We start from the raw sequence: 55554 nt of genomic DNA on the forward strand, positions 1-55554 counted from the left end.
CTATTAAACTTTAAAGCCCACCAAGCCCATACTTTTTTACCTTTAAAGTCATTATCAAACCTGTGATGAAAATCATGCCAATGTAAGTACATTCCTTTACTACTAAAACCAAATTTCTTGGGATTAACTTTACGCATGAATTCAACTGGCATAGTTCCATAACTTTTAAACTCCTCATATGTAGGAGGAATTTGAATACCGTCTATTGTTCTTCTCCTAAACTTTGGAATTTGAAGTACATCAGAGGTTTTATTTTCATTTGAACCCATAGTAAACCAACTTTAACATAAACTTTGTATACCCATACTATATACTAATAATTGAAAGACTTTAATGTTATATAAAAACTTATTTAGAATATGTGTGTTTATAGAAAAGGGAGATTGTAGAAAGCACTAAAAGTGCATGGAGAACATTAGACTTATAACGCCTTGCTAAACGGCAGCCGAAACGCAGTGTAGGCTGTCCGGTGGAGGGCGCGTTTTTTTTGCGCCCGGAACGAATTTAAGCAACTTGTTATACGTTTTATACCGGATAGATTGACACTTTATATGCCCCACCCATTTTAGGAGACTTGCCGGTCACCTCTAACTCTTTAGAATTAGAGTTGTAGCTATATACCTGATAGTCAGTGGTAAAGTCCAAATGATAATTTTCTACAGTTAGTGAGCCACCTTCTGATAGGTTAATCTCTCCATCGTTGTAGCCATTGCGTATAATTTTCACTTCTGTCGTTGCTTTATCTGATGTCGCAGGGTTTTGATAATCAATTATTGCAGTAAAGGTGCAATTACCAAATTCATCACGATCAATATTGTTAGCTTCGATAAAATCGTGAATTGCTAAATGAGAGTCCATATTTTTCCCTTACGTATAACGCCCGCAACACCGGGCAATTTGGAGCGAAGTGGAGAATTGCTCCGCGTGATTGCGCTTGTTAGCAGTACATTGCTAGTTGTTAACTTTATAAATTCTTTCAATTTCTTCAAGATCAAATTTTTTAATAGAAGAAACTAACTCGTCAAAAGTAATCCCACTTTCAATTTCCATAGTAAAGTGACCTTTCTTCGGTTGATCATGGTAAATAAAACACTCAAAATCAAAGTCACAATCTTCGGTTAAGTAGTCATCCATTACATCGAATAACTCGTAATCATCAGTTGTAAAAGAAGGGAGATTTTCTTCGCTCATAAATATTGAAATATGAACTCCATGATTAATTATATTCACCTGATCTCCTTGTACTGCTAACGCTCGAAATGACGGCGCGCTTTTAGCGTCCGCTGGTTTTGTTTGTTAGGTATTTTTTATGCAAAAAAATACCAGCTATAAAACCTAATATGAAATAAATTGGTATATGAATAAAAATTAGCTTATCGAGCAATATAGTTTCGGTATCTGGCCCGGAACTAAGCTTATAAAATGTCATGTACATATCATTTGCATAAGGGGTAATGAAAACAGTTAATGTAATAACAAATATACAACCCATAATAAGTGCTGTGACATATTTCATTACATGATTCTCCAAAACCATATTTGCTTGGAGTCTTCATAGTCTGACCATTCATCAGATATAGAGTGGAGCCCAAACTCACCAAACCGTAAATATATTCTCGCCCATGATGAAATACTAGTTGTGCGCCGTCCATTCCATAAATCGATATGATCTCCACTTCTATTTCTAAAGCTCTCTTTACGATCATTACTCGTTCTTTGCCAATAATCTTTGAAAAAAATTACTCCCTTTTTTCCAAACAATTTATCCGAAAATTCATCAGGTTCTACTTTTATAACCTTCTGTACATCTGCAATAGGAAACTTATTAAGACCATTAGCCAACTCTTCAGCTCGTATCACATGACCTTGAGATGTATCATGTCCATGCCAGCAGTGTGTCGCTCCTGGTATATTTGAGGTTTTAATACCACACTTTGCCAATGCCACTCCAACTCTAATAGCGCACTGGTTAGCAAAGTTCTTTTCTTCGTTTGTTGTACAAGGGTTATCTCATTGGTAATAGTTGGATGGCATTCCCATAGCTTGTCGAATGTTAGCACAGCATATTCTCCATAATTTCTGTGTTTATGTTGCCTAACTATAGAAGGTGTCCACTAATTGTGGGTAACTCTGACATATAACGCCCCAATAAGCGGCGAATAATAGTTGGCTAAAATCGTGAACGAAGTGAACGTGCCCAACTGTTACGCGTCCTACTTGACTGGTTTGTTATAAATACTAGCCTTGCAACTGGGCCGTAATAGAGTCTTGAATTGCTTTCTCATATTCATCGTCGCTAACCAAATCTAGACAGACTTTTTTAGTACAATAAGAAACAAATTTTATAGGCTTATTGTCAGAATTTTTAGCTGTTAATTCGTAAAGAGTATAAGACTTAAAATGACTTTTATTGACTACAACATCAGTTGCATTTTTCTTAAAATCAGAAACCAAATCAATATTATTTAAGCGAAAATTGTAAAAATACATCGTATTTTGAGAGTCTATGCAAGAGTAAATAATTGAAAATTCCTTAGATTGTATATCTGCTCTAGCCACACAGCTTTTTGATAGAACCAGTTGATCAGGCAGTATGTGAACAACAACACCATCTTGGCTTTTTGCAAAGCTTTGAAAAGTAATGAGTAGTAATACCATGCTTAAAATTTTCATAGAGCCATTCCTTGTATTTATAACAATTAAGCAATTTATCTGTTGTCACTGCATGACAGATAAATAGCCTGTGGACTAAGCCGTCGCACCCAGCCTATATGGATTTTGTTTTTTGAGACAATATTGATACAAGGTGACTTTTACAACAGGGGCAGTCTTTACCGGTTTTTATTATCTTTATTGTTTCAACCTTTGCCAGCCAGTTTACCCCTTTATACGTCTTTTTCAAGACAAACTCAGCCCCTCCTGTCGCCTTTTTCTGTGCATAATGAAGACCCTAACGAACCAGACTAACTCGTTTGATATTGTCCTATAAGTGACCCCGGAGGGCTGATCCCTATGAATATCATCCCGCCATGATGGCAATGAGGACATTCTGGGCCGTTAGGTCCTTCGTCTTTTTCTGTCTTAACTTCGGTGCTCTCAGTGAGTACTTTCCCCAGGCTTTCCCGGATCAGGGTTAATGCCAACAATTGCCGGGGTAAGAAATTTCAGTTGTCTTTGTCCCTAAAGAAAGCGGCGAGTTTTGCGGTCAACACCAACCGGTTATTTTTTGCTTTAGCACTGTTGCAGTTCAAGTGCGTGTAGTTGATATTTCACCACTTCCAGCCATTTTTCCCTTAATACAAATATCCGGCGATCATCCGCCATCAACTGCTCGCGGCTGAACTTGGCCAGAAACTTATCTATGTACATTTGCTCTACCGCCAAATTCAGCTTTATGTCTTTAAGCGGCAGCCGGTTGACCCTGACTGTTGGATGAAATAACTCTTCGTTTGAGCGGATACGGCGGTATTTATTCCATTCCAGCAAAGCCAGGTCATGGCTTGGTTGGCTGCTTGTTTCAACCTGCTTTGGGCAGCGGCAATGCCTGCTTTGGCAAACCGGCAGATATTGTGCCCGGCCGAGCTTTTTTATTCGGGGAAAATAGCCGCGGCAGCAGGGGCGGGGTTTTATGGTGGAGAGCTTTTTACCTTTGAAGCTGTCGGGAACTATGGGGGCGGAAATGCCGGCAGTAATAAATTTAAGATGGTAGGGTTTTACCGATATTTCAGTGGGGGCGCTGCAGATAACCGGGTTATCAGTGCTTGTTTTAATCAACATGTGGTATGTCCTTATTCATGTTTAACAGGAGGTTATAGTGAAAAAGAGCCTTTAGCCGGTGTTAGAGCCTTCAGCCTATATAAGAGTCTTCGACCAATCCCTTGTTTAAATAGGTGTTTAATACTTGCTGCAAACGGCGGTTTAAGCCGTTGGCCATGGCTTCGCTGACCATGGCGCGGTAACTGTCATGATGGCCGCAGGGGTTGACCCAAAAATTTACTTCCAGGCTCTGTCTGCCGATGGGAATTTGCGTTTGCATCACCTCTCCGCGGGGAGCGTTGCAGCGGGGGCAATACCAGTTTACCTGCAGCGGCAGGGTGCATAATTCCAGGCTGGTTCGGGACAGGGCTACCGTGATCTGTTTTATGTCAGGCATATGTACCGCCTGGCTTTGTCTGGGTGGCATTGGTTGTCGGCAGAAGGGGTGTATAACTCTCTCTAAGAGGATATTTTGCAAAGCTGTTAAAAGGCAAGTGGGGCATAGTGATATCCTTGTGATCACGTTTAATCATCCTGATACGCGTTAGGGGTTTAGTTGAAGTAAATAAATGAAGTCGATGGTTTATGTCTAATGGTTGACGGAGTTATTGTTTTTTAAGAGTTAATCGTACTGGGCTGTTGAAGCATCCCAGTTTTCTATCGGGCCAAGGCCAAGTGCTTGCTCTTTTATTTCAAGCGACTGTTCTAGCAGTAGTTTTGCCATCTGAGAAGGTTTTCTTCTTTCCTGGCTGGCCAGGCGCATTACCCGTAACTTTAATCTGAGATTGTTAATGCCGAGCACCGGATTAATATCGTTTTTTTGTGCTTTCATATTCGCTATACTCTCTAAGTTGTTAATATTAACAATGTTAACCTCTCTTTTGAGAGGTGTTTGGCTTCGTGCGTATTATTGATCTCTCAAAAAGAGGTTGTCAATGAGGTTTTTCTCTTTATGAATGATTGTTTTTTAAAACGATTGGAAAATCATGTGCTTGCAAATAGAAAAATTTACACCTGGGGCAAGGCTTTAGGAGTAAGTTCTGGTGCGGTTGATAAGTTGTTAAAAGGTGCCGTGCCCGGTATCGACATTCAACTGTCTATGCAGCACAAAGAAAACTGCAATTTGACCTTCTTAAATACCGGCAAGGGCAAGCCTTTTAATGTTAACAATTTTCCCACCAGCCAGGGGATGATCGACTACGTGGCCGAGCTGTTAACAACGGCTCCCTGGAACATCTATATTGTCCGGGCCGACAGCCTGCTTACTTTGGTTTTTCAGCAGCCGGGGCAGTATGAATATAAAACCAAGCTGATAGATCATGACGTTTGCGAAGTACTTGTTGGCCAATATACCGAAGCCGTGTATAAATACTTATCGACCAAGCTCGAATACAACAAGGTATATTTCCCCAAGCTAAGCGAAGAAGTGGTTGAACAGATCACCTCGGGTGATATCGGCACCTTTGCCTTGTTTGGTGATAAAAAGACTTCCGGTATTTTAAATCATTTGAGTCAGGCAACTGCTGTGCTGGATGAACTCCCGCCTACGGTAGCCGGTGAACAAAATACTGCAGACAGCCATTTGATGCGGGCGGTGATCCGTTTAATTGAGCAGGCGCTTGTTGAAAACAGAATTGAATTGTCGGTAGAGACCCGGGCGAAGGTGATCACTGCCGGGTACAATTACGCGGTAAGAACCGGCAGCAGTGCTTCGGGTTTAGATCCTCACGGCATCTTAGCGATACTTGACACCATAGTTGAGTGACCAGCACTGCCTTGTTTGTGCTCCTGCTCTGATCTGCAGTAGGTTTCGGCATAATTCAAACAGTCTATTTTGATCTGGGTATTCACCATAATCCGCTGCTTGGCCGACATGTCGGTGTTAATAAAGTTGATCTGTTTCTGCAATATGCTGTGCGCCTGGGAAAACTGCTGATATTGCTGTGGTGACAGGCTCGCCTGTCCTTGTGTTCCCGGTGACACTTGATGAGGGCTATTAAAGTAGTTATTGATTTTCTGCGTGATAGCATCCAACTCGTCGATGCTTGCGCCGTTATTGATTGCCTGATGGTATTCTTGCAATAACAGATGTGCCTGGAAGAAAGGGGCATTTTTATATAAACGGGCGATCACCCGCTCTTTGAGGTTTTTCTCAAGCAGGCCAAAAGCAAGTACCATCACCACCATGACAGCTGCAAGTATCAAGGGTATATAACTAGCTAATTGAACGTCCATCTCTGCCTCTAACTCCTTTAATGCTGGCAAACAACAATATACCTGCAATGATATAATTAATTGGCACTACGGTCCAGCTATATAAGTCCCAAGTCCAATTAGGATCATTCCAGCCCATAATATTTCGCTGCCAGTGCATAAAGGCATAAAAGCAGACATTGATGGTCATCAGTACATAAATGAGTTTTATGGTTCTGCTTGTTGTCCATAATAACAAGGCGTGTATGGCAACAGACGCGATAAAGGCTCCGAAGTAAATGTATTCGAAGGTTTGATACCAAAGATATGTTTTTTCTTCTCTGGGGAGCCCTGAATATGCGCCTTGAAGAAAATGACGTGACGAGATCGCTATCAGAAATAGCAAACTGAAAGTGAATAACGGCCAGTTTTTATTTTTTAAGCAAATGAAGATTGGGATGATCGACATAATCATTAAGATTATGTCGCCATAATACAAAGTGTATTGAACTATATCGCTCATTATTTAGGGTGGATACCATCTCCAGAGCGGAGTCTAATTGGAGATGCATCTTTTTCTTCATCATCCCCTGGCGGGTTTTCCGGCTCGGTAGTGGTTGTAGTGTCATCAGCACCTCCAACGACGTGTGTTAACATGTCGTCATCAAGAGCTTTATTTACCAGCTGATCTTCGGATTGATTTGAAAGGGTTTCGCCTGATTGTGGCTGGCGCTTGCCAAAAAGCTTAAATAACTTTTCCATGAGGTTAAGAACTCTTTTGTTTCCATTAGTAGACTATTCTGGCAAAACCCGTGCGGGACTGTCAAATATATTAACCCCAGTTTCCATGCCTCTTACAGCAGGTCAGAGTAGTTTTTGACAGTTGCTAATATAAGCAGAATTGCTAGCGTTTCGTTGCTATTTGATATTTATCATTTTTTGTCGCTCAGGCAATTAAAGCCACCGGATAATGTACCCGTGCCGGTACGGAAAAGTTTTTAAGTTGAATGTTTTTAATCTGGTGGTTGTTTTTGAAAATTAATGGTCATACATAAGTGGCTATTTGGCAAAAAAAGCATAAAAAGTAAACAGGAAAAACCAGCCAAAATAAAGGCCCCATATTGCGCACCTGACAAGTGGAAATTATCATGAGATTTTTACGTTAAAGATAATGGATATTCTAGATGTATAAGAAAACCCTTTCCTTAGTTGCTGCCCTTGTTGTAACGCCGGTATTTGCTGATCAACCCTCAACAGGTTTTGATTGTCAAAGTGAAGTCAGTGCGCCAATTGCCGGGCAATCAACCTTTTTATCTTCCGGCAGATATTGCTTCACAGAAAGGCCGAAAAACGAGGATATTGATGTTAATCGGTTGCCCCATGCCGATAAGGTCGTGGCAGCTATAGCCAGCCGATATGGCGAGGCTTACGGCAAAATGAACACCGTTGAAAAGAAGGTACAGTTTGTTGACTTATTTTTACTCAGGTTTAGTCGTGAATATGTTGTTCATGCTAATCTTTTCAGCTCGATAACTAATGGTAAACCACTTTATGAAAGCGTGTCTCTTACCGGATACCGGCCGGAATATGAGTCTATTTTAGATCAGGCATGGCCAATATTTTCTGATGGAAATGGCGAGGTTGACCCTCAAAGAGAGCAGTTGTTATCGGTACTTATTTTAATGGCCCAAAATAACCCCTTAACGCCCGAATATGACAATTATATTGTTGATGTGGTCAACTGGGTGTTAGGCACGCCCGGAAAAAAGTCTTTTAGCCCAAGCCACTCTGTGCAAAATGACGGTGGCACTTGGGAAGCAGATTCTGAGTATGAGAATTGGGCTAAAGAACAGGCCGAAAACTGGTGCAATGATTGTTCATCCAGCTGGATTCGTAATTTTAACTCCGGACTGGCTTATTTACTTATTACCAGCAGAACAGAAATGTGGCCAGCTTATCATTACTACCGGAGCTGGACAGGTGGTGGCACTGGCGGAAATGATCCCTTTAAACCGATCCCACCTCGATAGTAATGGACGAATAAAAGTTGTATAAACAGTGAATTATTTTTAATTGCTCAACAAGGCGATTGCTTTTTTGAGCAGTCACTTTTTTACATCTTGATTTTTATAACACTGAAACGGACACATGGCTGTTAAGAGTAGCCAAGCTAACAACGGAAAAAGCACAAAGCAATTTCTCTCCTGTTTCACAGATATTTAATAACGCCTTGATAAATATCATGAGCTTGGTGCTATTGCTTCAGAGTAAATTTTCAAGCTTTGCAGTGTAGCCAATTTTAGAGGAAGCTAGGTTGATGTTAATGGTGACCATATGAAAAGCGCATATGCAGCAAACGGCTATTTTGTCGTTAAAGGTCTGTTTAATAAGGATGAGCTACAAAAACTGCGGACAGTCGTATTGGCTTTTCATGAGTCGTGGCAGCAAAAAAACGCCAGGTTTTATGCTGAAAAAGCCGTCAACTCGGCTTATCTCACCGGGCGTGAACACCTTGATGATGCCGGGAGAAAGCAGTTATTTCGCTTTATCGGCTCATCCCGGTTAATGGATATTGCCACTGCGGTTATGAACCGGCCGCCGGCTTTTATGAATACGCAGCTGTTTTTCGACCCGGTTAATAAGTTGCAAAAAAACTACTGGCACAGAGATCCGCAATATCACCTGTCTGTTGAAGAGCAGCAAGCAGCGCTGGCAGGCCCGGATGTGATTCATTTCAGGGTGCCTTTGGTTGATGAGCCGGGTATTGAGCTGATCCCCGGCAGCCATAAGTGCTGGGACACAAACGAAGAGCTTGAGGTGCGGTTGGAGCACAATGGCCGGAAAAATTATGATGACTTATCCCGTGGCGTAAAAGTAGCGCTGGCGGCGGGCGATTTATTGGTGTTTTCAGCCAATATGATTCACCGGGGGTTATACGGACAGGATCGGCTGTCGCTGGATATTTTGTTGTGTGAACCAGAGCCTGACTTGGTAAAATTTGCCGATGATGCTTGCCTGCCCAGCCGGGAAATCATGAAAACGCTTGAGCATTCAGCGGCCTTTGAAAGCACTATCCGTTTAAAGGCAATCGCAAAAATGCAGGGCTAGTGGCTGAGGGCGCGTTTGATGGTTAAGTGGTTTTGACATTGCAGGTTGCAATTTAAATTAAACATTTGTATTTTCTTTTTGTTAGGATTGAGCAGGGTGATCCTAAGTAATCACAAGACTTTTTCACCACTCACTACATGTGTTTGCATGTATGTGTAATAGATGCGCTTGCATGTAGTGTCAAGTGTTGTAAGAGAAACCAATTATCGTAAGTTAAACTGATGTCGAAAAAACCCGAAGAATATGTTGTTGATGCTTGGATTGCGTTGTTACGGGCGAAAGAGCATGCCCTCGATCATGTAGAAAAATCTTTTAAGGAAAATGGCTTACCACCATTTTTTTGGTACGATGTTTTATGGGAGTTAGATAAAGCTGGAGAAAAAGGCCTCAGACCCTATGAAATAGAGCAAGGCATGTTGCTACCTCAATATGGCCTTTCCAGACTTTTGGCAAGAATGGATAAGGCTGGTTATGTTGAAAGAACTCCCTCGCCTGTCGATGGGCGTGGCCAGCAAGTTACTATCACAGAACAAGGTAGAGAGACTCGCCAGAATATGTGGGAGGTCTATTCAAAAGGCATTCAGTCAACCGTTGGCGATACCTTTAACGAAGAAGAATGTCGAACGATTCAAAATCTCCTGACCAGGCTTCATCGTCAAAAAGTTTAAAGAGCATAAAACAGTATTTTATTGGGTCAATTAAATGACTCCCGAGCTGACAGTACCGTTTGAAAACGTGTAACTGTCAACTCTGGCCTGACTTACTACAGCTCAATCAATGGCTTACCAGTATCTAATCCTATGCATGAACTTATTAAGGCTCGCTGGTCAGATATCCACTTTATAGTACACAGAAAAAGTTAAGTTTATTGCCATCGAGATCACGAAAGTAGCCGCCATAAAATTTTTCCCCTCTTTTTCCCGGATTACCTTCGTTGGTAGCGCCAAGTGCTATAGCTTTTGCATGCAAAGCGTCGACTTGTTGGGGACTTTCTACAGCGAGCGCGATCATAACACCATTGCCTATTGTTGCAGAGTTACCGTTAAAAGGTTTAGTAATGGACAATTTTGGCTGATCTGGAGCAACCGCCCAGGAGATAAAGGTTTCGAATTCCATAAATCTTGTCGCGCCAATCTCTGACAGTAATTCGTCATAAAAATGGGCACCTTTTTGTAAATCGTTTGTACCTAACGTTACGTATCCAATCATTTTATAAGCCTCTATATGTGTTACCGTGTTTTAGTTATAACCAATTATTGGGAAAAACCAATGGTAAAATTAGGTTCAAGAATTGCTGTGCGCATTTCGATAATCTCTTGATACTCGTTGCAACGCCAAAAGTCTTCCAGGTGCTGGCGCGAAGGAAATTGGATCATGCTCAGTCCGGCATTTGCCGGCCATTCGCCCTCGAATGTTGACATGCTGGACGCTTTTGCACCCGCGATGAGCAACTCGCCTGCAAATTTTTCTAATATGATATTCGAGGCGCGGGCATATGCGCCAAAACCCTTCATATTATCTGTTTCGGTAAAGCTGAACAGCAGATAAGCTGCTTTATTATTGGTCATTTGGTTTTCCTTCTTTAGATTGCTAAAAAATACCTTTCCTCAATCTATTCAGAATGAGGGAGTTAAGTTGCCACAAAACCACAGGAACATTTGCTCCAATGACTGAACAGCAAACCTGCTGCGGCGGTGCAGGTATAAGTTCACGGCAAACAGGTCGAATAATTTCTATATAAGTGGCAGTACTTAAGGTGGTAAAAGCATGAGCCTAATTACGTACGTATATAAGCTCGTTAGTGTTTCGCCATTAATCGCTGATGCTTTTATCCACCATGGAAAATTGAATAAACCATGCGTTCAACGTGTGCAGCGAGGTCATTGTAGTTTCCCAGGGCTTTATACTTTGGCAGTTTCACTTGCTTTGGCAGCGTATTTACCACAGCCATGGTTGCAGCAAAACTTTCTTTCATGGCCTTTTGCAGAGCTGGCTCAACAGCAGTAAACAAGTCGTTATAGAAATCAGCCGCCAATTTAAGGTGTTCAGGATTGATGTCTTCTGAGTGTGTGGTAATGGCATATTTCGGTTTATATGCAACAAGTGCGTTAAGCAGTTTTCGGATACCTAAGTGGTTTGAATCGGCGATAAAAGCGCCTTGTGTGATCGAGCCGGCTTCATACAAGTCGGCCGAGTAAACCACGCTTTCTTTTGGCAGGTGCACTGCAACCATGCCGACACCATCGGCAGCACCATAGTGTAAAAGGTTGACCTTTGTCTTTCCGACCGCCAAGGTTGTTTTATCTCCTACATAATGATGAACGTTTTTTGGTGCTTGCCCTGTGACATCCAAGCGAAAAACCGGCTTGGTTGCCTGGTGTGCATAGATTTCGGCGTTTGGGAAAAGCTCTGTGCCGCCAACGTGATCATAGTGCTCATGTGACAGCACGATCTTTGTAACGGGAAGCGCTGTTAATTTTGCTATTTCTGACTTGAGCAAAGCAGCACGGCCTGCGTTCGCAGGATCTGTGATCAGAACCCCTTCATCACCAATGACAACCAGCGACTGATAGTGGTACAGAAAGATCGAATAAACATTATCCGATAGTTTTTGAATTCCCGTTCCTTGTGCCGATACCTGAGCCCCGAACGACAAAGTAAAAATAATTAAAATAATGTGTGTTATGTATTTCATGATTAATCCTCAAATTACCAGGTGATAGCAACCTGATTTGTAGATGCAAATGCATGTAGGTGTGTAATGTATATGCAATCGCATCTATATGCAAATAAATATGCATGTGCATTTACATTGTTTGCTTCACTACCTATATGGATTCTGAGCTTGAAGCTTATGTCCCGAAAGCCCGGAGTTCTTTAATAAGAGCCTAAGATCATGTCCTTAACTTTTTCGAAAACGCACTAAAAGAGAATGGTTTATCTCGATTTTCATGCTATGGCGTTTTATTGGAACTAGGGAAAGCCGGCGATAAAGATCTTTGTCGCGATGAGTTTGAGAAATGATGGGGCAAGAGGGGCACGCTGTGACAATATCCAGCAAAGGATGCTATTTTTCTTTTACAGCAGAAACCACAACCTTGTTATTTTCCCCGTCATGACTTTTCGAGCCTGGAAAAAACAAATCGAATTAAAGCAGCCAAACTTGATAATCAATATGTTTAGCTGCTCTTAATGACTGCTCCCTTTAATCAAGACATCAATTTTAAAATGCAGCCACCATAATTAAAATGTGTAGGAAAAGTTTGCAGTAATTTCGTGAGCGGTTATCTCTGGAAAAATAACCTGATCACCGAGAGGATCGACTGCCGTTTCGGCTGAGTTCATATCAATGTATTGATAATCTATCCCCAGAGCCATACTCTCCGTTAGCAGGTAACTTATCCCTGCACCAACAGACCACGCAAATTCATCTGATTTTTTATCGGGGTAGCAAAATAATGCCTCTCCAGGACATGCTGTAAGAGAGGAAAAGTCAAATGTCGCAAAAAATGGCTGAATATCAAGCTCTGCATGTACATCATGCCTGGCAAGACCAACTCCTGCTTTAATATAAGGCTTTAGCTTGCCTGACCCCGGGGTAAACTCATAAATTCCGTTAATCATCAGCGACTCGGTATCTGCTGTGGCAAGCGTTTGAAAAGTATTGCCTGCAAAGAGTCCGTCAGGATTAGCTGAGAGAGGCCGGTTGTCAGTTTCAAATTCGCGAGTTCGATATTCAATTTGAACAGCAAAGCCATTGCCAAATCGATAGCCAAGACCAAGTCCGAACACATTGCCATTATCAACAGCATACCCGTCGACAGGCGTGTTGGCTTGGTTTGTTCCTCGCTGAACAGCATTTTTTCCCTCAAATGATGAGTGGCCTAACGCCACGTTAATAAAAACTCCGGGTTCAGAGTTTGCAAAACTTGAAGCGCTAAAAAGTACGCCTGCTAAAAGAATGACTTTGTTCATGAATAAAAATACCTATTGAAAATTTTGATACAGCTATTACTTAGCTATGTTCATGCACTTGCATGTACATGATTAAAAAACTACATGCGAATGCATCTAAAGTCAAGGGAGTGTTTTGGAATGGAAGGCTGCGGCTTGGCAGTATTTATTAACCTCTTCTACTCGCCGTAAATACCTTATGTCGGCTGTTCTGCTACTGACTATTATGGTTCTTTGTTTTGCATTTATCCGTTTTATGCCTATATTTAGAAAATACCGGCGTTAGTTACTGATTTATATCGGGAATTGATTTCGTCAAGCAGCAGTTACCTACCTATAAGGGAATATATCAAACATGAAAAAGCTATTACTTACGCTGTTGGTTATTTGCATTATAAGCGCCATTTCATTAACTGTTGTTCATTTAACCGGTGGTTTACCGCCGGACGGACGGCCCGGATGCCTGAAACTTTTCGGCATACTGGCTTGTATTATTATTGCCGTGGTTTGTATGGTGCTTTTGGGCAGCTTGCTGCTCAACAAACGTCACGTTTATTACTTTGGCCTGGCCGTTGGCTTTGGTGTTTCTACCTGGTTCTCTTCACGAAACATGCTGGGTCTTGCCTCTTGTCCCGAAGTTTTTCATTTAAAATCCTGCTATGTGGTTTTTGTCAGTATGATAGCGTTTACCATACTCGGGGTTATGTATTTCAGGGAGAAAATGAAGGAGCAAATCGGCGAGCAGCAATAGTCTGATATGGCTAATACAAAAGTAAATATTTCAGTTATTATGCTTGCTGGCAGGTGAGTGAAAAAAGGAATGGATTAATACCTGGTTACTGTTGTTATTGCTCTGGACCATACCCTGATCATCATGCATTTGAGGTGGCTCAGTTTTGCTGAGCCACCTGGCTTAATAAAGCTGTAGCGCCTTATTTTTCTTTATAGGCTGCCAGTAACTGAGCGGCAATCTCCCTGAAGTTGTCGTCGGTAACATAGGGTTGATCCATCAGCAATTTCATCGCCTCTTTGGCCTGAATTTGTGCCGGATCATCACCCCGCATATTGAGTAAAGTGGCAGCGACAGTATATTCACTGTCATGGAACGGATCTTCAGAGCGGGATTTTAATATCTCCAGGCCCTTGATAACCGTGTCTGAACCGGCTTTGTTGGTGCTGGCTGCTTCTTTGAGTTCATTGGCGGTTCTGTCTATCATCAGCGCTAATTCACCTTTTGAGCTAACGTTCAGGTTCTCCAGCTTTGATTGATAAGCCGAGGCCAGTTCACTGGCTATCATTCTGAAACTGTTGTCGTTTACGCCAGGCTGCTCCAGCAGGGCTTTCATCGCTTCTTTGGCTCTAACCTCTGCCTCGTCTTTTTTACCTGTCATATGGAGTAAGGTGGCGTTGACGGTATAGTCGCGGTCGTGGAATGGATCTTCAGAGCGTGTTTTTAATACCTCCAGCCCTTTTATCACTGTGGCCATGCCGTCTTTATTAGTGCTTGCGGCCGCTATCAGCTGGGTAGCCGTCTGGTCTATCTGTACTTGCTCTTGTGGTGACGGGCCTTTTGTTGCTTCGATGATGTTAGTCAGGAAGAAATGTAATCCCTTGGTATTTTGGGCGGTAACTTCCCCTTGCAGTGACTCTGTCCATTTATTCGATTTAGAGAGAAATTGGCTTGAGTCTTCATCATATTGATCTGCCAGGCCGGCATGTTCATATAGCGCATACAAGGTTGCTCTTGAACCAAATTCCTGTTCGAGTTTTTTCGCCAGATCGGTTGCGTTTGAGTTGGTGAGCGGATTTTCAGCAAAAAAATCCCGCAGGTTAGCATGGTCCGGTTCTGTTCTGTGTGAAGCCGACAGATCACCGGCGCCTACTTTCAGATCAATGCCGTTTTCAATCGCCTCTATGGCTTTCATCACCACAGGTACGGTATTGGCCAGGTCTCCGTAGAGATAGTGAGAGCTTTCCAATGCCTGTTGGATCTCCTGTTTATCTTGCATGGATAAATCGCTTAAATCACCGTAGGCAAACTGGATGGGTTCGAGCAGGCGGTTTAGCCATTGATGAAACAGAATATCGTTTTTACGTAATCCTTTTACGTCGCCCATGTCGGCATCGGTTTCCATCAGGTCGACTTTACCGTCTTTATCCAGGCTTTCAAGCAGGCGGTTCATGCCCAGCGCCCAGTCATCCTTGGATGGACCCTTGAGGCTGTCGCGAAAATTAGTATCATCAAGCTTGATTTCCTTACCCGTGACATAGGAGTGGAACAAGGCTTGTTGGGTACTGTTAGTCGGATATCTGTCAACCAGTATTTCTTTCAGGCTGGCTTTGGGGGTGTCGAGTTGGTCCCACATTCTTTTCAGGGAGTTGATATTTTCTTTGGGCGATTTCACCTCCAGGTGGTCAACCAGCTCGGCAGCGTCATGGCCTTTAGAGAGTTTGTCGTTAATAAACTTGCTCATGCTAAAGACGGGATCGCCAACCAGGGTGTTACTCGACAGGGTCACCAGGCCGCTACCACTTTTGTCGGCCTCAAATGAATATTGCTGCATTAAAATGTCGTCCATCATGTGCAACAGTTGTCCTGTTTCTACACCAGACAAGCTATGTTTGCTGATGGCCCCTTGCACGTGTTCGCTGATTTCGTCTTTACACATTTCATAACGCGCATATCCCATGATCAGTGAGAGCGCGACATCGTTCTGTTTCGACTCGGCTTCTTTTACCAGGGCGAACAGGCCGCTGGTATCCGGATTTTTGCCGTTGGCGTTATCGCTTATCCAGCTGCGGACGGCATCTGTGTTATTTTCAGTTGCCATTTCATGAAGCGCCGTGAGGGCGGGGCTGAGTTTTCCCTGTAATTCGGTATCGCTTATGCCGTTAAGGAAAAAGAGCTGAGATACCGCGCTTTGAGGCTTCATGGTCGGGGTGAGCATGTGTTCTATTTCGCCGTCGCTTTTATTGAAAACCGAGGGCTGGCGCATCAGTCCGGAAAGTGCCGTTTCGATATCTGCAAATTTACTGTTAAAGGCATCTCGGGTGAAGAATTCAACTTCCTGGCTTTTTTCCTCTGTGGTCGGCTTACGTATGTCAATCTGATAATTATCCGGAAAGGCGTGCTGTTTTATGGCCGACTCAGCAGAAGTGACATTCTGAAAGCAAAATTGCATTTTTTCCTTGTTATCGTTATTGGTAACTTCAACAATACGGGTGAGGTATGAATGATCGAACGAATTTACGGTAGTGGTTTGCATTATTTATCTCCTGATGATTAAAGGTGGTTGTAAAGTGGCCTAGATCCTGACCATATGAAGCGGGTGTTGCTGCGCCTGGGCGGGAGTGCCTGACTCCTCAAGTAAGGTATTGATATGGTTTCGTAATGACAGGGCGGCGTGGGACAGGTTTTCCAGCATATTGCCAAATTCACGGGCCGTTATTCCCTGGTATTCGTGGCTGTAGCTGAGGATCAGGCTGTGATTGTCCTGGTCATAGCCAAGCGCGCCGCCATAGGTGTTGGCAGGCTTTAAATTAAGTGCCAGTAGTGTCTTGAATAATGCCGTATCCGCGGGCTCGGCTAAGTCGCAAATATGGAGTAACACGGTAAAATTTTCACTCAAAGGCTCGCCGCAAATCATCAGCTCTATGTTGTTGCTGGTGGTCATAAAGCATCTGTTGTCCTGATCAAGGGATAGCGGGGCTGCACTTGAGCTGTTTAATTCCTGTAACCACAGGTTGAGAGTGTCGGTTGTATTGTTCATGTGTCTTCCTTTGGCTGTCGGTTTTATTTGCTGGTATTGAGTAGGTAACCGGTTATCAGCCAAGGATTCACATTAGGTTGAAAAATATACAGTTCGATGTGTTGAGTTAGTTTTATCTGTGTTGTGGTGCCGGCGCTTTCTTTATCCGGGATGAAAAGCGCTGACTCAAATGATGCTGGAGTCGTTTTGATATTGCTGAATCAATATCGGGATTTTTTGAGTGTGACTAAGCTCTTGTATGACTGGTATTTCGCGATTGAGCCGGTTGCTTTATGGTTGTTCACTGGCCTGTTTTCGCCTGTCGGCAATGGCGGGGGGAAGCAAAATAAAAACGGCCCGGGATTGATTTGCGGTCAAATTCGCAGGCCGTTTAAAGGTTTTTATCGTGCAGGCATTAGACTTTGCCAGACAAAGTCAAAGCCCGCGGGGATTGAGTTAAAGCAGGGGTATTTATCCCCCTCTGATATCTATGCCTTGTGCTATTGCCTCAAGGGCTTTTAATACTACTGGTGCAGTATCCCCCATATTATTGGAAAATAATGAATGATCAGTGGTTAATGTCTGCCGGATCTCATCCTTTTGCGATGTTGTTAATGCCGATAAATCACCATAGGCAAATTCGATAGGGGTGAGGATACGGTCAAGCCATTGTTGGAATATATTGTCGTTTCTACTTAAGTTCTCTGCATTGATATCGCCAACTTCAGCCTCGGTAGCCATTCGCTCAACCGTGCTGGTTGTGTCGAGTCTTGCCAGCAGACGATTCATGCCCAAGGCCCAGTCATCCTGGCTTGCTCCCATGAGTCTGTCGCGCAATGTGCCATCACCGCCATCAAATTCACTATAATCAACATAGGAATGAAACATATTAGCCTGGGTACTATTCATCACATATTTAGTATCAAGCACGTCTTTGAGGGTTGCTGCAGGGGTATCCAGTTTATCCCATAGCCTGTTTAGTGAGTTGATATTTTCTTTCGGGGATTTTACTCCCAGGTGATCAACCAGTTCTGTTGCATCATGACCACTGGCTATTTTGCCATTGATATAACTACTGAAGTCAAAAACAGGGTCGCCACGTAAGCTTTCAGCGCTTGAAGTTGACAGGGTCACCAGGCCGCTACTGCTGGCGTCTGCTTCGAATGAATATTGCTGCATCAGGATATCATCCATCAAACGTAATAATTGCCCGGTTTCTGTTGCTGACAGGCTATCCTCTGAGATGGCGGAATCCACTATCGTGGTGATAGCTTCCTGGCATTTTTCATAACGTGCATACCCCATAATCAGTGACAGGGCTTTTTCATTTTGTGTTGATTCGGCACGTTCTACCATAGCTAATAAGCCCCGGGTATCCGGTGTTCCGCTGTCGTTGGCGTTGTCGACTATCCAGCTACGCACAGCTGCTGTATCGTTATCCGAGGCCATGGCATGCAAAGCCTCCAGTCCGGGGCTGAGTTTGGCTTGTACGCTGCTCTCGGTGATCCCATGTGTATGGAAAAGTTGTGCTGTCGCGCTCTGCGGCTGCATTTTCGGGGTGAGCATATGTGCTATTTCACCTGAGCTTTCATGGAAAACAGAAGGTTGTTTTATCAGTCCTGATTGAGAGACTTCAAACTCTTTAAACTTACTCTCAAAAGCCTCTTTAGTGAAAAATTGAACGCCTGTTTTTTCGCTGTCGTCCGGCCTGCGTATATCGGTGGTAAAGTTCTCCGGGAATAGGTGTTCGTCTATTGCATTTTGTGCCGCAGTTGAATTGAAAAAGCAAAATTTTTGCGTGTCTTGTGTCTCGGTGTTGGTTACTTCCAGAATACGAGTGAGTTGTGGATGCTGAAATGAGTCTACTGTAGTTTGCATGCTATATATTCTCTTTTATTACTTTTTGACGACAGGGGTTAAATTCTGAGCATCTGGAGTGGGTTTGGCGCAGTTTGCTCCTGTATTGATGTCGATGCATCATCAAACAAGGTATTGACATATTCCTGCAACGGCGGCACGGCCTGGGAGAGGTTTTCCAGCATATTGCCGAACTCCCGGGCCGTTAACCCCTGGTATTCGTGGCTGAATGTTAATATCAAACTTTGCTTGCCCTCGTCATAGGCGAGAGCGCCACCGCAGGTGTAGGCCGGCTTTAAGTTAAGTGCCAGTAATGCCTGAAATACTTCGATGTCCGTGATATCTTTCATATCGCAAATATGAAGAAAAACGCTAAAGTTCTCACAGAGGGGGGCGCCACAAACCATCAAATCTACATTGTTGTTGGTACCTATAAAGCAGCGGTGGCTCTGATCAAGGGACAATGGCGTGTCACTGGCGGAGCTTATTTCCTGTAACCACTGGTTGAGGGTATCTGTTGTATTGTTCATATCTGTCCTTGGAGGTCTGGTGTTGTTCAGTAAGTAACCCGATGGCGAAAATAGTTATAAAAAATTCGAAAAAAAATTTTCTTTTGTAAGCCTTGCGGTTTAAGTCACTGACAGAGCTAGTGCTTACAATGAACACTTTATCTAACGGTAGGGGGAAATCTTGGTATTAAGTCTGAAGTCTAAACTGTTAATAAGCGGCGGGGTAATAGCTTCTGCTGCCGCTATCTGGCATTTACTTTGTATTTGGGGTGGGCCTGCCTGGTTTGCTTTTGCCAGGGCGCCTGAGCCAATTATCGAATCGGCCCGGCAGGGAACTTTACTTGCACCTGTGGGAACCCTTGTGGTTGCCGGGCTAATGTTTGCCTGCACCCTGTTTGCCTTTTCTGCCACAGGGCTTATCCGTAAACTGCCTTTGCTGACACCTGCCTTGATCACTATTGCCCTGCTGTGCACGGTACGTGGCATCATTGCCGTGCCTTTCTTTTTAACCCCTGGCGGCTTTGATCTCTGGGAGGTTATTGCCAGCTCAGTTTGGTTATATGTTGGTATTTGTTTTATCGCAGGCAGTGTCGAGCATCTTAGTGCGGTTAAAGTAAAGGCATAACGGGACTTTTTTACTAAACCGCATCCGACTTGCTCAGCCGCTGTTTTCCCCCAAGGTATGCAGGAAGCTGGCAATGTCGGCTTTAGATCGTAAATGATAAACCGTTTTCGTTTTGGCGGCATTGGCGACATATTTGCGGTATGCCGGGGTCAGTTTTTTATGGCATAACCAAAGCACCCGGTAACTGTTGATGGTACCTTTAATAATTGAGCTGCGCTCCGGCCAGCCCTCCGGCGGCTGAAAAAGCCCTTTGAAAAAACGTTTGGTCACCCAGAAAAAATGTACCCGGACAGGCAGGTCGATATAAACCAGGGTGTCAGCCTGGTTAAGCCGGGTCCAGGTTGAGTCCAGGCAGCCGTAACCCTCTATCAGCCATTTATCTTCGGATAAAATGCGGCTGTGGGCGGCCAGGTATTGGTCGTGGGGAACTTCATCACCGCCGGGGAGAAATTTCACTTTATCCAGCGCGTATAGCTCAAGGCCGGTGATTGCTGCGATTTGTTTGCTGGTGGTTGACTTGCCGGCACCGGCATTGCCAAAAACGGCGACTTTTTTCATTTTTATTCCTTTTTTTGTCATTAAAAGCGGGAATAAAAAACCCGCCTTGATGGCGGGTTATGGATCAGCTAAACAGCATTATTCCCACCAGGCCCCTGAGCTGATGTTAATAATTCGGATTATCAAAGCAGATAATGTGCTGTTCACTGTTTTTCCTGATGGTAATTTGTTCAATATGGTTAAAGACTAGCATAGCCAGATGATAAAAATAACAAAATTTTTGCTCACAGGGTAAAGCTATGCTTGTAGCTGGCTTGGAGGGGGATTAATTGCGAAATGTATCTTGTGGCGCATGGCTGTTTTGAATCAGATAAAGGTAGGCTTTTGTGTTGGCAAAGTGTAGCCTTATTTTTTAGCCGCTTGAGGCGGTGTATTAGTTAACCTGAACTCGGGATAATCTAAACCAGCCAGCACCGCGCTTTTAACGCTTCTCGGTGTTAAACTTGCTTCTAATAGCCCGCTATTAGTACGCAAGTTTGCCTTGATAACCATTAAAAACGCGGCACTGGTTCAATAATAAAAAGTTATTAAGTGTGAAATGCAGTGCATAATGGCCAAGTTGTTGTAATTTAAATGGTCGCTGGCTCATCTTATCCCGAGTTCAGGTTAGTTATAGAGTTTTATGAAGAAAATACTGTTTGTCTGCAGTCAAAATAAATTACGCTCTCCTACCGGTGAAGCGGTATTTGGTAGTGAAGCTGGGGTTGAGGCGCGCTCTGCCGGTCTCAACAACAATGCCGAGATCCCTTTAGGTGCCGAGGACGTGGAATGGGCCGATATCATCTTTGTGATGGAGCCGGTTCATAAAAGAAAATTGAGCAAACGTTTTAAAGATAAGCTGAAAGGGCAAAGAGTGATTTGCCTGGGGATCCCGGATAATTATGACTATATGGATCCTGAACTGGTTGAAATATTTAAGCGGGATGTGCCGCAATTCATTTATTAGCCCAGGCTTTATCTGGAGATATAAATTAGCAACAGGATCTGGAAGTAAACACGCTGATGGAATTATTATTTTTAGGTACATCCTCGGGTACGCCTACTAAAGCCCGCAATGTATCGGCAACGGCGATAAAGGCGCCGAATGCCAAGCATTGGTGTCTGGTGGACTGCGGTGAGGGCACCCAGCACCAGATTTTAAGAACCAAGCTGTCTCTGAATACTCTGCAGGCCATTTTTATCACCCATGTGCACGGGGATCACTGCTACGGCTTGCCCGGGTTGCTGGCAAGCGCTGCCATGGCCGGGCGAACTGAAACCTTATACCTGGTCGGCCCGGCGGAGATCGAGGGCTTTGTCAGCGCCGTTTGCACCCTGACCGAGTTGTACCTGCCTTATGAGGTTGTTTTTATAGACTCCGGCAAACTTAATGAGCACAGGCCGGAGCTGGAATTGAGCGTGACCGCTATCAAGCTGTCGCACCGGGTACCGTCACATGCTTTTAGTTTTAGTTATCAAAGCGATGAACGAAAGCTCGATATTGAGAAATTAAAAGGTGCCAATATCAAACCGGGCCCCCATTGGGGAGAGCTGCAAAACGGCAAAGATATCATGCTAGACGGTGAACTGATTTTGGCCGACGACTATCTGCTGCCAAAAGCCAAAGCGCAAAAGATCATCATCTGCGGTGATAATGATATGCCGGACTTGCTAGCGGATGAAATCAATAGTGCCGATGTTTTAGTACATGAGGCAACCTACACCTACGACATAGCGCAGAAAGTAGGGCCCGGGCCCATGCACAGTAGTGCAAAAATTGTTGCCGAATTTGCCGGTAAACACCAGGTTGATAATCTGGTGTTAACGCATTTCAGTGCCCGCTATCAAAATGACACCAGCAGCAGTCCTTCAATCCTGGATGTTGAACTCGAAGCCAGAGAATATTATGAAGGTAATCTTATGCTTGCCAGTGATTTTGACCATTACCGGCTGGATAAAAATGGGCTGTTGAATAAGCTTTAATCGGCTATGACAGCTAAGCGGGCCGGTGTTAGTTTTTTGTAACAATGATATAGTAACTTTTATGAGAGGGTAATCATTACCCTTGCGCAAAAGCATGGCTGAGGCAAGTGAATGGTTAACCTGGGGATTTTTCGGGAGTACAAGTGACTAAGGCAAATTGTCAGGTGTCAAAGGCCGTAAAAAACAATAGTAATGCTTTGGTTTAAGTTGTTGATTTTTAAGTGTTGTCGTGTGACTGTCAGGTAGCTGGCGTGTTCTTTCATGTTATTTTGGGCTGATAATTCAAAACGAACAACAGAAAAGGATAAGAAATGATAGTTCGTAAATTAAGACTTCAACGTGGTTGGTCTCAAGAGCAATTGGCTCAGCTGAGTGGGTTAAGTACCAGAACCGTTCAGCGGATAGAAAGAGGGCAAAGTGCCGGGCTGGAGTCGATGAAATCCTTGGCTGCTGTTTTTGAAATTGAATTAACCCAGTTACAGCAGGAGAATCCCATGGACAGTCAAACACAAGCTTCAACGCAAGTCTCAACAGAAGAGCAGGCGGCGATTGAATATGTCAGAGGCATTAAAGATTTCTACACCCACCTGAGTACCTATGTCTTAGTGGTGTCAGCCTTGTTCGTTTTAAATTATTGGACCAATCCCGGTTATATTTGGGCCTGGTGGACGGCTTTGGGCTGGGGCATAGGGGTTGTTTCTCATGCCCTGGCGGTGTTCGAAGTGTTTAATCTTTTCGGCGCCGACTGGGAGAAAAAACAAATTGAAAAAAGGCTGGGAAGAAAGTTGTAATGCCCGCTATATCAATGGGGTGTTAATAGTGACTGCTCACTAAATTTTTATAAAAATAAGGAGTTAAAGTGGCCTGGATCGTCTTGGTTATTGCCGGAATCTTTGAAATCATGTGGGCGGTAGGTCTTAAACACACCGAAGGTTTTACCCGGCTTTGGCCTTCGGTATTTACCCTTGGAGCCATGTGGGCCAGTTTTGCCTGCCTTTCTTATTCCTTAAAAACCATTCCTATGGGCAATGCCTATGCCGTCTGGACCGGTATTGGCGCCGTAGGGGTAGCCATAGTCGGCATTGTCTGGTTTAACGAGCTTGCCGATATACGGCGTATCGCCTGCATTGGCTTGATTGTGATGGGCATTGTCGGATTAAAACTGTTGGACTCGGGTACACCTGCGGCATAACGGTTATTTCTATCTCGTTAAGCACAGTTGCCGCGGTAAAGAGTGCATCGTTTATATCCGGCCTTGGCCGTATCAGGAGCAAAAATGAAGAAAAGAGTGCTGGAAGTTGTCGACTATGATCCTGCCTGGCTTAAGTTGTTTGCCGATGAGCAAATATTGCTGGCGCAGTCCCTCGGGGATGTCGCCATAGATATCCATCATATCGGCAGTACTTCGGTGGCAGGGCTGGCGGCTAAACCTGTGATTGATATCTTGATGGAAGTTATAGATCTTGAGGCGTTAGATGGTAAAAATCAGCAGATGCAGTCTCTGGATTATGAGGTTAAAGGAGAGAACGGCATCGCGGGCAGGCGTTATTTTCAAAAAGGCGGCAATGCCAGGAGCCATCACCTGCATGCCTTTAAAAAAGGGGATGAGGCCCTGACGCGGCATCTGGCCTTTCGGGATTACCTGCGCGTCCATCCGCAGGTAGCGCAGCAATATGGCGAGCTTAAGCAAGGGCTGATACGGGCGGGCCATAACAGCAGCGAGCCTTATATGCAGGGAAAAAATGATTTTATTCAGCATCATGAAAAACTGGCGTTAAACTGGTACCTTAGCCGATAACCCTGTGATTTACCGCTTAGTCTAAGTAAGGAAATAAAGATGACTAAACACATTGGAATAGTGGGCTGCTCGGCAGAAGGGGCGGCGCTGTGTTATAAAACCATCTGCACCGAAAGCCCGGCATTATTAGGGCCACATGCCCATCCTGAAATTTCCATGCATACTTTTTCGCTGGCGGATTATGTTAAATGCCTGGATGAAAATAACCTGGCCGGTATTGGCGAGCTTATGCTTGCTTCGGCTGCTAAGCTGAAATTGCAGGGGGCCGATTTTGTTATTTGTCCCGATAACACCATTCATCAGGCGTTTGATTATGTGAAGCGTGAATCCCCTCTGCCCTGGCTGCATATTGCCGAAGTGGTGGTGGCCAGTGCTAAAGCCAGAGGTTTTCAGCGCCTGGGTATTTTAGGCACCCAATGGTTGGTGGAAAGTGATGTCTACCCGCAAAAAATTGAAGATGCAGGCCTGAGCTGGCAAAGACCGGCAACCGGGGAAATTGCCGAAATTGGCCGTATCATCATGCAAGAGTTGGTTTACGGTATTTTTAAGCCTGAGTCAGTCGCCTACTTTCAGCAGGTGATAGGCGGCTTGAAGGAAAAGGGCTGTGATGCGGTGATCCTCGGCTGTACCGAAATCCCCCTGATCATTGATGACAGCAATTCGCTGCTGCCAACCCTGAACTCTAACCGTTTATTGGCATTAGCGGCGATAGCGCAAGCGACAGCGTAAACTGAGCTTGCGTTTCATCAAGCGCAATTTGCAGATAATAATAATCATGCGGGCCATAGCTTTTAAAGCGGCCTGATAAGCGAAATAAGGATAAAGCGTGAAAATTCAACATCTTGATGGTTTTGAACTGGCGGGTTTTGTTACCCGCACCAAAAATGCCGATGAAATGGAGCCGGCAAAAGCAAAAATTGGCAATCTCTGGCAACGGTTTTACGGTGAAGCCGGTGCTCTGTTACCAGCTGAGTCGAAAGTTTACGGGGTGTATAGCAATTACGAATCGGATGCTTCAGGTGAGTTTGATGTGCTTGCCGGGGCTGATGTTTTAACCGGGCAGGCAATATCCGGAGTTGAGGCAATAACCGTGCAGCCGGGCCGTTATCTGGTTTTTTCCGGTGAAGGGGAAATGCCGGGAGTGGTGATCGCCCTGTGGGGACAGATCTGGCAGTATTTTAACGAAAGTGGTTGTCCCTACCAAAGAGCCTACCAAACCGACTTTGAATACTATAAGAGTGAGTCGCAGGTGGAGATCTATATCGGCATTCATTAGTACTGTTATTATACCCCGGCACAATCAAACATTGTGCCCGGGCGTGGTAAGCCTTTAGTAAGCAATACCGATACGCGTGTTGTGATGCTCTGCTTTTTCTGCCTGGTCCAGCAAGGCGACGGCATAATCCTGTACCGATATTTTACTTTTGCCTTCGCTGTCCATCAGCAGTTGATCGCCGCCGAGGCGGTATTTTCCGCTGCGCTCGCCGGGGAAAATTTCTGCGGCCGGGCTGACAAACAACCAGTCAAGGACGCTGTCGCTTTGCCGGAAAACGTCGAGGGCTTGCCCCTGGGCCAGGGCTTCGTCTTTATATTCCGCCGGGAACTCAGGTACTGTTACCAGCTTTACCCCGGGAGCAACTTCCAGGCTACCGGCGCCACCCACCCAAATCAGCCGTTTGATACCGGCTTGCGGTAATTCTGCCAGCAAGCGTTTGGCTGTATGACTTACCATATCATGGTTGCCTTTGGCGCGTCCGCCGACCGCGGCGATAACCACATCGGCGCCGGCTACGGCTTCATTAATCCCGCCCTGGGCCAATAGATCCAATGAATGTGTTTGCACCCCGTCTTGCTCGATATTGCCGGCGTCGCGACTGATGGCGATCACCTGATGCTGGCGGTGAAGTGCTTCGCTCATGATAGTGGATCCGATCCAGCCGGTGGCGCCTAAAATTGCGATTTTCATAATATTCTCCAATGGTTTGTTTAACTTGATTTAGCCTTGCCAGCTTGGCCTGGCGTTGATGGAGTTATTATCTTTTGGTTTTATCTTGTAATAAATATTGAAAATTGAGCATAATTATTTCGTAATTTGAAATAATGTTTAAAGGAAGCAGAGATGGATAAAGTTCAAGCCCTGACCAGCTTTGTTGAGGTGGCCAATACCGGTAGTTTTACCCGGGCGGCGGAGCAGCTGGAGTTAAGCCGGGTGAAGGTAACCCGGCATGTGCAGGAGCTGGAGAGCTGGCTTAATATCCGTTTATTTCACCGCACCACACGTAAGGTTACCCTGACGGCGCCGGGTCAGGATGTGCTCCTGCATTGCCAGCGTATCCTCAACGAGGTGGCGGGGCTGGAAAGTTTGGCCCGCAGCCATGATGAAGAGCTGACCGGGCAAGTGCGTATTGCCACCCCGATAGGCTTCGGGCAAAACCTCTTGTACGAACAGGTGGAAGCTTTTACCAGGCGTCACCCTAAGGTGGTGATCCAGTTGATGATGTCGGATCGCAATGCCCAACTGGTGGATGAACGTATCGATGTTGCCCTGCGTTTTACCGACCAGGTGGATGAAGGCCTTATTGCCCGCCGCCTGATGTCGATTGAAAGTGCCGTATGTTGCTCTACGCAATACTTAAGCGAGCACGGGCCGGTCAGCTCGCCCGAGCAGCTGGAGCAGCATAATTGCCTGATCCATCTCAGCCAGCGCTACTGGTCTTTTATGGCGGATCAGCAGCAGCTACGGGTGCCGGTTTCCGGCAGTATCTGCGCCAATGATCTCGGGGTGTTAGTGCGGGCGGCCCTTAATGGTGCAGGGATCGTTTATCTGCCTTGTGATCTTGCCAACCCTTATTTAAAGAGCGGGGCATTAATCCGGTTGCTGCCGGAGGTGCCTTTACCTGTGATGTCTTTGTGGGCGGTTTATCTGTCGCGCAGTTATCAGCGTCCGGTGGTGCGGGCATTTATCGATTTTCTGGCGGAACAATGGCAGGAGGATTTACGGGTATTTAAATACTGAAGCCGTATCTTTTTACCTGGCTTGCCTGGAGCAAGACGGGGTGTCTCAGGGACACCCCGTTCGGTTCAGGTTAAGCAATCAAGCTTATTCGCTGCCTAAATAGGTTTGTCTGCAAAGATGCCCCAATACTACGTACGGGACACTGTTGCCGCCGACACCCAGGTCAGCATTGCCGGGCACTTCTATGCGCCAGCCGCCATAGTTAAACTCCGTTTGCCACCAGTTTTTGGTGCCGAACTTGTATTCGTAATGGGGCTGTGAGGTGGATGAGCCTGAGCAGGTGCCTAAATCTACGCTGCCGGCCACCTGGCCGTTGCTGTTGGTTGTCAGCGGATAATTAACATAGTGCACCAGGCCGTCCGGGCTGGCGGCGAAATTTTTATCTACCCGCAGCACGACCTGGGCCCCTTCAATCGGCTGGCCGCTGGAGTCTTTTATCATCGCGCCCCAGGTTAATTTCTTATAGGCCTGGGTGGTGAGATAAGTACTGGTGGCACCGTATGTGACCCGGGTGACGCTTGATTCGCCGTCAACCGAATAGTTGCTAAATTGTGCGGGTTTGGAGCCGAAGGAAAGCTGGTAGTTATGGCTGGAATCGACCGTGACCGCAGGGTTTGGCGTAACCCGGACATTAACTACCTGTCCCGCCTGCAATCCGGACAGGTTATGGGTCAGGTTATTACCCAGTACCTGCCAGCCGCCGTTGTATAATTCCAGTTGCCATTCGTTATTGCCAAAGGTGTCGCTCAGGGAAATGCTGGTATCCTGGCCACGCACGGCGGTGAAATGGTAGTAATCGACATCGGCGCTGCTGTCCATGTTGCCTGAGATGTTGTTGAGCTTATCCCCTAACGGCGTCGATAAGGCGACGCTGTCGTTGAGTTCATAGCTGTCTGCCGAGGTATTGGCGACGGCGGCAAAATTAAAGGCGCCGCCATCGGCTGCCACTACGTCAATATACCAGTAATAATGGCCGGGTTCGGTCAGGGCCAGCACCACTTCATCGGCATTGCCGGCGTTGGCTGAGCTGCCGACTATCGTCAGGCTGTCGTCTGCTTCATGGCGAAAGAGCGTGAGGTTGGCGTTGGTCTGCGCGTTTTGTCCCGTGACGAATACCGTGGTTTTTGCCCGCTGGGTAATTTCAAAGTGAAAACAGGAGGCGCTGCCGGCGGTTGAGTCGGTCAGGGTGTATAAAGTGTCGATATTCAAGGTCGTACAAAGTGGGGTAATGGCCGTGGTTTCTGCGTTCAGGCTGACCCGCTCCTGCAGGGGTTTCTGCGCTACTTTTACACTTGCTTGAGGCGCTGTGATGACGGCAGGGACTAAGGGCTGAGAGTCAAGCACCAGGTGAGCGCTGTCGTCTAACGCCGGTGTCTGTTTTGTTTGAGCAACAAACTCTGCCGCGTTTAGGTTTTCTGCCGAGCGTTGTGCCAGCACTGCCGCGGCTTGTCCCGAGGCATCAACCACGCCACCTTGTTTTAAAGGAAGTTCGTTGGCATAAGTGAAGGCACTGGCGCTACAAGAGAGTGCCAATAAAGATATTTTAAAAAGACTTGGGGTATTAACCATATCAATAATCCTTATTAAGTGATGATCCGCAGGAATGAAAGTTTGCGGTACAACCAAGTTAATATGATATTAAATAAATGTAAATAAAAAAGTCGTTTGCTATATGCGCCGGATCAATTTTCCAGTCTGTTTTTGTCGGCCAGTGTTGTATGGTCAATTTAAAACAGGCACTTCCTGTCGGCGGGCTTTATCGATTTTATCCATTATTAAGTACAGATCCGACAAAGATGATACCTAAACCGACATAGGTGCAATTAACGCTTTCTAATGTGTCTTTTGTCTTGTACCTTGCTTTTGTCTCGACTGATAGCAAGGTAGCAAAATACCTTTCAATCAGTCTGTTTACGGACAAAATAGTTTAATTGATAACAAGGATTTTTTATGAAAGTACAACAATTACTTTATGGCTCGTTGCTTGGCGCTGGTTTATTTTTATCTGCCAATGCTTTGGCTGGAGAGATATATACGCCAATCTATAAGCAATCAGAAGCAATAAGCCAGGACAAAAGAATTGATGAACTCTATTACCTTCAGCCACACAACAGTTATGAGCGATTAAATAGCGGTGACATGCTCATCCATTGGCTTGATGAAGGATTTCGCTCACTGGAGCTGGATGTTTTAGATAAGGGGCCATGGCAATCGGATAACAATGGTCCATATGTTACCCACGATCAATCGGGGAAAAACAATAACTGTGACAGTAATGGCGGCTATGACAGACTCGGCCATTGTTTAGCCGATATCAAGCAGTGGCTGGATGCCCACCCCAACAATGAGGGGCAAGTCACCGCACCCATTATGCTGTATATCGATATGAAAACGGAAGCGATCAATCCGTTAGGCTCCTGGCATGCAAGTGAGATCAAGCTACTCGATGAATATGTCAGTCGTGAATTGTCCGGATATTTATACACATACCAGGATTTACTGGCACACCTTACCCCTGATACCAGCAATAACGATTACAGGAGCGCTTTAAAAAATAAAGGCTGGCCTAAACTGTCGGCATTAAACCCCAATAATCACCGCGTTATCGTGCTCTATACCGGCGGGCGGGTTGGTAATGTCAATGATCTGATGGAGCAGGCAAATTCTGATTATGTGCTCAATGGTTTTGTCTGCCCAGATATCGATACCGCCGATCCCGGGGAATTTAGCGGTGCTATCGACTCTATTTCTTCCGGCAACTCGAAAAAGATATTTTGCGGCAATGTAAAGGCCGGGGACCATTATCAGGTTACCGCCAATCGGGCAAACGAATATAAACAGCTGATGCACCTGTGGAACACATCGGGTGATTTTGAGAACAAGTACTACGCCTATAACTTTATTGCCGTTGCTCATGGTGTCTCTGCAATTGGCATTGACGTAGACCAGATAGCAGGCGGATCATCATATTTCAATGAATCTGAAATTCCATACGTGGGAGTGCGCAGAAGCCTGCCCGGTTACTTTCAGATAAAACCCAAATTGAATACTGATTTATGTCTTGAAGTAAAAGACGGTTATAAAAATGGCTCTGCGATCCGGTTGGATCAATGTGGCAATTATGGCAATCAAAAATTTGTCTATACGGCTGAAGGGCAGCTGCGGCCCAAATATGGCAATAAGTACTGTGTAGACTTCGACACAGGCAGTGCCGACAATGGCGATACTCTCCACCTTTGGGATTGTGACGGCGGTAATTCTGAAAAATGGCGCATTCAAAAAGATGGCACAATTAAAAACAGGGACAATGGCTGGAGTCATTGTATGGATATACAAGGGAGCGCGGCAACGGATGATGAAGAAGTCAGAATCTGGTCTTGTAATGGCAATGATGTGAGCCAGCAATTTATATTAGAATCCGTTTCCGATTGGCAGCAAACAGAATTCTAGTACAGCTTGTGTACAAATAACCTGGTGAAACAAGCGAGCCTCAAGCCGCTCTGTTAAAGGAGCGGGTTGAGGCTCGTTTAAGTCTAGCTAATACAGCTAGTTAAACCGGAAATTAATTCCAGATTTTGTTGACATATTCAGGATGGTCAACAAAAGGATTACGGTTACCCTGGTGAGTGTGGGCCGCGTCATTGCGGTCGATTTCTTTCTGGCTCACCGGATCGTTGGCATGCCAGCTCAGTAACATAGAGATCACCCAAGGTTCAAATACGGCTGTGGTGCTGCCGTCCAATACCGCATCGCCGTAGCTGCTGATGCTCTGCCAGCTGGCGATTTGATCCTGGTAGCGGGTGGCCATATAGAAATAAGCACGGGCCAGGTCGCCTTTAAACTCATCAATCGGCTCAAATACCGTACCGCTGTAACCTAAGCTGCTTGCGGCTGAACCTAACTTGCTGCCATTGGAAGAAGTATAGGTTGCAGAGGCCACTTCACCGTACGGGAAGCTGCTGCGCACTGAGTTTACTTTGCCGTCGGTGGCAAAAATATGGTGGATATCCGAGTTCATCGGCTCGTGATCGCCGCCGAACCAGCTGCGCGGGAAGGAGTGTTCACGGTTATAACAGTCCCCTTCGCCGGAGTAGCTGCCGCACTGGTTGCTGACTTTGGTGAAGTTGTAGGGATCTGAGCCGTTGGGGTTTTCCGAGTAGATGTCTAAGATAGTACCGTCGTTTTCATAGTAAGTATCTAAGGCATTGCTGCTGTAGAAGGTCCAGATGGCGGAATAGCCGCGGGTGGTGTGGTTGTTGATCAGGTTATGCAAGGCGGTTTTCAGGGTATAGCCGGTTTGCGTGGTGATGCTGTCGTAGTAGTTGCCAACACCTGTGCCGCCGCCGTTATCACCGCCGCCGGTACCGATAGTAAAGTTAGTGCTGTCGCTGCTGGTGAAAGTGCTGCCGGAGGCCAGGGTGCTGCCACCTGAGGTCAGGGCATAAGAGCCGTTGCCGAATTCACAGCAAATACCGTCGCCATAGCTGTCGCTGATGGTAAAGGTGTAGTCGCCGTCGGTTAAACAGAAGTTTTCGTTATAGGTGGTGTTGTTGGCCAGTGTCGAGCTGCTGGCAACCGTGGTGCCGCTGCTGGTTTTTAAGGTCCAGCTGGTTTCTGAGGCGTAACCGTCAGTGGTTAATGCCAGTGTTGCTTCGGTATTGGCACAGCTGCCGCCGTTGCCGCCGCCGTTATCGGCCGTGGTCGGCTCAAAGTCGTCAACATACACGGTTTCCGAACCGTCAAATCCTGTTACGTCGTAAAAACGCAGGCCAACCTCGACATTGCCGGTAGCACTCGCCGTATAGGTATAGCTGATTTGCTGCCACTGGTTGAGCAGGTTTTCGTTAGAGTAACCCTGGTAGCCGTTGACATAAAGCCGGGCCTTCATGCCGCCTTCGGTATGGTATACCCAGGTAGAGAAGTTATAGGTCTGGCCGGAGACCAGGGAGACGGATTGACGGAAGTCGGTGGAGGATTGGGTGCCGGTATTGACGGTGATCGCCGCGGCGCTGGAGCCTGATTTTACAATTGAACCTTCCTGGCTGACGCTGAGTCCGCTGTCGATTGTCGTCCATGAATCCGGGCTGCCGCTGGTCCAGTTTTCAAAGGAGCCGTTAGTCACTTCAGCCATGGCGCTGCCACTGAGTAGGGTAAGCAGGCACAAAGCATTTAAGCTATTGTTTTTCATAGTCTTCCTCATCTCTCTTATTTTTTGTAGTGCTATTTATAATTTTTTTTGCCGGGTGAGCATACCTGCCAAGCCGGAAAAGTAAACCATTATCGATCGGATTTAATACAAAAATGTTACAATTGAAACAATTTAACCTTGAGTTAACACCTAAGTCATAAACCTTAAGGTTTTAACCGTGTTATTGGCGATATCCGGTCATTTCCAAAAAACCTTTGCCTTTGTGGCTGCCGTGAAACGACACCATGCCTTCGAAATACTCGATACCAAATGAGAGGATTTGCTGCTTGTTGATGGCTTCTATACGGATATCTATGCCCTGGCTCGGGATGGTCAGGGTAAAGCTGTCCGGGTAAGCCTGCTCCCGGGGTTTTTCATTGCTCAGGCGGATCTCCGCCGCACTCAGGGGGTTGATCTCGCCGTTCCTGGACATCAGGCTGCCGGAGATAAAATCTTCTGTGCTTGAACGCAGCCGGTAAACCATCAACCGGCTATCATGGGTCAGTCTCAGGGAAAACCAGTCCCAGCCGAGCTGATCGTCACCGAGCATTTTTGAGCCCCATTCGCGGTCAAACCAGGCGTCGCCGCTGACCTGCTGCCAGCGTCCCTGCCACCAAACCTTGCCTGTGACCTGGATAAAGGGATGGGAGTAGTAATAGCTGGCGATATCTTCCCGGGCGTGTCTGGGGTTATAGCCTTGCTCACCCTGCAGGAAAAACGGATTGGCGCTGCTCAGGTTCAGTATCGCCTGCCACGCCTGTTCCCCTTGGTTGCCAAAAGTCAGGGTTGCCGGCAGCAGTTCACCGCTTGATTGCCAGGACCAGTCGTCGATCGCGGCACGGAAGGGGTAATGGTTGATGCTAACATTGTTAAATTCCCGGCGTCCCTGGCGAAAAGAGGCGCTGTGTTCCTGCTTGCTTGCCAGGGCGGCGTGGGCAAAATACCAGTGGTGTTTTTTATGGGCGGTCCTGAACAGGGTCCATTGTGCCGATAGCTGTTGGCCGTCATCTGTGGTTAACAGGGCATTGAGGTACCACCATTCGTGTTGAAATAACGGATGCGGCCAGTGATCCCGGGGCAGGTGTACTTTATGGTCGCGGCTAACCCCCTGGTATGCTTGACTGTGCCGGTTTAAATACTGTAAAGGATCGCTTGTTTGCTGTTCATGCTTATCACAGCCTGCATTCATCAGTAATACCAGGCTGGATAATAGCGGGGTTATGATTGTCCTGATCTTCATCGCTGAGCGGGCTCCAGTTTATAAAGCGGCAGGAGCAGGGCCGGTAATAAGCATAATAAACCGCCGAGACCGGTGCTGATAAACACATCCGCGCTCAGCTGCAATGGCATCGACCAGCCAAAAGAGGCGGGCAAGGCCTTGCTTACCAGGGTATCGGCGAGGATCACCGCCACCGGGGCACTGATGAGAATACATGCCAGTGCCATCAGCAGCCACTGGCCGAGCATAAAGCGGAACAGGGCGCTGCGGCTGTAACCCAGGGATCTTAAAATCAGCAGCTGTGACGCTCTGGCCAGCTCCAGGGTTTTGGCGGATAAGAACAGTCCCAGGCAGGCGATACAGATGAGCACCAGGGCGATGGCGCGGGTGATAATAAAGGTTTGCTCGAAGATTTTCAGTGCCAGGGCTTTGGTTTGCGCCGTGGCGATGATCTGCTCGGGGGGGATATTAAGGGCTTGGCTCAGTGCCTGGCGCAGCGGTTCCGGATCTGACTGCCCTTTGCCAAGATGCAGGGACAGGCCTTTTTCTACCAGGGAAAAATGGTGCTTTTGCGCCTGGGATAACGCCAGGGTAAGTTCAAACCTGGGGTTGCCGTAATCATAATAAATCCCCCGGATGCGGCAGCTGAGCCTTGCTTGCTGCTGGGATATCGTCAGCTGCTGACCCAGGGTCAGTTGCCGTTTGATGGCCAGGGGCTCATTGATAAAGCAGCCTGGTCCCTGACCGCCTTGGTCCTGGCCTTTTTCTTTAAAGACCAGGGATGCCAGCTGTTTGGCGGAACTATATATGCCTAAATCCAGCACTTCCCCGGCCAGGCTGGCACTGCCCCGGTAATAAAAGCGGTATTCCTCAATCCGGTATTGTGCTGAGTCCGTTTGTGCTTCTAGCCAGGCCAGCAAGGGGGTTTTTTGCTCCGGGGTAAAACGTATGTACAGATCCTGATCCAGGTTTTGATCCAGATAGTCAGTAAAAGCCGTTTCAAAACTGTTGATCATCAAGGCCGCGGCTATGCTGGTGGTCAGGGCCAGATAAAATGCTGCCAACGGCAGCTTGCGCCTGCTGACCTGGTTTCGGGCATCTTGCAGGAGAAAATTGAGCTTAAAACCCGGGCAGAGTGTCGTGAATGCTTTGATAAAGCTCTGCAGCAATAGCGGCAGCAGGGCAATCGTGGAAAGGAGCAACAGGCCGTATTTGCCCATGATCAGGTGCCAGGGGGAGAGCGGGCCTGTGTTTGTCAGCGTATCGGGGGCGATTTCCGGGATCAGAAAAAACAAGAATAACAGGGCAAGTCCCGGTATTGCCCGTTTCACGCTGCTTTTATTGTCTTGTTTGCCGCCGGGATAAATACTTTGCCGGGCAAAGCGGCTGATATATCTGCCGGCGATGCGGCGATATTGCCTGGCTAGGGTAGTGAATACCGCGACGGCCGCTATCAGCAGGGACCAGAGGGCATAGACAGGGTGCCAGCTGAGCTGACCGTTAACATTGAGGTTGTAGAGCTGCTCCAGGGTCAGTCCAAGCAAAGGCAATAACATAGCGAGCAGCAAAAGTGCGATTGCCGTACCGATAACAGCAGTGATCAGGATCAAGCCTATGGCCTCAAGCAGCAGCACATGAAAAAGTACCGGCAGGGAAACCCCGAGCAACCTCAGTTGGGCTGCGAGTTCGCTGCGCTTTCGCCAGGCCTGTTCTCCCGCCTGGAAGGCGATAAACAAGCTGACAATAAAAGCCAGTATGGCCAGCGCCGACAAGTTTAAATGTAAGGCATCGGCAAAACCGCTGCGTGTATCCAGCGACCAGGCCTCTTGTAATGTCAGTTGCGGCGGCAGGGTAACACTTAGCCGGGTCTGCTCCTTTTTTGTCATCGGGGGGGCGCTGAGGTAGCTAAAGCCGGTAAGTTCGGGGAAGAGTTGCCAGGCCAGGGAGATATCAAGTAAAACCTCGCTGCCCCAGTTGGCATCTTGATGATACCGGCTGTCCAGGCGCCGGTTGTCCGTTAAAATCACCGGTTCTTCAACAGAGAGATCAAGCCGTTTCAGGGCGGAGCGGCCGATATGGATTTTGTCCGGATCATAGTCCGGCCGGGTGATGGCCAGGGGCAGTAAATCTATTGCCTTAAAGCGGATGCTTTTACCCGAGGCGAGCTTTTTTTTAAAGGTTAATACCGGGCTCAGTTGATGAAAACCGGCCTGACGCAGCCGGGTAAAGTCGGCTTTGCTGATGTCATTACCCTGTTTGGGCAAAACATAGAAAGCGACTGGGGAGCTCAGGCTGAGATCTGCCCGGGCATACTGGCTTTTACTGGCATGGTTTAACATCAAAATTGTTAACAAGGTGCTGGTGGCGATAGCCAGGCTGAAGACAAAGCCGAGATTGAGCAGGCCCTGACGGCGATATTGGGCCAGTACTAGCTTGCCGATAAGCAAATGTTGGTGCAGAGCCTTTGTTATCTGTGTGCTTAAGGTCATGCCCGTCATTTCAACCGCCGCAGCTTTGTTGGCTGAGCAGGCCGTCTTTAAGCTGATAAACCTTATCCATTTTTCCGGCAACGCTGTTGCTGTGGGTCACCATCAATAACGCGCTATGGTGTGACTTGGCCAGGGAAAGCAGCTGTTCAATCACCTTGTCGCTGTTGCTGTTGTCCAGGTTGCCTGTGGGTTCATCCGCGAGCAAGAGTTTAGGCCGGGTGCCGAGTGCGCGGGCGATGGCAACCCGCTGCATTTCTCCGCCGGACAGGGTGTCGGGGTAATGATCCAGCAAATGATCTATGCCCAGGTTTCTGGCCAGGCTTAAACTGTGGTTTTCATCATACCTGCCGGCCAGGCGGGCGCTGAAGCCGATGTTATCCATGACATTCAGGCTGGACAGCAGGTTATAGTGCTGGAATATCATCGCCAGGGTTTGCCTGCGCAGCCGGCTCAGTGCTTTATCCCCGGCGTGTTGCAGCCCCTGCCCGGCAACACGGATCTCCCCCTGTTGCACCGGCTCCAACCCGGCAATCAGGTTGAGCAAAGTGGTTTTACCGCTGCCGCTGTCTCCGGTGAGGGCGACACATTCACCCGGGGCTATGCTTAAAGATACCCGGGTTAACAGCCAGCGCTCGGTATGCCCATCATGTATCTGGTGATTAAGGTTATTGATTGTTAATGGCATGGTTAATGCCGCCATTTTCGTTCCTGTTTTGCTGCTTGGTTAATATTGGCACTATTCATATTGACATTGGGGTGCAGGAAACTCGCTGTTTAAGTTATTAAGTAAAGTGTTTAAGTCCATGGCGCTGACCGAGATATGGGCCTCGGGGTGGAGCATGACACCGTGAAAACTTGCCGTCGGCTCCCGGTAGAGGCAGGGGCCGCTGTCGGTTTTTGAAGGTTGCTGCGCCGGGGCAAAGTCAAAGGTTTCTGCCGGACGGGAGCGAAACGGGGCCACGGCATTGCTGGAGAAAGCGGGTTCACCCCAGCCAAAAGCGGCGTGATTATAGAGGGCGGCATAACGCCAGGCATAGTTAAACTGTTGTTGGCTGAAGTTATAACCGCTGGTATTGGTGGTCACGGATAAGATCTGCACCGGCTTAGCGGCAGTGTAACTGCTCTGGTAAGCGATTAATTTACTTTGTTTGCTTGTCAGGGCATCTTGTCCGGCCCAGTCACTGTTTTGGATCACGAAACTTTCACTCAGGTAATAATCTATGCCGTCGGGGGGCGGGTTGCCATTCGGGTTCATCATGATGCCCATATAAGTGTTGGTATTAATGTCTGCACCGAACACATCATCCGGATCCCAGGCATTGACGATTATCTGTAAACCTAACGCCTTGGCATAATTTACCGCGTATGCCTGGCGCGCCCTGTCGGTGCCAAAATCATAACCGTAATCATCCAGGAAAATACCGGCATCGATATGATCATAGCCCTGGAATAATTGTAGCCATAAATCAATGCGCTGCCCGATTTCTGCCTGAGAAAAGTTGTTGGTGCTGCGCCCTAAATCCAGGTAGCCAAAAATACTGATCTTGCTTGTTGTTGATGCCCGCTGCTGGTTTATTTTCGATAAAATGGTGGCGGTATTGAGATGATCGCCATGGCTGGTTAACTCCAGTCCCGCACCGAGTACGAGCAAGTCATAGCGATTGAAATCGGTGGCGACCTTGCTGAGATCCCAAAAGTTTGTGCTGTAGTTAAAGGATGACGGCCAGCCATAATACACCAGCAGGGATTTCGGGGTTGAACCGCTATTGGAGATGCCCGGTTGCTGTTGGACAGCTAGCTGATTAAGGCTGGCTTGCTTTGATTGTGCCGAATTTTTCTCTTGGTAGCTTTTATTGACGGGGGCAGCTGTCAGCTGAGGATTAATAAGGTCGAAGCTGATATTTCTGCTGGCAAATGTCGGCGTCAAACAACTCAGGCCTAATAGGATAATGGCGGCTTTGTATAGTTTGCATAGCAAGCTGCCGAGCTGGGCTTTAACAGCTTCCCTGCTTTTTTTATCAGGTGTTTGACTCGATTTTTTATAAGACAATGCCTTCATGTGATAAGTCCTTTTTCACTGGCCACCGGCATAGACCAAGGCCTGCCGGAGATTTCTTTTCAAACAGTATAGAGAAATTCTGCCATATTGGAATATTTTAGTAGTAAATACCAACTAACAGGCAAGGCCTTGATTTTGGTTTTATGCTACCGGGATAAAATTTCGGCACACAAGGATAATTTTCGGCCAAAAAAGATGCCGGGGTTAAACCTGGCTACAGCCGGGAGCTGGCCTGTTATTTCACCATTTATTAAATAATAATTAACCGTTATCATGAGTCCCGGTGAAAATTTTGGCTGAAAATTGCCGCTTAAGTGTTCAGCTGCTATTCGTTAATATTCCCTGTCTTTGGTTTTTGTATATGGTATACAATATTTATTATTTCCAATAAAATCACCAGATTTAACCAGATATTATTGTATACAATTTTAAGTTATACCATTTTGATAGAATAAATATTTAAAAATAATGAATAAAGACTCGTTTTTGACGTTTTTTATGCTTGACGGATGTTTTTTTTTCTGAAACTGCGAATTCTTATTTGCTTTTTTGTGATTGGAGTGATTATTCTATTTCCTAATTTTTAATCAAAATGGATGGACAGATGGAGCAGCTATTTATAGAAGCAGGCACTCTGATGCTTGCCGGTATGGTGTTTGTTTTTGCTTTTTTAGGCATACTGGTGGTGATTATTTCAACGGTATTGGCCCCGCTGGCAAACAAATATCCGGATACCAAGCCTTCATCTGCGCCGGTAGCCGCCGCAAAAAACGACACTAAAGCCGAGCAGGGAATATCTCCGGCTATCGTTGCGGCAATCACCTCTGCAGTTGTTCGTTACCGCCAACAACACAAATAACGAAATAGGAACATGAAGAATGACTAAACCATTAGGTATTACCGAGGTTGTGTTAAGAGATGGTCACCAATCACTTTTAGCAACACGTTTACGACTTGAAGATATGTTGCCTATCGCATCTAAACTGGATGATATAGGTTACTGGTCAATCGAATCCTGGGGCGGCGCCACCTTTGATTCCTGTATCCGTTATTTGGGGGAAGATCCCTGGGAGCGTATCCGCGCCCTGAAAAAGGCGATGCCGAAAACCAAGCAGCAAATGCTGTTTCGCGGCCAGAATATTTTAGGCTACCGCCATTATGCCGATGATGTGGTGGAAAAGTTTGTTGAACGCGCCCATATCAACGGTATCGATGTCTTCCGTATTTTTGATGCCATGAACGATGTCCGCAACCTGCAGACGGCGGTGAAAGCGGCGGTAAAAGTCGGCGCGCATGCCCAGGGCACCTTAAGTTATACCGAAAGCCCGGTGCATACCCTGGAAGGCTGGCTCACCATGGCCAAACAGCTTGAAGATATGGGGGCGCACTCCTTATGTATTAAAGACATGGCCGGGTTATTAAAACCTTATGACGGCGCCGAGCTGATCAGCCGGTTAAAAGAAACCGTGTCTTTACCTATCGCCCTGCATTGCCATGCTACCACAGGTTTAAGCATCGCCACCCATATGAAGGCGATAGATGCCGATATCGATGTCATTGATACCTCGATTTCTTCCATGAGTATGACTTACGGCCACTCTCCCACGGAGACCTTGGTCTCTATTGTCGAAGGCACAGAGCGCGATACCGGGCTGGACATGGTGAAGCTGGCGGAAGTCGCCGCCTATTTCCGGGAAGTGCGGGAAAAATACGCCCAGTTTGAAGGCAGCCTGAAAGGGGTCGATGCCAGGATCTTACTGGCTCAGGTACCCGGCGGTATGTTAACCAATATGGAAAGCCAGCTGAAAGAGCAGGGGGCTGCGGATCGCCTCGATGAAGTATTAACTGAAATTCCCAAAGTCCGTAAAGACTTAGGTTATATTCCTTTAGTGACGCCAACCTCGCAAATTGTCGGTACCCAGGCGGTGCTGAATGTGCTGACCGGTGAGCGTTATAAGTCTATCACCAAGGAAACTTCCGGGGTGTTAAAAGGCGAATACGGTGCGACCGCAGATAAGGTCAATGCCGAACTCCAGGCCCGGGTGTTAAATGGCGAGCAGGCGATCACTTGCCGCCCCGCCGACTTGCTGTCGCCGGAAATGGATAAGCTGACGGTAGAGCTGGAACAGCTGGCGCAGGAAAAAGGCATTTCCCTGGCATCTGAGGCGGTTGATGACGTGTTAACCTATGCCCTGTTCCCGCAAATCGGACTGAAATTTCTGGAAAACCGCGATAATGCCGATGCCTTTGAGCCTAAACCGAGCATCATCGCCGCCCAGGAAAAAGAAGCGGCACAAAATACGCCAGCAGCCCCGGCAACGGCGGCGGCTGAAAGTTATGCGGTCAGTGTTGACGGTAAAGTGTATGATGTTGTGGTCGGGCCGGGAGGCGCGATCAAGGATATCAGCTATGCCGCCGTCGGTGATGAGGCCATTAAGCAGTCCACTTCGGTCAGCGCCGAAGAAACCTTGAATGCACCGCTGGCGGGCAACATTTTCAAGGTCTTGGTAAAACCGGGGGACAGGGTTGCTGCCAATGATGTCGTGATCATCATGGAAGCGATGAAAATGGAAACCGAGGTTCGTGCGGTGACCGATGGCGAAGTGACTACCCTGCATGCCAAAGAAGGTGATTCGGTTGCCGTTGGTGAAGCCTTACTCAGCCTGGTATAGGAAAAGCCGATGGACTCGTTAAATACTTTATGGTTATCCACCGGTCTGGCCAATTTCGAGCTGGGCCAGGTGATTATGATGCTGGTGGGCTGTGGTTTATTGTTCCTGGCGATAGTGAAAAACTTTGAGCCTTTGTTGCTGGTGCCTATGGGCTTTGGTGCGATTCTGACCAATATCCCGGTGGCGGGTTTTTCCGAAGTCGGCGGCTTGCTGCACTATATCTATTATGCCGGTATCGATACCGGTATCTTCCCGTTGCTCATTTTTATGGGCGTGGGGGCGATGACCGACTTTGGCGCCCTGATCGCTAACCCGAAAACCCTGTTTTTGGGGGCGGCGGCCCAGTTCGGCATCTTCGCGACCTTATTCGGTGCAATAGCCCTAAATGCCATTCCCGGCTTTGAGTTTAGCTTAAAAGATGCTTCGGCTATCGCCATTATCGGCGGCGCCGACGGCCCGACAGCCATCTTCCTGGCCTCGAAACTGGCGCCGGATTTATTGGGGGCGATTGCCGTTGCCGCCTATTCCTATATGGCGCTGGTGCCTATTATTCAGCCGCCGATCATGCGCGCCCTGACCACAGAGCAGGAACGTAAGATAGAAATGTCTCAGCTGCGTCATGTGAGCAAAGTCGAGAAAGTCATTTTCCCGCTGGCGGTGTTGCTGATGACTATTTTCTTTTTACCGGCAGCAACGCCTTTAGTGGGCATGTTCTGTTTAGGCAACCTGATGCGCGAATGTGGTGTGGTAGACAGGTTAAGCGCCACGGCGCAGAATGAACTGATTAACATTGTCACCATATTCTTGGGACTTGGGGTTGGCTCTAAGCTGAGCGCCGATAAGTTCCTCAATGTTGAAACCCTGGGCATCCTGGGCTTAGGGGCGGTTGCCTTTTCTATCGGTACCGCTTCCGGGGTGTTGATGGCCAAGGTGATGAATAAATTGTCCAAAGAGCAGGTTAACCCGTTAATCGGGGCGGCCGGGGTCTCTGCGGTGCCTATGGCGGCGCGGGTGGCCAATAAGGTCGGTTTGGAAGCCAATCCCCATAACTTCCTGCTGATGCATGCCATGGGGCCGAATGTGGCCGGTGTGCTTGGCTCTGCGGTAGCGGCGGGTATTTTACTGGCCTTAGTCGGCGGTTAAGCTGGTGATCGCTTAACGGTATCAGCTGCTCAGCCATGCGTTAAAAGCGGATATACAGGTTTGTATATCCGCTTTTTTATTTAAGAACCGCCGGGTTTTAGACCATGATTGCCGGTTTTTCTCTTTTTAGGGATGCAGTTTAAATTGCTGCCACTGGTCTTCGGCTTTTTCGAAACAAATTCTGTCATGCATGCGGCTGGCGCGCCCTTGCCAGAATTCAATGTATTTGGGTTTTACCCGCCATCCGCCCCAAAACTCAGGGTGAGGTACTTGCTGGCCGGCAAACTTGTCGTTGAAAAACTTAAAGCGGGATGCCAGTTCGTTTTCTTCGCTGATCTTTTTGCTTTGCTTTGAGGCCCAGGCGCCTACCTGGCTACCGCGGTCGCGGCTGTGAAAGTAGTTGGCAGACTCTTCTTGCGTGACTTTTTCCACTTCCCCCTCGATACGGATTTGCCTTTGCAGCACGTTCCAGTGAAACAGCAAGGCCACCTTGTTGTTTTCTTCCAGTACCTGGCTCTTGCGGCTGGCATAGTTGGTATAAAAGACAAAGCCTTTTTCATCAAAAGCTTTCAGCAGCACCATGCGGGAGCTGGGGTAGCCGTCTTTGCTGCAGCTGCTTACCGACATGGCTTCGGGCAGCAAAATACCGGATTTATTGGCATCTTTAAACCAGAGATCAAATAAGGTGATGGGATCGGTATCGGCTGAAATTTCCGGTAATGGCAAAGCAACACCCTGACCAAAGGTGAAAAGACAGCGTAGTTTTTCTAAAAAAGTCATGAATAGAGTCAGTTAACAGCTAAAACGAAAAAACAGGCGGGTATAGTAGCAGCTTTTAACGTAAACCGGAGGGGGGAAGGGGAATTATCTTGGCATATTTTAACAAAAGGCCGGCCCTTGCTTAGGGTAAGGGCTCAGGGCCGGCCTTGAAAGCTAAGTTATTTAGGATTGTGCATATAGTCCAGGGTCAGGTTGGACAGTAAGCGCACGCCGAGTTTCATACCACTTTCGTCGATACGAAATTCCGGGGTATGGTGGTCCGGGGCCTGGGATTTGGGCAGGTTCCTGTCTTTGCCGCCGACAAAGAGGTACAGGCCGGGTACTTCTTCCTGGAAGAAGGAGAAGTCTTCTGCGCCGGTAACGGCTCCGGTCACCTTGGCATTATCTTTTCCTGCGGTGGCTTGCAGCACCGGCAGCATTTTGCGCATTAACGAAGGTTCGTTATAGGTGATGGGGTAACTGTAATCCAGCGGCAGGGTTACTTCGGCGCTGGCATTCATGCTTTTGGCTATGCTGGTGACCTTGTTGTGCACCGCTTTATGGATATGTTGGCGGATATTGGGGTTCAGGGTACGTATGGTACCCACCAGCTCGACTTCACTGGGGATGATGTTGGAGCGGTTGCCGCCGTGGATCATGCCGATAGTGACCACTGCGGCGCTGTCGATCAGTTCGACTTCTCGGCTGACGATGGTTTGCAGTCCCATGATCACCTGGGCGGCGGTAACGATAGGGTCAACGCTGTTCCAGGGGTAGGCGCCGTGGGATTGTTTGCCTTTTATTACGACTTTGAACGGGTCAACTGCCGCCATGATCCCGCCTTCGCGGTAATAAACCGTGCCGACATCCTGATCTGAGCTGATATGCAAACCGAAGATAACATCAACATCAGGGGATTTTAACACCCCTTCCTTTACCATGACTTCAGCACCGCCGGTTTCACCCGCAGGCGCCCCTTCTTCAGCGGGCTGGAAGATGAATTTCACTTTGCCTTTTAACTGATCTTTCATGGTGGTGAGAATTTTTGCCGCCCCCATCAACATGGCGATATGGGTATCGTGGCCGCAGGCGTGCATCACACCAACGTCAAAACCTTCATGGGTGGTGCGTACTTTGGAGGCAAAAGGCAAGTCAACGGATTCCGTGACAGGCAGGGCGTCTATATCGGCGCGCAGGGCAACCACAGGGCCGGGCTTGCCGGAATCAAGCACTGCAACCACCCCGGTTTTAGCAATACCGGTTTGCACTTCCAGCCCGAGGGATTCAAGGTATTTGGCAATGGTTTTTGCGGTTTCAAATTCACGGTTGGATAATTCCGGGTATTGGTGAAAATGGCGGCGCCACTTGATCACATCGCCCTCAACCTGATCCGCCAAGCGATCAACCTGTGTGTTGCTTGCAGATACCGGGGCCGTCAGGCTGCAGCCAAACAATAGGGGTAGCAGGATTTTTTTCATAGCTCTCTTTCTTGTTGTTATCGATGAAAAACTAGCTTACTAAATTCAGCAGCTTTGTGCTAATCGAATAAAGGCGCGCAGGGGCTTTTTTAAGGGGACTTGCGTGGATGGGACTAGGGGCAATGACAGAGTTTTACCAGTCGTCGGTATCATCTAACAGCTCTCTGAGCCTTTGTTGCTCCTTCAGTTCGTCGATGCGCTTGCGTACTTCGCTGTTATGCGCCGCCTGCTCTCCCTGCGGCAGGTCTTTATCATAATCGATCACTTTATTTTTCGGCATAAGGTCTTCGGCTGAAAGATTGGCCATAATTACTCCCTCCCTGGGTCAACATATGTTAAGTAAGATTTTTGCAGAATTTGATTATTGACCCAACACAATTTGAACATAGGCAATATTTTTTGCTTTTTCAAATTTTACTCAAGGCGGACTTAATTATAGGCACTGTGCCGGTGGCAAACCTTTGCTCGTTATCGGTTGCCGGGTTAAGCCTTCTGTGGCAGTTTTTGCCCTGAAATCATGAATTTTAAGCTAAAATGTAGTGAGCGGTGAACCGCTTGTTTTCTGCTATGCAAGGAAATCTTTTAGCAGATAAATCAGAAGGAAGTGTCGTTAGCTGCAAACTTTATCTAAGAGTATTTGCTATGAATGACGTTGAAGGTAATGCCGAAGGTAAGAAAGAGCCCCTGAGCAAACGCATGGGCTTAATCGAAGAGAAACTGAAAAAATATACCCTGATTGGTACCCTGACCGGTGTCCTGCTTGGCGGTGGTGGGGTGTTGGGAGCGGTGCAATGGTTTTACCAGGCGCCGCTGGAGAAAAAAATTAAGACCTATGAGTCGGCTATTGACAGCCTCAAAGGCGTGATTGAGGCGTCCAATAAGGGCGGAGCCAGCAAAGAAGAAACCAGGGCCTTACGCTTGGAGCTGATCGCCTTAGATCGCGACTATCGCAATGCCCTCGGGCTGGTGGCTGAATGTATGGAAATATTGTCAACCAGGGGCATTGATAAGCAATGGCTGCAAAAGGCGGCAAAGCAGCTTAAACAACTTGAACAACAGCGAAAACCCGTGACTGAAGAAAACATATCCCCGGATAAATGATCCTTGAATTTATTGTATAGGCCTGTTTCTCCTTAACTTGTTAAGCTCTTATCTACCCGCTTTATTTTTGTCGGTTCATTTATTTGCTTAGCTTTCCTTTTTGCTGTTAACCTGCCTTTTTCATGGGGAAAATGCCAACAGAGAAGGGGGCAGGAGTAATGGTTATCAAGTTTAATGTTTTCGGCAAGCTGATGTCTGTTCATCGAATAGAACAGCAATGGCAGCTATTTAATGACTCCGATACCGGTATCTCATCACGTGTTTATGATGTTGTGATCCCGCCGGAGCTTACCCCGGATGAGCTCGCCGGGTACCTGGATGATATTTACCATGAATATGCCAATGATAAATCCACCGAAGTTATTCAGTTAACTTAGTCACTTTATTTTTTTTGCAGGTTATTGAATTTGAATATTTTAATCACAGGTAGTGCCGGCAGGGTGGGGCGGGCCATTTATATTCACCTGATGAAAAAGCACAAGGTAACAGGTTTGGATAAAACCCCCTGTTCAACTGCAGATATTGTTGGTGATATCCGTGATCACCAGGTTTTGGAAAAAGCGCTGCGGGGAGTGGATGTAATCGTCCATAGTGCGGCACTACACGCCCCCCATGTCGGCCTGGTGGCCGATGAAGAGTTTGAAACCATCAATGTTAAAGCCACGGAAAAACTGGCGTTATCAGGCTTGCAGGCCGGGGTTAAACATTTTGTTTTTACCAGTACCACCGCGCTTTACGGTAAAGCGTCAACCCCGAAAGACACGGCGGGCTGGATAGATGAAACGGTCACACCTGAGCCGAAAAGCATTTATCACAGATCTAAGCTTGAGGCGGAAAAACTGCTGGAAAATATTTCGCATTTATTTGCGCTGCCGGTAACTGTACTGCAAATGTCACGCTGTTTTCCTGAACCGGCAGATTTAATGGCGATGTACCGCCTAACCAGGGGCATAGATGCCAGGGATGTCGCCCGTGCCCATGGCTGTGCCATAGAAAAACGCCTGCCGGGTTTTAACCGCTTTATTGTCTCGGGTAAGACCCCTTTTAATCGAAACTTGTGTGAGCGCTTATTTACTGATGCCGCCGGGGTGATAGCTGAATATGCACCGGCACTGGCGGGGGATTTTTCCCGCCGGGGCTGGCCTTTGCCTTTAAGCCTTGACCGGGTCTATGATGCCGGTTTGGCGCAGCAAATGCTGGGTTGGCAGAGCGAGCATGGTTACTCAAGTGTGCTGGAGATGCTGGATAATGAAGTGGCGGAAGTGCTGCCGGTAGGCCATCGTTAATTATTTTTAAAGTGCTTCCTTGTCTGAAGTTTGCTGTTATGCCCCTTTGTTTAAAACAAAAAAAAGCACCTGATGGGAGACAGGTGCTTTTGGCTTCAGAAAACAGGTAATAGTGTTTACCAGCCTTCAACTCCTTTCATGTCAGGCAGGTGATGGGCAATGCCTTTATGACAGTCAATACAGGTTTTTTCACCGCTGGCGAGCGAGGTGGAATGCTGTTTTGCCGCCCGCTGGCTTTGACTGGTGAAATCCATGTAGTCAAAGTTGTGGCAGTTACGGCATTCCAGTGAGTCGTTGGCCTTGAGGCGTCGCCACTCATTTTCCGCTAAGCGTTTACGATGGGCGAGAAACTTCTCCCGGGTATTAATGGTACCGAAAATCTTGCCCCAGACTTCTTTTGAAGCCTGCATCTTACGGGCGATTTTATCGGTCCATTTATGGGGCACATGACAATCAGGACAGGTGGCCCGTACACCGGAGCGGTTGGTAAAATGTATCGTGGTTTTTAATTCCTCATAAACATTGTTTTCCATTTCATGACAGGAAATACAAAACTCTTCGGTATTGGTGAGTTCCAGGGCGGTGTTAAAGCCCCCCCAGAAGATCACACCGGCAATAAATCCCCCGATAACCAAAGCACCTAAGCTGTAATAACCACTGGGCTTTTTCAGGGTTTGCCAGCCAATTTTTATGATGTTTTTCATGGCAGCCTCTACTTCTGTGCTAGTGATTTTTGCTTCATGATAGCGTGCATATCCACGAACTCGTTTTCAACCACAGGTTTAGTATCGAGCTGGGTGACATGGCACTGGTTACAGAAATAGCGGCGTGGTGATATTTCCGCCAAAAAGTTACCGTCGCGATCCATAAAGTGGGTGACGCTGACCATAGGGGCCTGCGACTCTTCGGTGCGCTGGCGGCTATGGCAGGACATACACTTATTGGTATTGAGGTTAACCTCATAGTTACGGATTTTGTGCGGGATCACCGGCGGCTGCATCGGGTAATTACGCGCCTGTTTGATATCGCTGTTGATCACCTTAGGGATAATGCCGGGTTTCTTTTGCTGGTCTATGCTGGTTTTTTCCCGCAAAGTGGCGACTTCACCCGGCGCAGCCCAGCTTGCGGTTACGGGTAGCAAAACAGATAACAGCATGCCAATTTTTATCAAATTCTTCATGATAGCTCTCCTAAACCTTAACCACTTTAACGGCGCATTTTTTATAGTCGGTTTCTTTTGATAACGGATCTGTGGCGTCTAAGGTCAATTTATTCACCAGGCGTCCGGCATCAAAGAAAGCCATGTAGACCAAACCTTTAGGTGGCTTGTTACGGCCACGGGTTTCGACCCGGGTTTGTACTTCGCCGCGGCGTGAAACGATATTCACCAAATCTCCCCGGCGCATGTTGCGTTTTTTCGCATCATCCGGGTGCATATAAACCACGGCATCCGGCATGGATTTATACAGCTCCGGTACCCGCTGGGTCATAGAGCCGGTATGCCAGTGCTCCAGTACCCGGCCGGTGGACAGCCACAGGTCATATTCTTCATCCGGAGATTCGGCTGCCGGCTCGTAGGGCAGGGCGAAAATTACCGCTCTGCCGTCGGGCTTGCCGTAGAATTCGAAGTCTTTACCCGGTTTGACATAAGGATCTGAACCTTCTTTAAAGCGCCACAGGGTTTCCTTACCGTCCACTACCGGCCAGCGTAAGCCGCGAACCTGATGGTAAGTATCATACGGGGCAAGGTCATGGGCTTTGCCGCGACCGAAAGCGGCATATTCTTCAAACAAACCTTTTTGCAGGTAGAAACCGAAATCTCTTGATTCCTGGTTCAGGCGATCTTCGGGGATCTCGTTCAGAGGGTATTGATTGACCTTATCGTTTTTATACAGGATGTCGTATAAGGTTTTGCCCCGGTATTCTGGTTTCTTGGCTATTAACTCTTCCGGCCAGACTTCTTCGACTTTAAAGCGTTTGGAGAATTCCACCAATTGCCATAGATCAGACTTTGCTTCGCCCGGCGCCTGCACCATCTGGTACCAGGCCTGAGTCCGGCGTTCGGCATTGCCGTAAACCCCTTCTTTTTCCACCCACATGGCGGTAGGTAAGATCAGGTCGGCGGCCTGGGCGCTGACGGTCGGATAAGGGTCGGATACAACGATAAAGTTTTCCGGGTTACGGTAACCGGGGTAGATTTCTTCGTTGATATTGGCCCCTGCCTGCATATTGTTGGTACATTGGGTCCAGTAGAAGTTTAATTTACCGTCTTTAAGCATACGGTTTTGCAGTACCGCATGGTAACCGGGTTTCGGCGGAATGGTGCCGTCCGGCAATTGCCAGATTTTTTCCGCCATTTTGCGGTGTTTGGGGTTTTTAACCACCATGTCGGCAGGCAGGCGATGGGCAAAGGTGCCCACTTCGCGTGCGGTACCACAGGCCGAAGGCTGACCGGTTAAGGAGAACGGGCTGTTACCCGGGGTAGAGATCTTGCCGGTCAACAGGTGAATATTGTACACCAGATTGTTGGCCCAGACGCCGCGGGTATGCTGGTTAAAGCCCATGGTCCAGAACGAGCAGACCTTGGTTTTCGGATCGGCATATAACTCGGCCAGGGCTTTAAGTTTATGCTCGGGTACACCGGATAACTTGGAAGTATATTCCAGGGTGTAGGTGCTGACAAATTTGGCATATTCTTCAAAGTTAATGGCTTTGGAGCTGCCTTTGGTTTTGCCGTTGTTTTTCGCTTTCTGCTCCAGCGGGTGCTCCGGACGAAGGCCGTAGCCGATATCGGTTTCACCTAAACGGAAGTTAGTGTGTTTGTTGACAAAGTCATGGTTGACCCGGCCGGTTTCGATAATGTAGTGGGCGATGTAGTTCAGAATCGCCAGATCCGTTTGCGGCGTGAAGATCATGCCGTTGTCTGCCAGTTCAAAACTGCGGTGCTCGTAAGTGGACAGGACATGTACTTTAACGTGCGGCGCACTTAACCGGCGGTCGGTGATCCGGGTCCATAAAATGGGGTGCATTTCCGCCATATTCGAGCCCCACAGCACCATGGCATCTGTGGCTTCCATATCGTCGTAACAGCCCATGGGCTCGTCGATACCAAAAGTACGCATAAAGCCGCCCACAGCCGACGCCATACAGTGGCGGGCATTGGGATCTATGTTATTGCTGCGAAAACCGGCTTTCATCAGTTTTACCGCGGCATAACCTTCGGGTACCGTCCACTGGCCGGAGCCGAACATACCGATGGAGGTAGGACCTTTGGCCTTTAATGCAGCCTTGGTTTTTTCTTCCATGATGTCAAAGGCGCGCTTCCAGGAAATAGGGGCAAATTCACCATCTTTATGGAACTCGCCGTTTTTCATGCGCAGCAGCGGCGTGGTCAGACGGTCTTTACCGTACATGATCTTGGAAAGGAAATAACCTTTAACACAGTTAAGGCCTTTATTGACCGGTGATTTAATATCACCGTGGGTAGCAACCACTTTGCCGTCCATTACCCCGACATTGACACTACAGCCAGTGCCGCAAAAACGACACGGGGCCTTGTCCCATTTGAGTTTGGTAATATCACTGCTGGTGATTAAATTGGATGCGGCAGCGGGTACTGAAACCCCGGCTACGGCAGCGGCCGCAGCAACAGCATTTGCTTTGATAAATTCTCGGCGGTTAATCGTCATTGGCCTCACCTTATATCGCTTGGTTAGTTTCGGGCAAAAATTGATGATATACCGGCGCCAGGTTATAGAGGCCGGTATGGTATTTTAGGGTGTCGATCTTTTGTCCGATTCCTTTCTGACTAAAGTCCTCAATAGTAAACACTATTTTTCCTTCCGGACTTACGGCATGGATTTCGGCACCCTGGATTTGTTTTATTTGTTGTTTTACATCATCAAGCTGGGTCACTACGGCATGTGCGACAAAGCTGGCAACATGATATTCCCCACTTGGTTCGGGACTATCCGGTGCGTAGTGATTAACGCCACCTTTGTCGTTGATTAAGGTATTATCTGGCATTGGCTGCCTCGCTGATAAAAGTAAAAGAGAGTGAGTCTTGCGGGCACGTGGCAATACAGGCGCCACATTGCGTGCAGTCGTCAAGATTCAATTCCGGTTTGGCGATGCTGGTATCTTGATAGCGAAAGGTGATGGCCCGGGTCTCACAGACATCCTGGCAGCTGCGGCAATAAATCTCATTTTTGGCCAGGCATTTGTTGTTAATGCCAAGGGTTACCGGCCAGGGCGTTTCCAGCCCTGAGTCTATTTGTGCCTGCGGCTTAAATAACGGCTTTTCGCAGCTTTGGATACATTGCTGGCAAAAAGTGCATTCACCTTTGGAGAAATCTATCTTGGGAAAGCCTTGTTCATCCTGGACGATGATTTGTGTTTCACAGCTTTTGATGCAATCCTGGCATTGGTCGCAACCGCTGGTAAACACCGCTTCGCTAATAACCCAGGGCAACCTCTGCTCGGGTTTATGGCTCAGCTTTCCTCTAAATAACCGGCGCCTTGCCGGGTTTTCTAAACGGTCCATTTCGGTTGCCTTATGCTCCCGGCGGTCCGAATAATATTTGGCTGATCCAGACCATAAATCCGAAGCCGCCGACAATAATGACCGACAAGATTGGCGCTAAAAAGACCGCCAGAAAAACGAAGGTGTTTCGTTCATGATTCTTTTGTAATTCAGCAGAGTTAGGCTCATTCATGATGTGCTCGTATATTGATTTGTAGTCAAGGTTATTGTGCCAGTTCCTTGGGGGAAGGAATTGATCAGGATCAACGAATACTCAATAGCCACTAACATAATGGGGTTTTTATATTGAGTGGTTGTTTTTTGAACTGTGAAGCGATTTTTTGAGTTTATTTAACATAGTTAAGGCTGTAAGGCATAGTGAAATCACATTAAGCATAGATTAATTTTGTACTTTGGTTCAGCTTTTTGTGCCCGGTTGGTACACTTGCCTTTTCTTCCATGTTTCAAATAATGAGTAAGCTGTGCAGAGCAATAATCCCGAGGCCTTTATATCCTGGTTAAAACCTTATATGCAGCAGGCATTTAGAGCCGGACAACGACGCTTAGTAGTTTTGGCAGGGGAGAGTGATTGGGCGTTTTCTCTGTTAAAGAGCCTGCCTATTTTCCCTGTTAAAAAACCGGAAAAAGCTCTCGAGGAAAAACAGCTGCCAGCCAAGGCTGACTGGCTTATTTACAGTGATAATCCGGGTGGGATGTCATCGTTAGTTCCTCAAGGCGCAGCGAGCATCATATCCGTCGACCGTAAAAATTACCGCCACCATTTAGGCACGGAAAATACTTATTTGCTGTTTGATGGCAGTGAAAGTGATGATGATTTTAATATTGATGCGCTGGCTGCCTTATCCGGCACCCTGGTAGCCGGTGGGCTATTATTCCTGTTATGGCCGCAGGATAAGGAATTTTCTTCTGTGACCAAAAGCGTCTTTTTGCAAAGATTTTTCCGGGAATTGCTCGCTGATGAGTTGGCCTGTATCCTCGAACAGGGAAAAGCACTGCCACCAGTCCCTGAGCTTGATTTTGAGCGTCCGGTACTAGAGAACTTGCCTTTAGGCTGTAAAACATCTGAGCAGGTTACTGCGGTACAAAAGATCATCAAGGTGGTTAAGGGGCACAGGAACCGGCCTTTGGTATTAACAGCCGATCGGGGCAGGGGTAAATCGTCGGCACTGGCAATTGCCGCTGCCGAACTGTTAACAAATGCCGCTAACGGCGCCGAGAAAATACGTATAGGGATCACCGCTCCGCATTTACAGGCCTGTGAGATTTTTTTTCAGCAGTTAAAAGCCTCCTTGCCGGGGGCGGAATTCTCCCGCGGACGCTGCGTGCATCCTCATGGCGAGATTGAATTTTTACCTGTGGATGTGCTGTTGCACCACCATCCAGTTAAACTGGGCTTATTGCTGGTGGATGAAGCGGCGGCGATCCCGGTTTATCTGCTGCAAAAATTGCTGGCTTCATACCACCGCATGGTTTTTTCAACCACAGTACATGGCTATGAAGGGGCCGGACGGGGTTTTACTCTCAAGTTCCGAAAAACCTTAAAACAGCACACCCCCCAATATCAGGCTTTTCATATACATCAGCCTATTCGCTGGGCCGAAGATGATCCCCTCGAAGCCTTTATTTTCAAGGGTTGCTTATTAAAAGCGGCCTTAGCTGATATCGACAATAGTGCTCTGCCGTCCCCGGAAAATTTGCTTATACAGCAAGGGGAGAACAAGACGGAATTTCTTCAGTTAAAACCCGAGGACTTATTGGCTGATGAAGCCCTGCTGGAACAGGTCTTTGCCGTATTGGTGACGGCACATTATCAAACCAAACCCGGCGATTTGAAAATGTTATTGGATAATGCCCGGCTACGGATGTTTTGCCTGAAATGCCGGGGGCAGGTAATTGCCGTGTCCTTATTGATGCTCGAAGGCAAGGCCGGGCAGGAAGACATTGAGGCGGTGAAAAATTCACAGCGCAGGTTAAGGGATCAATTTATTCCGCAATCCCTGTTAAGCCATAATGGTGTCGATAACGCCTTTGATTACAGCTATTTAAGAATTATGCGTATTGCCGTGCATCCTATGTGCCAGCAACAGGGGTTAGGCAGCCATTTGCTAAGCTGTCTGGAGCAATACGGGCAAAGCCAACAGATAGATTTTATCGGCTCCAGTTTTGGTGCTAATAGCCGGTTATTGTCATTCTGGCTTGAAGGGGGTTATCAGCTGGCGAGGATGGGCTTTACCCCGGATGCCGCCAGCGGCGAGCATTCCGCCCTGGTGCTTAAAGCACTTAACCGTGACAGCAGGGCATTGCAGCAGGAGATTCACCAGCAGTTTTATCGCAGTTTTGAGCATTTACTGCTCGATGAATACCAGCACTTGCCGGTGAGTCTGATTTCCTTGATCTTGCAGCATTGTCCTCAGAGCTTTTTGCCTGAACTGAGCGATTTTGACCGGCGCACGGTGGCGGCTTTTGCCGCGAAACAAAGGTTATACAGCAGCTGTGTTTACAGCCTGCATTTATGGCTGAGAGCTGTTCTTGCCAAAGCCGCTGCAAAAAAAGCAGCAAACACAGACCTGGACCTTTACCCGTTAATCAGCCGTATCTTGTGTAAACACAGTATCAGCCAGGTGTGCCGTCAGTATGGTTTTACCGGGAAAAAAGCATTAAACCAGCACTTGGTTAGCCAGGTACAGCAAGTATTGAGTCAAAAGGGCTTATCAGGGGATTAAGGGTTTTGCTTTAGTTACTCGTGATAGTCGGTATTTTCTATCAGCCACAGCCAGTATTTGTGCATACAAAAGTAATCACAGCGTTTATCGGGAGCCTGAATGATATCTTCATGCTTCATCAAGCGGCTGACGTAATAGAGGATCACTTTTGCCAGCGAACGGCTCGGGTAGTCGCTATAGGTGGAAGTCAGTACCTTTAACCAGTCCTCCAGCCGGGTAAATTCGGCTGACATCAGGGGGGATTGAACCGGGTTGTTGTTGCTCTTGTTCATATACTTTTCCTTTTTATCCGTCGGCTTCCATTAAGCTGCAGTTGAGTAAAGATTGCCAGAGGACTTGCTTGGCGTTTTTATCCAGGCATTTGCATTCATCGCAGTGCAAAACCCCGCTGATGATTAACCGGGCAAGCAGGCAGCCGGATAATTCCACCTGTGCTTTTTCCGGGATAAATTCGTTGTATGCGAGTGATTCCATGATTACTTTTCCTCCGGGTCAATATGCTGATGTTGTAAAAATAGAATATCCTGCACATAAATGCAAATGATAATTGTTATCATTTGTTGGTTTTTATAAAAAAACTTGATAAAAAACAAGGTGAGCAGACTAGTATTTAAAGCATGGCAACTTGATGGATAAGTAAGGCTATGCAGGTGGTGATCAGTGTTGAGCAGCTGACAAAAAGCTACGGTGAAGTACTGGCCGTCGACAATATCAGTTTTGCTATCAGGCGCGGGCACTGTTTTGGATTGCTTGGCCCCAATGGTGCCGGGAAAACCACCACCATAGAAATCATGGAAGGTATTATCTCTCCTACCCGGGGGCAGGTGAACTACCAGGGGCTGCTTAACGGCTGTGATATCAGTCACCAAATCGGCATCCAGTTTCAGCATACCGCCTTACAGGATTATTTAACGGTGAAGGAGACCCTGGAACTATTTGCCGCTTTTTACCGCCAGACCTTGGCGCAGGATCATTTAATCGAACTGTGTGACTTAAAAGAATTTCTTCACCGGGATAACCGCTCCCTTTCCGGCGGGCAAAGGCAACGGCTGTTGCTGGCGCTGGCGCTGGTTAATGATCCCAGCATTGTTTTTCTGGATGAACCCACCACCGGGCTGGATCCCCAGGCACGGCGAAATTTCTGGCAACTGCTGAAAAATATCAAAGGGGAAAATAAAACCCTGGTGCTGACCACACATTATATGGATGAAGCCGAGCAGCTTTGCGATGAAATTGTGGTGATGGATCACGGACGTATCATCGAAAGCGGCACCCCGCAGTATTTGCTCGGCAAACACTTTGATGAAATTTTTATTTATTTGCCGCAACGGCAGGTCAGCCCTGATTTGATTGAGCAGCATCATTGGCGGTTACTTGGCGACAGGGTGGAAATTACCAGCAAAAATGTTGAGCAGACACTAGCCTTGTTAATAGCAAGCCGGGTTTCACTGGAAGGTTTACATGTTAAGTCGGCGAATTTAGATGATTTGTTTTTAAAGCTAACCGGGCATTCCCTGAGGGTGTGATATCCGGCTGAGGTAATCAATGGATATAAAGCGGTTTTATGCGGTATTTAAGGCACGTAACATAGAATTTTTCCGTGATAAATCTTCCCTGAGCTGGAATCTGATTTTTCCTGTGCTGCTGCTGGTGGGCTTGTCTTTTATTTTCTCCGGAGACGGGCGGGCGGTATATAAGGTGGGGGTGATGGATTTAGCGCAAGTGCAATCCCCCTTTGTCGAGACCCGCTATATCGATTTTATTAATTATCACCGGCTGGAAATGGCCAAAAAGAAGTTATCCCAGCAT

At 47.2% G+C, this 55554-nt stretch carries 60 protein-coding genes and 1 pseudogene (2 of these 61 cut by a window edge); 24 read left to right on the plus strand and 37 right to left on the minus strand.

All coding sequences use genetic code 11. The features are described from left to right. The 8 genes and pseudogenes from QL234_RS01045 to QL234_RS01080 all read right to left on the minus strand — a co-directional run. Window positions 1-269 carry the 5' portion of a Fic family protein gene (locus tag QL234_RS01045; protein WP_281556019.1) on the minus strand. It extends 1135 nt beyond the left edge of the window, so only the first 269 of its 1404 coding nucleotides appear in the window; its start codon is at window positions 267-269; its stop codon lies beyond the left edge, outside the window. Between the two features lie 256 nt (window positions 270-525). Beyond that, a complete protein-coding gene (locus QL234_RS01050; protein ID WP_281556020.1) occupies window positions 526-858 on the minus strand; it encodes a hypothetical protein in 333 nt (110 codons plus the stop codon). Window positions 859-951: 93 nt separating this feature from the next. Then, window positions 952-1230, minus strand: a complete 279-nt coding sequence (locus QL234_RS01055) for a hypothetical protein (protein ID WP_281556021.1) — start codon at window positions 1228-1230, stop codon at window positions 952-954. A gap of 285 nt (window positions 1231-1515) precedes the next feature. Then, window positions 1516-1965 (minus strand): annotated as a pseudogene (locus QL234_RS01060) (T6SS effector amidase Tae4 family protein); the annotation flags it as partial. 273 nt (window positions 1966-2238) lie between these two features. Then, a complete protein-coding gene (locus QL234_RS01065) occupies window positions 2239-2673 on the minus strand; it encodes a hypothetical protein (protein WP_281556022.1) in 435 nt (144 codons plus the stop codon). 558 nt (window positions 2674-3231) lie between these two features. Then, window positions 3232-3777, minus strand: a complete 546-nt coding sequence (locus tag QL234_RS01070) for a hypothetical protein (RefSeq protein ID WP_281556023.1) — start codon at window positions 3775-3777, stop codon at window positions 3232-3234. Between the two features lie 70 nt (window positions 3778-3847). Next, the gene (locus tag QL234_RS01075; RefSeq protein WP_281556024.1) at window positions 3848-4153 is read right to left on the minus strand and encodes a hypothetical protein; all 306 of its coding nucleotides are present in this window, start codon (window positions 4151-4153) and stop codon (window positions 3848-3850) included. A gap of 225 nt (window positions 4154-4378) precedes the next feature. Next, the gene (locus QL234_RS01080) at window positions 4379-4588 is read right to left on the minus strand and encodes a hypothetical protein (RefSeq protein ID WP_281556025.1); all 210 of its coding nucleotides are present in this window, start codon (window positions 4586-4588) and stop codon (window positions 4379-4381) included. Between the two features lie 156 nt (window positions 4589-4744). Between QL234_RS01080 and QL234_RS01085 the strand changes: the two genes are divergently transcribed. Further along, complete coding sequence (locus tag QL234_RS01085; protein ID WP_281556026.1) at window positions 4745-5521, plus strand: hypothetical protein; 777 nt, start codon at window positions 4745-4747, stop codon at window positions 5519-5521. Here QL234_RS01085 and QL234_RS01090 read toward each other — a convergent pair. Together QL234_RS01090 and QL234_RS01095 are read right to left on the minus strand one after the other, a co-directional pair. Further along, window positions 5482-5991 carry a hypothetical protein gene (locus QL234_RS01090; RefSeq protein ID WP_281556027.1) on the minus strand — a complete coding sequence of 170 codons (510 nt, stop codon included), beginning with the start codon at window positions 5989-5991 and terminating at the stop codon, window positions 5482-5484. The genes QL234_RS01085 and QL234_RS01090 overlap by 40 nt on opposite strands. 480 nt (window positions 5992-6471) lie before the next feature. Beyond that, window positions 6472-6711, minus strand: a complete 240-nt coding sequence (locus QL234_RS01095) for a hypothetical protein (RefSeq protein ID WP_281556028.1) — start codon at window positions 6709-6711, stop codon at window positions 6472-6474. A gap of 422 nt (window positions 6712-7133) precedes the next feature. Between QL234_RS01095 and QL234_RS01100 the strand changes: the two genes are divergently transcribed. The 3 genes from QL234_RS01100 to QL234_RS01110 all read left to right on the plus strand — a co-directional run bounded on the left by QL234_RS01100 (window position 7134) and on the right by QL234_RS01110 (window position 9725). Then, window positions 7134-7979: a hypothetical protein gene (locus tag QL234_RS01100; protein WP_281556029.1), complete on the plus strand. Its 846-nt coding sequence runs from the start codon at window positions 7134-7136 to the stop codon at window positions 7977-7979. A gap of 304 nt (window positions 7980-8283) precedes the next feature. Then, window positions 8284-9057 carry a phytanoyl-CoA dioxygenase family protein gene (locus tag QL234_RS01105; RefSeq protein ID WP_281556030.1) on the plus strand — a complete coding sequence of 258 codons (774 nt, stop codon included), beginning with the start codon at window positions 8284-8286 and terminating at the stop codon, window positions 9055-9057. Window positions 9058-9278: 221 nt separating this feature from the next. Further along, complete coding sequence (locus QL234_RS01110) at window positions 9279-9725, plus strand: helix-turn-helix domain-containing protein (RefSeq protein ID WP_281556031.1); 447 nt, start codon at window positions 9279-9281, stop codon at window positions 9723-9725. 172 nt (window positions 9726-9897) lie between these two features. Here QL234_RS01110 and QL234_RS01115 read toward each other — a convergent pair whose 3' ends face one another. From QL234_RS01115 to QL234_RS01130, 4 genes are all read right to left on the minus strand, one after another. Further along, complete coding sequence (locus QL234_RS01115) at window positions 9898-10266, minus strand: VOC family protein (RefSeq protein ID WP_281556032.1); 369 nt, start codon at window positions 10264-10266, stop codon at window positions 9898-9900. Window positions 10267-10310: 44 nt separating this feature from the next. Next, window positions 10311-10625: a DUF1330 domain-containing protein gene (locus QL234_RS01120; RefSeq protein ID WP_281556033.1), complete on the minus strand. Its 315-nt coding sequence runs from the start codon at window positions 10623-10625 to the stop codon at window positions 10311-10313. A 260-nt stretch (window positions 10626-10885) separates the two neighbouring features. Further along, complete coding sequence (locus QL234_RS01125; RefSeq protein WP_281556034.1) at window positions 10886-11752, minus strand: MBL fold metallo-hydrolase; 867 nt, start codon at window positions 11750-11752, stop codon at window positions 10886-10888. Between the two features lie 548 nt (window positions 11753-12300). After that, complete coding sequence (locus QL234_RS01130; RefSeq protein ID WP_281556035.1) at window positions 12301-13032, minus strand: porin family protein; 732 nt, start codon at window positions 13030-13032, stop codon at window positions 12301-12303. Window positions 13033-13366: 334 nt separating this feature from the next. Here QL234_RS01130 and QL234_RS01135 point away from each other — a divergent pair, with 334 nt between their 5' ends. Beyond that, entirely contained in the window at window positions 13367-13762 is a 396-nt protein-coding gene (locus QL234_RS01135; protein WP_281556036.1) for a hypothetical protein, read from the plus strand. 181 nt (window positions 13763-13943) lie between these two features. Here the strand turns inward: QL234_RS01135 and QL234_RS01140 are convergent, their stop codons facing one another. The 4 genes from QL234_RS01140 to QL234_RS01155 all read right to left on the minus strand — a co-directional run bounded on the left by QL234_RS01140 (window position 13944) and on the right by QL234_RS01155 (window position 19147). Continuing rightward, on the minus strand, window positions 13944-16277 hold the full coding sequence (locus QL234_RS01140) for a hypothetical protein (protein ID WP_281556037.1): 2334 nt from the start codon (window positions 16275-16277) through the stop codon (window positions 13944-13946). A 39-nt stretch (window positions 16278-16316) separates the two neighbouring features. Further along, window positions 16317-16781 carry a CesT family type III secretion system chaperone gene (locus QL234_RS01145; RefSeq protein WP_281556038.1) on the minus strand — a complete coding sequence of 155 codons (465 nt, stop codon included), beginning with the start codon at window positions 16779-16781 and terminating at the stop codon, window positions 16317-16319. A 450-nt stretch (window positions 16782-17231) separates the two neighbouring features. Further along, window positions 17232-18638: a hypothetical protein gene (locus QL234_RS01150; protein WP_281556039.1), complete on the minus strand. Its 1407-nt coding sequence runs from the start codon at window positions 18636-18638 to the stop codon at window positions 17232-17234. A gap of 38 nt (window positions 18639-18676) precedes the next feature. Next, the gene (locus QL234_RS01155) at window positions 18677-19147 is read right to left on the minus strand and encodes a CesT family type III secretion system chaperone (protein WP_281556040.1); all 471 of its coding nucleotides are present in this window, start codon (window positions 19145-19147) and stop codon (window positions 18677-18679) included. A gap of 160 nt (window positions 19148-19307) precedes the next feature. Between QL234_RS01155 and QL234_RS01160 the strand changes: the two genes are divergently transcribed. Continuing rightward, the gene (locus tag QL234_RS01160; protein ID WP_281556041.1) at window positions 19308-19751 is read left to right on the plus strand and encodes a hypothetical protein; all 444 of its coding nucleotides are present in this window, start codon (window positions 19308-19310) and stop codon (window positions 19749-19751) included. 33 nt (window positions 19752-19784) lie between these two features. Here QL234_RS01160 and QL234_RS01165 read toward each other — a convergent pair whose 3' ends face one another. Continuing rightward, entirely contained in the window at window positions 19785-20309 is a 525-nt protein-coding gene (locus tag QL234_RS01165) for an adenylate kinase (protein ID WP_281556042.1), read from the minus strand. 622 nt (window positions 20310-20931) lie between these two features. Between QL234_RS01165 and QL234_RS01170 the strand changes: the two genes are divergently transcribed. The 7 genes from QL234_RS01170 (at window position 20932) to QL234_RS01200 (ending at window position 25345) form a co-directional block, all read left to right on the plus strand. Further along, on the plus strand, window positions 20932-21255 hold the full coding sequence (locus QL234_RS01170) for a low molecular weight protein tyrosine phosphatase family protein (protein WP_281556043.1): 324 nt from the start codon (window positions 20932-20934) through the stop codon (window positions 21253-21255). A 56-nt stretch (window positions 21256-21311) separates the two neighbouring features. Continuing rightward, window positions 21312-22271, plus strand: coding sequence for a ribonuclease Z (locus tag QL234_RS01175; protein ID WP_281556044.1), 960 nt, complete (start codon window positions 21312-21314; stop codon window positions 22269-22271). 311 nt (window positions 22272-22582) lie between these two features. Then, window positions 22583-23062: a 2TM domain-containing protein gene (locus tag QL234_RS01180; protein ID WP_281556045.1), complete on the plus strand. Its 480-nt coding sequence runs from the start codon at window positions 22583-22585 to the stop codon at window positions 23060-23062. Between the two features lie 68 nt (window positions 23063-23130). Further along, the gene (gene sugE, locus QL234_RS01185) at window positions 23131-23463 is read left to right on the plus strand and encodes a quaternary ammonium compound efflux SMR transporter SugE (protein WP_281556046.1); all 333 of its coding nucleotides are present in this window, start codon (window positions 23131-23133) and stop codon (window positions 23461-23463) included. 84 nt (window positions 23464-23547) lie between these two features. Further along, window positions 23548-24069, plus strand: coding sequence for a GrpB family protein (locus QL234_RS01190; RefSeq protein ID WP_281556047.1), 522 nt, complete (start codon window positions 23548-23550; stop codon window positions 24067-24069). A 39-nt stretch (window positions 24070-24108) separates the two neighbouring features. Next, window positions 24109-24798 carry an amino acid racemase gene (locus tag QL234_RS01195; RefSeq protein ID WP_281556048.1) on the plus strand — a complete coding sequence of 230 codons (690 nt, stop codon included), beginning with the start codon at window positions 24109-24111 and terminating at the stop codon, window positions 24796-24798. A gap of 97 nt (window positions 24799-24895) precedes the next feature. After that, on the plus strand, window positions 24896-25345 hold the full coding sequence (locus QL234_RS01200) for a GyrI-like domain-containing protein (RefSeq protein ID WP_281556049.1): 450 nt from the start codon (window positions 24896-24898) through the stop codon (window positions 25343-25345). Window positions 25346-25399: 54 nt separating this feature from the next. Here QL234_RS01200 and QL234_RS01205 read toward each other — a convergent pair whose 3' ends face one another. Next, the gene (locus QL234_RS01205; protein WP_281556050.1) at window positions 25400-26035 is read right to left on the minus strand and encodes an NAD(P)-dependent oxidoreductase; all 636 of its coding nucleotides are present in this window, start codon (window positions 26033-26035) and stop codon (window positions 25400-25402) included. Between the two features lie 153 nt (window positions 26036-26188). On the opposite strand from QL234_RS01205, the gene QL234_RS01210 reads away from it, so the two are divergent. After that, window positions 26189-27085: a LysR family transcriptional regulator gene (locus QL234_RS01210; protein ID WP_281556051.1), complete on the plus strand. Its 897-nt coding sequence runs from the start codon at window positions 26189-26191 to the stop codon at window positions 27083-27085. An 84-nt stretch (window positions 27086-27169) separates the two neighbouring features. Here the strand turns inward: QL234_RS01210 and QL234_RS01215 are convergent, their stop codons facing one another. Further along, entirely contained in the window at window positions 27170-28654 is a 1485-nt protein-coding gene (locus QL234_RS01215) for a hypothetical protein (RefSeq protein ID WP_281556052.1), read from the minus strand. Window positions 28655-29035: 381 nt separating this feature from the next. Between QL234_RS01215 and QL234_RS01220 the strand changes: the two genes are divergently transcribed. Further along, window positions 29036-30535, plus strand: a complete 1500-nt coding sequence (locus QL234_RS01220; RefSeq protein ID WP_281556053.1) for a ricin-type beta-trefoil lectin domain protein — start codon at window positions 29036-29038, stop codon at window positions 30533-30535. A 112-nt stretch (window positions 30536-30647) separates the two neighbouring features. Here QL234_RS01220 and QL234_RS01225 read toward each other — a convergent pair whose 3' ends face one another. The 5 genes from QL234_RS01225 to QL234_RS01245 all read right to left on the minus strand — a co-directional run bounded on the left by QL234_RS01225 (window position 30648) and on the right by QL234_RS01245 (window position 38040). Beyond that, on the minus strand, window positions 30648-32273 hold the full coding sequence (locus QL234_RS01225) for an endonuclease (RefSeq protein WP_281556054.1): 1626 nt from the start codon (window positions 32271-32273) through the stop codon (window positions 30648-30650). Window positions 32274-32454: 181 nt separating this feature from the next. Then, window positions 32455-33513, minus strand: coding sequence for a lipocalin-like domain-containing protein (locus QL234_RS01230; protein WP_281556055.1), 1059 nt, complete (start codon window positions 33511-33513; stop codon window positions 32455-32457). Beyond that, entirely contained in the window at window positions 33510-35981 is a 2472-nt protein-coding gene (locus QL234_RS01235; protein ID WP_281556056.1) for an FtsX-like permease family protein, read from the minus strand. The genes QL234_RS01230 and QL234_RS01235 overlap by 4 nt, the downstream gene beginning before the upstream one ends. A gap of 10 nt (window positions 35982-35991) precedes the next feature. Further along, window positions 35992-36681, minus strand: coding sequence for an ABC transporter ATP-binding protein (locus tag QL234_RS01240; protein ID WP_348650694.1), 690 nt, complete (start codon window positions 36679-36681; stop codon window positions 35992-35994). Window positions 36682-36717: 36 nt separating this feature from the next. After that, window positions 36718-38040, minus strand: coding sequence for a hypothetical protein (locus QL234_RS01245; protein WP_281556057.1), 1323 nt, complete (start codon window positions 38038-38040; stop codon window positions 36718-36720). Window positions 38041-38644: 604 nt separating this feature from the next. On the opposite strand from QL234_RS01245, the gene QL234_RS01250 reads away from it, so the two are divergent. Genes QL234_RS01250 through QL234_RS01260 form a run of 3 tightly spaced genes read left to right on the plus strand, consistent with a single transcriptional unit; the run spans window position 38645 to window position 41855 of the window. Further along, window positions 38645-38899 (plus strand): OadG family transporter subunit, encoded by a 255-nt coding sequence (locus QL234_RS01250; protein WP_281556058.1) that lies wholly within the window; start codon window positions 38645-38647, stop codon window positions 38897-38899. A 19-nt stretch (window positions 38900-38918) separates the two neighbouring features. Then, on the plus strand, window positions 38919-40712 hold the full coding sequence (oadA, locus tag QL234_RS01255) for a sodium-extruding oxaloacetate decarboxylase subunit alpha (protein ID WP_281556059.1): 1794 nt from the start codon (window positions 38919-38921) through the stop codon (window positions 40710-40712). 9 nt (window positions 40713-40721) lie between these two features. Beyond that, window positions 40722-41855 (plus strand): sodium ion-translocating decarboxylase subunit beta, encoded by a 1134-nt coding sequence (locus QL234_RS01260; RefSeq protein ID WP_044834676.1) that lies wholly within the window; start codon window positions 40722-40724, stop codon window positions 41853-41855. 126 nt (window positions 41856-41981) lie between these two features. Here the strand turns inward: QL234_RS01260 and pdxH are convergent, their stop codons facing one another. The 3 genes from pdxH to QL234_RS01275 all read right to left on the minus strand — a co-directional run bounded on the left by pdxH (window position 41982) and on the right by QL234_RS01275 (window position 44399). Then, window positions 41982-42635 (minus strand): pyridoxamine 5'-phosphate oxidase, encoded by a 654-nt coding sequence (gene pdxH, locus QL234_RS01265; RefSeq protein ID WP_281556060.1) that lies wholly within the window; start codon window positions 42633-42635, stop codon window positions 41982-41984. Between the two features lie 158 nt (window positions 42636-42793). Next, window positions 42794-44092: an amidohydrolase gene (locus QL234_RS01270; RefSeq protein WP_281556061.1), complete on the minus strand. Its 1299-nt coding sequence runs from the start codon at window positions 44090-44092 to the stop codon at window positions 42794-42796. Window positions 44093-44225: 133 nt separating this feature from the next. Continuing rightward, window positions 44226-44399, minus strand: a complete 174-nt coding sequence (locus tag QL234_RS01275) for a hypothetical protein (RefSeq protein WP_281556062.1) — start codon at window positions 44397-44399, stop codon at window positions 44226-44228. A 335-nt stretch (window positions 44400-44734) separates the two neighbouring features. Between QL234_RS01275 and QL234_RS01280 the strand changes: the two genes are divergently transcribed. The 3 genes from QL234_RS01280 to QL234_RS01290 all read left to right on the plus strand — a co-directional run bounded on the left by QL234_RS01280 (window position 44735) and on the right by QL234_RS01290 (window position 46479). Beyond that, window positions 44735-45193: a hypothetical protein gene (locus QL234_RS01280; RefSeq protein ID WP_281556063.1), complete on the plus strand. Its 459-nt coding sequence runs from the start codon at window positions 44735-44737 to the stop codon at window positions 45191-45193. Between the two features lie 158 nt (window positions 45194-45351). Beyond that, window positions 45352-45570 (plus strand): hypothetical protein, encoded by a 219-nt coding sequence (locus tag QL234_RS01285; RefSeq protein WP_281556064.1) that lies wholly within the window; start codon window positions 45352-45354, stop codon window positions 45568-45570. A 30-nt stretch (window positions 45571-45600) separates the two neighbouring features. Further along, a complete protein-coding gene (locus QL234_RS01290; RefSeq protein ID WP_281556065.1) occupies window positions 45601-46479 on the plus strand; it encodes an NAD(P)-dependent oxidoreductase in 879 nt (292 codons plus the stop codon). Window positions 46480-46595: 116 nt separating this feature from the next. Here QL234_RS01290 and QL234_RS01295 read toward each other — a convergent pair whose 3' ends face one another. Genes QL234_RS01295 through napE form a run of 6 tightly spaced genes read right to left on the minus strand, consistent with a single transcriptional unit; the run spans window position 46596 to window position 51194 of the window. Further along, a complete protein-coding gene (locus QL234_RS01295; RefSeq protein WP_044834682.1) occupies window positions 46596-47183 on the minus strand; it encodes a cytochrome c3 family protein in 588 nt (195 codons plus the stop codon). Between the two features lie 8 nt (window positions 47184-47191). Then, window positions 47192-47635: a nitrate reductase cytochrome c-type subunit gene (locus QL234_RS01300; protein ID WP_281556937.1), complete on the minus strand. Its 444-nt coding sequence runs from the start codon at window positions 47633-47635 to the stop codon at window positions 47192-47194. 34 nt (window positions 47636-47669) lie between these two features. Next, a complete protein-coding gene (gene napA, locus QL234_RS01305; RefSeq protein ID WP_281556066.1) occupies window positions 47670-50168 on the minus strand; it encodes a nitrate reductase catalytic subunit NapA in 2499 nt (832 codons plus the stop codon). 10 nt (window positions 50169-50178) lie between these two features. Further along, window positions 50179-50505 carry a chaperone NapD gene (locus tag QL234_RS01310; protein ID WP_084692893.1) on the minus strand — a complete coding sequence of 109 codons (327 nt, stop codon included), beginning with the start codon at window positions 50503-50505 and terminating at the stop codon, window positions 50179-50181. Continuing rightward, window positions 50495-51022 (minus strand): ferredoxin-type protein NapF, encoded by a 528-nt coding sequence (gene napF, locus QL234_RS01315; protein ID WP_281556067.1) that lies wholly within the window; start codon window positions 51020-51022, stop codon window positions 50495-50497. The genes QL234_RS01310 and napF overlap by 11 nt, the downstream gene beginning before the upstream one ends. 10 nt (window positions 51023-51032) lie before the next feature. Further along, the gene (napE, locus tag QL234_RS01320) at window positions 51033-51194 is read right to left on the minus strand and encodes a periplasmic nitrate reductase, NapE protein (RefSeq protein ID WP_084692894.1); all 162 of its coding nucleotides are present in this window, start codon (window positions 51192-51194) and stop codon (window positions 51033-51035) included. 289 nt (window positions 51195-51483) lie between these two features. Here napE and QL234_RS01325 point away from each other — a divergent pair, with 289 nt between their 5' ends. Continuing rightward, window positions 51484-53745 (plus strand): GNAT family N-acetyltransferase, encoded by a 2262-nt coding sequence (locus QL234_RS01325; RefSeq protein ID WP_281556068.1) that lies wholly within the window; start codon window positions 51484-51486, stop codon window positions 53743-53745. A gap of 14 nt (window positions 53746-53759) precedes the next feature. Here QL234_RS01325 and QL234_RS01330 read toward each other — a convergent pair whose 3' ends face one another. Both QL234_RS01330 and QL234_RS01335 read right to left on the minus strand, forming a co-directional pair. Then, a complete protein-coding gene (locus QL234_RS01330) occupies window positions 53760-54017 on the minus strand; it encodes a hypothetical protein (RefSeq protein WP_281556069.1) in 258 nt (85 codons plus the stop codon). 13 nt (window positions 54018-54030) lie between these two features. Then, window positions 54031-54219 carry a hypothetical protein gene (locus QL234_RS01335; protein WP_281556070.1) on the minus strand — a complete coding sequence of 63 codons (189 nt, stop codon included), beginning with the start codon at window positions 54217-54219 and terminating at the stop codon, window positions 54031-54033. Window positions 54220-54389: 170 nt separating this feature from the next. Between QL234_RS01335 and QL234_RS01340 the strand changes: the two genes are divergently transcribed. Together QL234_RS01340 and QL234_RS01345 are read left to right on the plus strand one after the other, a co-directional pair. Further along, window positions 54390-55271, plus strand: a complete 882-nt coding sequence (locus QL234_RS01340) for an ABC transporter ATP-binding protein (protein ID WP_281556071.1) — start codon at window positions 54390-54392, stop codon at window positions 55269-55271. Between the two features lie 19 nt (window positions 55272-55290). After that, window positions 55291-55554, plus strand: partial view of an ABC transporter permease gene (locus tag QL234_RS01345; protein ID WP_281556072.1) — the start only. Its footprint extends 741 nt past the window's final position; 264 of the gene's 1005 nt are visible here — the first part of the coding sequence; the start codon lies at window positions 55291-55293; its stop codon lies off the right edge, out of view.

The sequence above is a fragment of the Thalassomonas sp. RHCl1 genome (genome assembly GCF_947387555.1).
In the GTDB taxonomy this organism is placed as follows: Bacteria; Pseudomonadota; Gammaproteobacteria; order Enterobacterales; family Alteromonadaceae; genus Thalassomonas.

What these genes read in the sequence shown, in the direction of transcription:
- QL234_RS01050 (WP_281556020.1), bottom strand. Translation starts at nt 858, where the DNA reads ATGGACTCTCATTTAGCAATTCACGATTTTATCGAAGCTAACAATATT.
- QL234_RS01065 (WP_281556022.1), bottom strand. Translation starts at nt 2,673, where the DNA reads ATGAAAATTTTAAGCATGGTATTACTACTCATTACTTTTCAAAGCTTT.
- QL234_RS01070 (WP_281556023.1), bottom strand. Translation starts at nt 3,777, where the DNA reads ATGTTGATTAAAACAAGCACTGATAACCCGGTTATCTGCAGCGCCCCC.
- QL234_RS01075 (WP_281556024.1), bottom strand. Translation starts at nt 4,153, where the DNA reads ATGCCTGACATAAAACAGATCACGGTAGCCCTGTCCCGAACCAGCCTG.
- QL234_RS01080 (WP_281556025.1), bottom strand. Translation starts at nt 4,588, where the DNA reads ATGAAAGCACAAAAAAACGATATTAATCCGGTGCTCGGCATTAACAAT.
- QL234_RS01090 (WP_281556027.1), bottom strand. Translation starts at nt 5,991, where the DNA reads ATGGACGTTCAATTAGCTAGTTATATACCCTTGATACTTGCAGCTGTC.
- QL234_RS01095 (WP_281556028.1), bottom strand. Translation starts at nt 6,711, where the DNA reads ATGGAAAAGTTATTTAAGCTTTTTGGCAAGCGCCAGCCACAATCAGGC.
- QL234_RS01100 (WP_281556029.1), top strand. Translation starts at nt 7,134, where the DNA reads ATGTATAAGAAAACCCTTTCCTTAGTTGCTGCCCTTGTTGTAACGCCG.
- QL234_RS01105 (WP_281556030.1), top strand. Translation starts at nt 8,284, where the DNA reads ATGAAAAGCGCATATGCAGCAAACGGCTATTTTGTCGTTAAAGGTCTG.
- QL234_RS01110 (WP_281556031.1), top strand. Translation starts at nt 9,279, where the DNA reads ATGTCGAAAAAACCCGAAGAATATGTTGTTGATGCTTGGATTGCGTTG.
- QL234_RS01115 (WP_281556032.1), bottom strand. Translation starts at nt 10,266, where the DNA reads ATGATTGGATACGTAACGTTAGGTACAAACGATTTACAAAAAGGTGCC.
- QL234_RS01120 (WP_281556033.1), bottom strand. Translation starts at nt 10,625, where the DNA reads ATGACCAATAATAAAGCAGCTTATCTGCTGTTCAGCTTTACCGAAACA.
- QL234_RS01125 (WP_281556034.1), bottom strand. Translation starts at nt 11,752, where the DNA reads ATGAAATACATAACACACATTATTTTAATTATTTTTACTTTGTCGTTC.
- QL234_RS01130 (WP_281556035.1), bottom strand. Translation starts at nt 13,032, where the DNA reads ATGAACAAAGTCATTCTTTTAGCAGGCGTACTTTTTAGCGCTTCAAGT.
- QL234_RS01135 (WP_281556036.1), top strand. Translation starts at nt 13,367, where the DNA reads ATGAAAAAGCTATTACTTACGCTGTTGGTTATTTGCATTATAAGCGCC.
- QL234_RS01140 (WP_281556037.1), bottom strand. Translation starts at nt 16,277, where the DNA reads ATGCAAACCACTACCGTAAATTCGTTCGATCATTCATACCTCACCCGT.
- QL234_RS01145 (WP_281556038.1), bottom strand. Translation starts at nt 16,781, where the DNA reads ATGAACAATACAACCGACACTCTCAACCTGTGGTTACAGGAATTAAAC.
- QL234_RS01150 (WP_281556039.1), bottom strand. Translation starts at nt 18,638, where the DNA reads ATGCAAACTACAGTAGACTCATTTCAGCATCCACAACTCACTCGTATT.
- QL234_RS01155 (WP_281556040.1), bottom strand. Translation starts at nt 19,147, where the DNA reads ATGAACAATACAACAGATACCCTCAACCAGTGGTTACAGGAAATAAGC.
- QL234_RS01165 (WP_281556042.1), bottom strand. Translation starts at nt 20,309, where the DNA reads ATGAAAAAAGTCGCCGTTTTTGGCAATGCCGGTGCCGGCAAGTCAACC.
- QL234_RS01170 (WP_281556043.1), top strand. Translation starts at nt 20,932, where the DNA reads ATGAAGAAAATACTGTTTGTCTGCAGTCAAAATAAATTACGCTCTCCT.
- QL234_RS01175 (WP_281556044.1), top strand. Translation starts at nt 21,312, where the DNA reads ATGGAATTATTATTTTTAGGTACATCCTCGGGTACGCCTACTAAAGCC.
- QL234_RS01180 (WP_281556045.1), top strand. Translation starts at nt 22,583, where the DNA reads ATGATAGTTCGTAAATTAAGACTTCAACGTGGTTGGTCTCAAGAGCAA.
- QL234_RS01190 (WP_281556047.1), top strand. Translation starts at nt 23,548, where the DNA reads ATGAAGAAAAGAGTGCTGGAAGTTGTCGACTATGATCCTGCCTGGCTT.
- QL234_RS01195 (WP_281556048.1), top strand. Translation starts at nt 24,109, where the DNA reads ATGACTAAACACATTGGAATAGTGGGCTGCTCGGCAGAAGGGGCGGCG.
- QL234_RS01205 (WP_281556050.1), bottom strand. Translation starts at nt 26,035, where the DNA reads ATGAAAATCGCAATTTTAGGCGCCACCGGCTGGATCGGATCCACTATC.
- QL234_RS01210 (WP_281556051.1), top strand. Translation starts at nt 26,189, where the DNA reads ATGGATAAAGTTCAAGCCCTGACCAGCTTTGTTGAGGTGGCCAATACC.
- QL234_RS01215 (WP_281556052.1), bottom strand. Translation starts at nt 28,654, where the DNA reads ATGGTTAATACCCCAAGTCTTTTTAAAATATCTTTATTGGCACTCTCT.
- QL234_RS01220 (WP_281556053.1), top strand. Translation starts at nt 29,036, where the DNA reads ATGAAAGTACAACAATTACTTTATGGCTCGTTGCTTGGCGCTGGTTTA.
- QL234_RS01225 (WP_281556054.1), bottom strand. Translation starts at nt 32,273, where the DNA reads ATGAAAAACAATAGCTTAAATGCTTTGTGCCTGCTTACCCTACTCAGT.
- QL234_RS01230 (WP_281556055.1), bottom strand. Translation starts at nt 33,513, where the DNA reads ATGAAGATCAGGACAATCATAACCCCGCTATTATCCAGCCTGGTATTA.
- QL234_RS01235 (WP_281556056.1), bottom strand. Translation starts at nt 35,981, where the DNA reads ATGACCTTAAGCACACAGATAACAAAGGCTCTGCACCAACATTTGCTT.
- QL234_RS01240 (WP_348650694.1), bottom strand. Translation starts at nt 36,681, where the DNA reads ATGGCGGCATTAACCATGCCATTAACAATCAATAACCTTAATCACCAG.
- QL234_RS01245 (WP_281556057.1), bottom strand. Translation starts at nt 38,040, where the DNA reads ATGAAGGCATTGTCTTATAAAAAATCGAGTCAAACACCTGATAAAAAA.
- QL234_RS01250 (WP_281556058.1), top strand. Translation starts at nt 38,645, where the DNA reads ATGGAGCAGCTATTTATAGAAGCAGGCACTCTGATGCTTGCCGGTATG.
- oadA (WP_281556059.1), top strand. Translation starts at nt 38,919, where the DNA reads ATGACTAAACCATTAGGTATTACCGAGGTTGTGTTAAGAGATGGTCAC.
- QL234_RS01260 (WP_044834676.1), top strand. Translation starts at nt 40,722, where the DNA reads ATGGACTCGTTAAATACTTTATGGTTATCCACCGGTCTGGCCAATTTC.
- pdxH (WP_281556060.1), bottom strand. Translation starts at nt 42,635, where the DNA reads ATGACTTTTTTAGAAAAACTACGCTGTCTTTTCACCTTTGGTCAGGGT.
- QL234_RS01270 (WP_281556061.1), bottom strand. Translation starts at nt 44,092, where the DNA reads ATGAAAAAAATCCTGCTACCCCTATTGTTTGGCTGCAGCCTGACGGCC.
- QL234_RS01275 (WP_281556062.1), bottom strand. Translation starts at nt 44,399, where the DNA reads ATGGCCAATCTTTCAGCCGAAGACCTTATGCCGAAAAATAAAGTGATC.
- QL234_RS01280 (WP_281556063.1), top strand. Translation starts at nt 44,735, where the DNA reads ATGAATGACGTTGAAGGTAATGCCGAAGGTAAGAAAGAGCCCCTGAGC.
- QL234_RS01285 (WP_281556064.1), top strand. Translation starts at nt 45,352, where the DNA reads ATGGTTATCAAGTTTAATGTTTTCGGCAAGCTGATGTCTGTTCATCGA.
- QL234_RS01295 (WP_044834682.1), bottom strand. Translation starts at nt 47,183, where the DNA reads ATGAAAAACATCATAAAAATTGGCTGGCAAACCCTGAAAAAGCCCAGT.
- QL234_RS01300 (WP_281556937.1), bottom strand. Translation starts at nt 47,635, where the DNA reads ATGCTGTTATCTGTTTTGCTACCCGTAACCGCAAGCTGGGCTGCGCCG.
- napA (WP_281556066.1), bottom strand. Translation starts at nt 50,168, where the DNA reads ATGACGATTAACCGCCGAGAATTTATCAAAGCAAATGCTGTTGCTGCG.
- QL234_RS01310 (WP_084692893.1), bottom strand. Translation starts at nt 50,505, where the DNA reads ATGCCAGATAATACCTTAATCAACGACAAAGGTGGCGTTAATCACTAC.
- napF (WP_281556067.1), bottom strand. Translation starts at nt 51,022, where the DNA reads ATGGACCGTTTAGAAAACCCGGCAAGGCGCCGGTTATTTAGAGGAAAG.
- napE (WP_084692894.1), bottom strand. Translation starts at nt 51,194, where the DNA reads ATGAATGAGCCTAACTCTGCTGAATTACAAAAGAATCATGAACGAAAC.
- QL234_RS01330 (WP_281556069.1), bottom strand. Translation starts at nt 54,017, where the DNA reads ATGAACAAGAGCAACAACAACCCGGTTCAATCCCCCCTGATGTCAGCC.
- QL234_RS01335 (WP_281556070.1), bottom strand. Translation starts at nt 54,219, where the DNA reads ATGGAATCACTCGCATACAACGAATTTATCCCGGAAAAAGCACAGGTG.
- QL234_RS01340 (WP_281556071.1), top strand. Translation starts at nt 54,390, where the DNA reads ATGCAGGTGGTGATCAGTGTTGAGCAGCTGACAAAAAGCTACGGTGAA.